Raw genomic sequence first — 57,671 nt, 5'->3', positions numbered from 1 at the left:
AAAATGTACAATCGTTAATTTTAAGTTCTGAATATATACTCTAACTTTACAGCGAAGACAAACTTTAATTTTTTTTAAAGTATTTATGCTAAAAGAACTCTTACAGTCAAAAGGAATTAAACAAAAATGGCTTGCTGCAAAACTCGGGGTTAGCGAAGTTACTCTTAGTAGTTGGGTAAAAGGGAAAAGTATCCCTCACAAAAAACATTTAGAAAAACTAAGTACTCTTTTGAATACCCCATTACAAAGCTTAATAAAATAATGATGATTGAAATGAATGTAAAGTACGATTTCACTTTTACGGCGGCTTCTCTGAGATTACAAGAGATGATATTGGTTGCCAAAGCACTCAACGATAAAAGAGAGATAGACTATACAAATGAGTTAGGTTCTGGTAAAGCCTCAACGGGTAAAAGAATATTTTCAGAACTAAGGAAAAGAGTAGCACAATTAACAGAAGAAGAGCTGGACATCTTAATTAATGGTAGCTTAACAGCACAAAAACAGATTTCTCTTATTGCTGTATGTAAAAGCCACCCCTTTATTGGAGACTTTGTAATAGAGGTTCTACGAGATAAACTCTTGATTTTTGACTACCATGTTTCAGAAGGTGAATTCTTATCCTATTATAGAAGAAAGAATGAAATGCACCCTGAAATGGATTCACTAACTGAAATGACACAAAAGAAAATCAAGCAAGTAACTTTTAAAATATTAGAACAAGTTGGCTTAATAGATTCTATAAAAAATAAATGTATTCAGCCTCAAATTATTGATTCATCTCTGTTAAATGCTGTAATTAATGATAACCCTAATTGGCTTAAATTTTTACTTATAAGCGATACAGATATAAAAAATAGCATTGATTTAGTATGAAAGATATAAGTACTCAGTTTACCCATTTATATAAAGTAATCTCTTCACAAACTTTTCTCAATAGAGAATCTTTAGGCGGAGAAATCCCCTTTTTTATATCAGCATACAATGCGAAACAAGAGTTAGAAATAAAAGAATCTATTAAACTGTTAATTAATAAATTAGAGAATTCTGGTATAAAAATACTTGAATTGAACTTATATGAATTGACTTGTGAAATTTTAGAAAAAAAGGGGGGTGTTGAAAGAATGCTACAAATAGAAAAAACAAAACCTAAGGATAAATTTCTGAGAGCCCTACAATCAACTTTAAATATGCAACAGGTACTAATGCCCTTAATAAAAACGAAGATCGAGGAGTCAAATGCAAACGTTTACTTTATGACTGGTATTGGGCTTGTATTTCCATTTATTAGATCTCATAATATTCTCAATAATCTCCAGAATATAGCTAAACAAGCACCAACAATAGCATTTTTCCCAGGGGAGTACAATGGTCACTCATTAAATCCTTTTGGGCTATTAAAAGAAGATAATTACTACAGAGCGTATAACATTGAAAACATAGAAGTAAAAGGATGATTATTAAAGACTATTTTCAAAATGATATTAACAGAACCATCGAAACTGTTATTAAGGCTGACGACCGAGAAAATATTTCTACCGAGGTATCAGAGTATGTCATTACCAAAGAGATTGCAACCAAAATCAAAACTTTTTTCGAGGCTTATAATAACTATGCAGGGGCGAATGGTGTTTGGATTTCTGGTTTTTTTGGAAGTGGTAAATCTCATTTGCTAAAAATCCTTTCGTATGTATTGGAAAACAAGGATTTTAATGGTCTGAAGAGCGGAGACGTATTTGCCGCAAAAATAGAAGATGATGAAATTCTTAAAGGCGATATTCATTCTGCTACAAGAATTCCATCTGAATCTATTCTTTTCAATATTGACCAGCAAGCTCAAATTACCAGTAAAGCTGACGAAAATGCCATTCTTTCGGTGTTCTATAAGGTTTTTTATGATCATATTGGCTATTATGGATTTCAACCACATGTGGCTGAGTTTGAAATGTGGCTTGATAAACAAGGAAAATATCAAATTTTTAAAGCAAAATTTAGTGGTGTTTACCAAGCTTCGTGGGAAGAAGCAAGAATGGATTATTTTGATCCTTTAGTCACGGAGGCAATTGCTGAAGTATTAGCCGAAATTAATAATACTGATGCCGCTAAATATGAAAATATTTTAGATACGCTTGAAGATGGACATAAACAGTCTATTGAAAATTTCTGTCAGAGAGTTTTAGACTATATCAAACTCAAACCCAAAGGTTTTTGCTTAAATTTCTTTGTAGATGAAGTCGGACAATATATCAGCGACAATACGAAATTGATGCTGAACCTACAAACCATTGCCGAAACTTTGGCTACTAAAACTAATGGACGTTCTTGGATTTTAGTTACTTCTCAAGAGGATATGGAAAAAGTAGTTGGTGATATGAATAAAAGCCAACAAAATGACTTTTCAAAAATTCAAGCCCGTTTCTCCATTAAAATTCCATTAACCTCTGCCAATGTAGATGAAGTGATAGAAAAGCGTTTGTTGAAAAAAAATAACTTGGCACAGCAACACCATATAAATATTTATCAAAAAGACCATGCTCATTTTGATACTTTATTAAGTTTTTCTGATGTCGGAATACAATTGAAAGGCTATAAAAATGCACTTGATTTTGCCAATAAAATTCCATTTGTACCTTATCAATTTGATTTATTCCAACAATGTCGTAGAGCTCTTTCTACCCACAATGCTTTTCAAGGAAAACACGCTTCTGTGGGTGAAAGATCTATGTTGGGGGTTTTCCAACAGGTAATTAAAAAAATCGAAAATCAAGATGATTCCTCATTGGTCAGTTTCGATATGATGTTCGATGGTATTCGTAGTGAACTAAGAGGTGAGATACAAAGTTCAATTGTACTTGCTGAACGCAATTTGAATAATGCTTTGGCTATTCAGGTACTAAAAACACTTTTTTTAGTTAAATACTTTAGCAATTTTAAAACTACAAGACGTAATATCTCTGTATTGCTCATTAATCGTATTAATATTGATTTAAAATTACATGAGAAAAATATTGACGAAGCGTTAAATCTCTTAGAACAACAGAGTTATGTACAACGCAATGGTGATATATATGAGTTTTTGACCGACGATGAAAAAGACATTGAAGAAGAAATCAAAAATACAGATATTGATGATCAAGCCGTTACAGACCTTTTAAAAGAAATCTTTTTTGATGAGATTATTAGTGATAATAAACTAAGATACCTTGATAACAAACAAGATTATGAGTTTACAAGTAAAATAGATGGTATTATATTAGGCAGAGAAAAAGAATTAGAAATAGAAATCATCACAGAAAATTTCTATGATTATAGTAACGAATCTCTAATTTTAGCACAGACTATGGGTAGAGCTGGCATGAAAGTCATCCTTCCTTCTAATCCGCTGTTTATCAAGGATATTAAAATGTATATCCGAACAAATAAATATATCAAACAAACTCAATCTACTACTAATAAAGATACTATTAAACGTATTCTCAACGAAAAGGGTACACAAAATGCCATACGTAAGCGTACCTTGAAGTTAATGGCTAATAAAGATTTAGCTGCAAGTACAGTGATGATGAATGGGCGAAAGCTGGAAATGTCTCCTACAACAGAAGGAAAGACTCTTGTTGTCAATGCATTCCAAGATTTGATAAAAATTGTTTATCCTAATCTTCGTATGTTGGGAGCTACTTTTTACAGTGAAGAATCTTTTAAAACTACTCTTAAAGCTAATCAACTAAAAGTTTCGGGCATTGAAAACGATACAATCTCTGAAGCAGAAGGAGAAATACTTACGGCTATTAATAGACGTAAAAACCAATCTGAAAGAACTTCCTTAAATGATTTAAAAACTATCTTCTCCAAAAAACCTTATGGATGGTACCAAAATGCCATTTGGACAATGGTAGCCAGACTCTATAAAAGAGGGAAAATTGAAATCAGAAAAGATGCCAATATTCTTGATGATGAACAGGTAGCACAAGCCTTGCTTAATTCATCTTTTTATCTTTCTACTTTAATCGAAACTCAAGTTGAAGTAGATGCAAAATTAGTAAAAGCACTTAAACAAACTCACGCTGATTTTTTTGACGAAAATAACCCTGCCCACGATGCCAAAGAGGTGGCTAACGCTTTTAGAGTAAAACTTAAAGAAACGCTCACACAGGTGAATGAGCTTCTTGCTAAAAAATCTATATTCCCTTTTTTGAGTAGCTTAGAAAGCTTTAAAAACATATTAGATACTTTAAGCAAAAAGGAATATCTTTTCTATTTATCTAATCTCAAAGAGTTTTCTGATGATTTATTAGATGCAAAAGAAGACTTGTTTGACCCTATCAAAAAATTCATCAATGGCGAGCAGGCTTCTATCTATCAGTCTATCCGTACTATGCTGGATAGTGATACTTCCAATTTTGAATATATTGAAGGAACAGAACTGGCTACACTTCGTGACCTACTCAATCATCCTAAACCTTATTCAGGGAACTTGATTCGGGAGGCTAAAACTGCAAAAGATGATTTAAGCAGAAAAGTATTAGAAAGAATTAATGAGGAAAAAACAAAAGCAATCACTGTTATTCATGCTAAGATTGAAGACTTACGTCTTAAAGATGAGTATATTGCTTTGGATTCGGCAAAACAAAACCAAATTATTCGTCCTTTAGAAGAGGAAATAGACAAGTTAAGAAAACAGCGTTTTATCGCTAATATTCGTGATGCAAAAAGTAGAACCTTAGAGGTTATTTTCCCTCGCCAGCTCAATGAGATGATACGTTTATCTACGCCTGTTGTTCCTTCGGATTCAGGAGTACAAGAGCCGAAACCTCACTATGTAAGAACTTCAGCCATCAAGGTTCATTATGCTAAATCTGAACTGAAAACTGCTGAAGATGTAAATGATTACATTGAAGCACTCCGAGAAGCATATCTCCAACAAATTAAAGAGACTAAACGCATTACTCTATAACAGCATGAATACTGATTTAACTAAAAACGTTGCTTCCTTCCAAGATAAATACGGGTTAATTACGGGATAAATACGGGATAACTAAGGGATAAATATAAAGTATCGAAAAAGACTTTAAAATACTCAGGGATGTGAATTTACTTGTGCGTGAAGGTTCTAATAAGGTAGGCTTTTGGCAAATTATACAGCAGCCCAATCAATAACCGTAAACGAGAATCTATTACTCAAAACACCCAACAATGAATACCAACGCTTTAAAAAAATTCGCTCAGGAAACTCGAAAAAAACTGATGCAGCAAATCAAAGCTCGCCTTGATTTTGTACTCCATACTGATTCCCCAATTCTACGTGAAAAGGCTACACAAATACAAAAATTGAGGGAGGCTATCGCCCAAACAAGCGAAGAACAAATCATCGAAAAGGTTACTTATACTTGGTTTAACCGCTTGATGGCTTTACGCTTTATGGATGTAAACGAATATCAACCTTTGAATATTCGTATCATCACGCCAAAGGACGCTTATACACTTCCTGAATTATTGGATGAAGCCAAACAAGGACATATTCCCGAAGAATTATTGGAGGGAAGCAGACCTTTGGTGAATAGCCAGAAAATCTATGACTTGCTCGATGGTAAAATTCCCAGTAATGACCCTCAGAACGAAGCCTATCAATTATTACTCATTGGGGCTTGTAATCATTTGCATAAATCTTTCCCGTTCTTGTTTGAACGTATCGAAGATTATACGGAATTGCTTTTACCCGAAGACTTAACTTCTGCTCTTTCAGTAGTGCATGATATTCGTACTGGCATGAGCCACGAGGATTGTCAAGAAGTAGAAATCATCGGCTGGCTCTATCAGTTTTATATTTCAGAGAAAAAAGATGAACTAATTAATGCTAAGAAAAAGTATAAAGCCGATGAAATTGCACCTGTGACACAACTATTTACACCAAAATGGTTAGTTGAATACATGGTGGATAACACACTTGGGCAATATTGGAGTGAAATAAAGCAAAGTTCGCAAATTACAAGCAAGCTACAATTCTATATAAAGCCTGTCAATGAAGAATTGATACAAAAACGTAAATCTGTTTCCCCTGAAGAAATTAAATTTTTTGACCCTTGTGTAGGTTCTGCTCATGTATTGTGTTATGCTTTCGACGTTTTCTACAAAATATATGAGGAAGAGGGGTACGACCCATCAATGATTCCAGAATTGATTTTAACTAAGAACCTGTACGGACTTGATATTGATGATAGAGCTACCCAGCTTGCGAGCTTTGCCTTAATGATGAAAGCACGAAAATATTACCGTAGATTCTTTAGAAAAAATATAGAACCGAATATTATAGCCTACAGAAATTCTAAATACCACCCTAAGTTTGAGAATGCTAAAGTGCTAGGTTCGCTTATAAAAATAACCTCAGAAGAGATTGACCAGATAAATGTCGATGAAAATACTTTATTCGAACAAACAGATGCCCATATTAAAAAACAAGCGACTTTTCTAGCGAATAAATATGATATTGTGGTTACAAATCCACCATATCTCAACTCTTCTTATATGGAAGATTCTTTAAAATCTTACGTTGAAAAGGAATATAATGATACCAAAGCTGATTTGTTTGCCTGTTTCATTATTCAAGCGAGTAATTTTACAAAAAAAGATGGGTTAATAGGTTTTATTTGCCCTTATGTTTGGATGTTTATTCAGTCTTATGAAAAACTTCGTTCTTTTATTATTTCTAATACCACCATTTCAACATTGGTACAGCTTGAATACAACGCCTTTGGACCAGCAGTTGTTCCAATCGCAAGCTTCGTCCTAAGAAATCAATATATCAAAGATTATAAAGGTTCTTATATTCGTCTCTCTGAATTCAAAGGAGAAGAAAACCAAGCTCCCAAAACCCTAGAAGCGATACAAAACCCTGATTGTGGATGGTTTTATAGAGCTGACCAACAAGATTTTGAGAAAATACCAGGAAGTCCAATTGGTTATTGGGCATCTGAAAAAGTTCGTAGTATATTTGAATTAAGTAAAATTTCTACCTTCGGAGATGCAGTTGGAGGTTTACAAACTGGTGATAATATAAGATTCCTTAGATTTTCACATGAAATTTGTATTGATAGACTAAATTCCAAATGGTTTTTGTATCACAAAGGGGGAGGAATTAGGAAATGGTATGGAAATCAAGAGCATGTTGTTCTATGGGAGAATAATGGACAGAAAATAAAAACTCATAAATCAGCAGTTGTTAGAAATAGTAATTATTATTTTAGACCATTTGGAGGTTGGTCTTCACTCACAAGTGGTAAACTCACTTGTAGGTTTTTTTCTGATGGAGTAATAATGGATCAAAAAGGACCTGGCATATATTCTAAAACTGATAATTCTAACGAAGTAAAATACTTCATTGCTTTCTTTAATAGCAAAGTATTTTATAATATTATTTCTATTATATCTCCAACCCTTGACTATACCGCAGGCTCTATCTCTCGTATTGTTCCTTATAAAGAAATAGATTCATCAAATATCTTAATAAAGGTTAATAGTTCTATTGATATCTCCAAAATGAATTGGGAAGCAAATGAAGTTAATTTAGGGTTTCAGCAAAATGAATTAATCAGACTACAAGGGCAAGATTTGGAGGAAAGTGTAGATTTGTTTAAAGCCTATTGGGGCAATAAGTTTTATGAATTGCACCGCAACGAAGAAGAACTTAACCGCCAATTTATAGACATTTACGGTCTGCAAGATGAACTCACACCCGATGTACCTTTAGAAGAAATTACTATTTTAAAAGACGAAAGTAGTATTCAAAACGGGCAATTAGTTTTTAATACTTCCGAAATCATGGCACAGTTTGTTAGTTATGCTGTGGGCTGTATGTTTGGGCGTTATTCACTTGATAAACAAGGGCTTATTTTAGCCAACCAAGGCGAGAGCCTTGAGACGTATTTAAGCGAAGTAGGTAAAAGCCTAAACGAATTACGGTTTGTGCCTGATGAAGATAATATCATCCCGATACTGGATGACGAATGGTTTGAAGACGACATTGTAGGACGATTCAAGGCATTCTTAAAAGCCAGTTTTGGTACACAAAATTTTGATAGGAACTTGGCTTATGTAGAAGAATGTTTGGGCAAAGACATTCGGAAATACTTCACCAAAGATTTTTACAATGACCATATCAAACGCTACAAAAAGCGTCCTATTTATTGGTTGTTTTCATCGCCAAAAGGCTCGTTCAATGTGCTAATCTATATGCACCGCTATACGCCAGATACACTCAACAGTATTTTAAATGACTATTTGGTAGAATACCGAGAAAAACTTAAAAACCATGTAGAATACCTTGAACACATCGAAATCTCAGGTAGCGGAGCAGAACAGACCAAAGCAGCCAAAGAAAAAGATAAAATCAAATTGGTATTATTAGAATTACAAGAATACGAAAGAGAGATACTCTATCCATTAGCGATTGAGCGAATAGCCATCAATCTCGACGATGGCGTATTAGTAAACTATAATAGAATGGGAAAAGCCATCAAAGAAGTATCAGGACTAAACGATAAAGCAACTCAAAAGAAAGTAAAAGCCTTTGATTGGGTAAAGTGGTGATTTAGAAGACAATGAACAACATAGCAGAAGTATTACAAAAGCGATTTGAGGATCATAGAATTATTTTTTGGTACGATACCAAATCTGAATTATTAGAGCAATACCAAGAAATATCCTTAATTGGGGTAGAAAAAATACATGTACAAGGCAATGAGTTTGAAGTAAAATATATTACCTACAAACAAAGACCCAAAGATAAATTTTTACTCTATTTCAGTGGGCCAAAGCCAGCACACGAAGACAATTGGCTATTGGATATGGAACTTGCACACCATGTATTCCAAACCGACCAAGAAGCTATGTTTATGCAAGAAATGGGCTTAGATACTCATTTCAAAGACTTAGTAACTGAACACCTTGAGTTTTTTAAAGCCAAAGACCGCAGGACAAAACTAAAAGAACTGCTTGTGGAAAGAGACAGCCACAAGCAAATTCGCCATAAAATGCTTTCGGTACTATTTAGTACAGAAAATATCAGTTTTACCACTTACATTCATGCCTACACTGCTGCCTATTTAGATGGAAATGAGAAGTACAACAGAGATTTAGAACGCTACAATCTCAAGGATTTTTATTGGGGAGAAATCAAACAGCAATATCACTATCAAAGCGATAATCCATCACTTTATGATTTTCTGTTAGAGGTCTTCAATACACATTTTGTATATGGCAAAAAAACAAATCTAAAAAGAGATTCCAAGCTAATTTTATCTCTTTGGAAAGATACTATTTTGTACAGAGAATACTTTGCCAAAGTATCAGAAAAAATAGCGGTGGATATTAGTGTAGAGGATAAGCTAAATCAAGCAACGATAGAGGACATTATTCAAGATGATTTATTTCGTTTAACAGATTTGAAAATCATTCATGAATTATCAGAATCCATTAGTAATGAACATATTACTAACGAAAAGGTATTGTACTATGTAAAACAGCGAGAAAATAAATTTTGGTACAACGAAGTAGCCAATCTGTATCAGAGCTTAATCTTTGCCTCTGAATTGATTAGTTTAATCCGTAAATATTCGCAAGTAAATCATACCAGTTTTGAAGCAAGTACACAGCAATATGCTGATACACTTTTTGAAATAGATCAATGCTATCGAAAATTTATTTGGTATTATCGTAGAACAAATCAAAATAGAATTTTAACTACCATTGCCGAAAAAGTAGAAAAAGTATATACAAACGATTGGCTTTTGACTTACAATAATAATTGGCAAGCTATTATTGACCAATTATCAGCTTGGCCCAATGAGCCAAAAAGCGGACAAAAAAGATTTTTTGCCAACTACGTAAAACCCATTATTGATAAAAAGCAACGGCTTTTTGTTATTATCTCAGATGCTTTCCGTTATGAATGTGGAGCAGAACTCAGCAAGAGATTACAATCTGAGAATCGTTATCATGCTACTATCGGTCATGCTATCAGTAGCCTTCCCTCCTACACGCAACTTGGTATGGCTTCTTTGCTACCTCATTCAAGCCTCAGTATTCAAGATAATAGTGATATTGTTTTGGCTGATAGCATTGTAAGTAGTGGTATTCAAGGCAGAACAAAAATTCTTGAAAAAAATGTAGGAATACGAGCCACAGCCATCAAAGCAGAAGAGTTTATGAAACTCAATAGCGTTAAAGAAGGACGAGACTTTGTAAAACAGTACGACCTTATTTATATCTACCACAACAGAATAGACAAAGTTGGAGATGATAAAATTAGCGAAGACAAAGTTTTTGAAGCCGTTGACGATGAGATACATTTCTTACTTGAAATGCTTAAAAAAATTACGAACATGAACGGCAACAATATGATTGTAACTGCAGACCACGGTTTTATGTATCAGCATAGCGATTTAGACGAAAGTGATTATAACGAATCGACACATTCAGGAGAAATCTGGAAGGAAAACAGAAGGTTTGTGATTGGTAAGTATTTAAAAAATGATGCTTCAACCAAACAGTTTAAAGGGGCTGATTTGGGGATTGCCTCAGATATTGATGTATTGATACCAAAATCTATTAATCGCTTACGCATTAAGGGGGCAGGTGCAAAGTTTATTCACGGAGGGGTAAGTATGCAAGAAATAATAATCCCCGTGATTAAAATAACCAAAATTCGACAAAACACTACAACACAGGTAGAAGTAGATATTATTAAATCAACTGATAGAATTACGACGAATATTTTATCAGTATCATTTATTCAAACAGAATTAGTAAGCGAACAAGTGTTAGCAAGGACTATAAGAGCGAGTATTTATGCAGAAGATGGGGAATTGCTGAGTGATCAGTTTAGATACAATTTTGATATACAAGAAGGAACTGAACGGCTAAGAGAAGTAAAGCACAGTTTTCAGCTAAGTGCTAAAGCAAGCAATAAATACAAAAATCAACGAGTGAAATTAGTATTAGAAGAGCCTTTAGAGGACACTTCTAAATGGAAACATTATAAAGATTTTTACTACACATTAAACATCTCGTTTACAAACGATTTTGACGATTTTTAAGGATGAAAGCACTTGATTCTAAATTGAATGAACACTTTGGCGGAAAGGTTGTTCGTAAAGACCTAACCAAGTTGGTAAAAGGCAATGCCATTGTTCCGATTTATGTCTTAGAATATCTGCTGGGACAATACTGTGCTACAGACGATGAAGAAACCATTTCTCGTGGCGTAGAAACGGTAAAGAATATACTTGCCAAACATTTTGTTCATCGAGATGAAGCTCAGATAATTAAATCAACCATTCGAGAAAAAGGTTCTCATAGGATTATTGATAAAGTATCGGTAAAACTCAATGACAAACAAGACCAGTATGAAGCCTATTTCGCTAATTTAGGACTCAACAGAGTACCCATTGCAGATGATATTATCAAGGCTCATCAAAAGCTATTATCAAGTGGTGTTTGGTGTATCCTTACTTTAGCTTATATATCTTCAGACGAAAAAGATAGAACGCCTTGGATTATTGAATCACTAAAACCAATACAAATTGCAGGAGGCGATGTAGAAGAATACAAAGAAGGGCGTAAAGCATTTTCAAAAGAAGAATGGATAGACGTGCTACTACAAACGATGGGGCTGAATCCTGAAGAGTTTAGTTTCCGTTCAAAACTACTACAACTCACTCGATTAGTCCCCTTTGTTGAAAACAACTATAACTTGATGGAACTTGGGCCAAAAGGCACAGGTAAATCACATATTTTCTCTGAACTATCTCCACATGGCATGTTAATTTCTGGGGGCGAAGTATCAAAAGCAAAACTATTCGTCAATAATAGTTCTGGGGAAATCGGTTTAGTAGGTTATTGGGATGTAGTCGCTTACGATGAATTTGCAGGCAAAAGCAAGAATACAGACAGAGGTTTGGTGGACATCATGAAGAACTATATGGCTAATAAGTCTTTTTCAAGAGGAACACAAGTATATGGTGCTTCAGCCTCAATGGTATTTGTTGGTAACACAGACCATACGGTTGAGTATATGCTTAATCATAGTAATTTATTTGATGCCCTTCCAAAAGACTATTATGATACAGCATTCCTTGATAGAATTCATGCCTATCTGCCGGGATGGGAGGTACAAAAACTTAGAAATGATATGTTCACTTCTGACTATGGATTTATTGTAGATTACCTTGCTGAAATACTCAAAGAACTTAGAAAAGAAGACAGAACCCATGAATATGCTCAATATTTTGAGCTTTCGGATAGTATTACCACTCGTGATAAAACGGGGATTGTTAAAACGTTTGCTGGTTTAGCTAAAGTTATTTATCCTGCTGGAGGGATGAGCCAAGAAGAGTGCCAAGAGCTATTAGACTTCGCCATTGAATGTAGAAAACGAGTAAAACTACAGCTGCAAAAGATGGACGATACTTTTGAAGTTGTTGATTTTAGTTATCAAAATAAACAAACTAAGCAAAAAGTAAATGTAGAAACACTGGAGGTTATTGAATATGGTTTATCCAAAGAAGTAACGACACAGGTTATATCAGAATCAAATTCAACATTATCAAGTGTCCAAAATTCGCAGAAAGAGTTATTGGCAGGGCAAAAAATCATACGAGATAATCAGCTTGGGATTTCATACCATAATCTCTTTGGCGACTACTTAATAGATGCAACAGCAATTACCATTATAGATCCTTACATTCGTCTGCCTTATCAATTACGAAATTTGATGGAATTGATAAGTTTGATTTGTGCAAAAAAACAAATAGGATCAACCATAAAGCTACATTTGGCAACCAGCAACAATGAGGATTTTATACAAGGAGTTAAAGGAGCTTTTAATCAAATAACAGACTCATTAGCGTCAATGGATATTATATTTTCTTATGAATTTGATGAAAATATACACGACCGTTCGATACAATTAAACAATGGCTGGAAAATAGTTTTAGGCAGAGGCTTAGATATTTGGCAAAAAACAGGAGGTTGGTATGACATCAGTGAATATATTCAAGAAAGACGTCTTTGTAAAGCTTGTGAAATTACATTTCTAAAATCAGAAAATTAAAAATCACTAAAACAGAGAATACTATCTTTAATCACTTTATTTTACCAACTATTGATAAAGAAGTCAGTACCCAATGATGTGAATTTTAAACAATATTGAAAGAATAGACCAGTTCAATAATATTCATAGAAAAAATTTAATTTTCTATGAAGTCATCTTTACTTGTTGCTGGTATTACTTAAAAAATAAAAAAGGTGGCGTCATCACTTTCTCAGTACTTTACACATACTACAATAAACAAATGCTACTCTTGTAAAATCAAAAAAAACGGCTATCGTAATAATTGCTTAGAATTAGTATTTGCTAATAGTACTTTTATAGTGTGGTAAAATAAACCTTCAATAGTGCTTATTTTAAACTTAAATTATCTTTTTTGTTAAAATAAACATTTTTTATTTTATTTATTTTTACATTTACATCAAAATAAATAAAATAATGGCTTATAATAATATTATTCCAACATCAAAAAGAATAGAACGCTTACAATACGAAAACCCCTGGTGGCTCACGGGTCAAGTACAACAAACGTACATGGATATGTCCAAAAGACTATATTTTGATTTGTTCTATCCTTTTGTAAAAGAAACCGAAATAAAAAGAGCGGTGGTTTTAATGGGGCCACGACGTGTAGGCAAAACAGTTATGATGTTTCATGCCATACAAGAATTGATAACAGAAAAAATTTCACCTCAGAAAATCTTTTTTATTGGTATCGACAATCCTATTTATATGCAATTGGGTCTTGAGGATATATTGTTGCTGGCAAAAGAAGCCGTCCATTTAGAAAGTTTGGATGGGTGTTTTGTGTTTTTTGACGAAATCCAATATCTGAAAGATTGGGAACGTCATCTCAAAGTATTAGTCGATTTTTATCCCAAAACAAAGTTTATCGTTTCTGGTTCGGCAGCAGCAGCTTTACGATTACAAAGTACAGAAAGCGGTGCTGGTAGGTTTACAGATTTCATGTTACCTCCATTAACTTTCCATGAGTATATACATCTTAAAGGCTTAAACCATTTAGTACAATCAAAGTCTATTATTTATAACGAAAAAGAAGTACCATTTTTTACTACGCACGATAATAAGGCTTTGAATAAAGAGTTTTTCCATTATCTCAACTATGGAGGGTATCCAGAAGTAGTATTGTCTGAAAAAATTCAGCGTGATATGGGACGCTACGTAAAAAACGATATTGTTGATAAAGTTTTGTTACGTGACCTCCCGAGTTTATACGGCATCAAAGACGTTCAGGAGCTAAATAGCTTTTTCAGTTATTTAGCTTATAATTCAGGTAATGAATTTTCTTATGAAAAATTAGGAAGAGATAGCGGTATTCAAAAAGAAATCATCAAAAAGTATTTAGAATACTTAGAAGCAGCTTTTTTAATCAAGGTCATTCATAAAATTGACGATAATGCCAAGAAGTTTAAGCGGATTACTAATTTCAAAGTATATCTAACAAACCCATCATTACGTACTGCCTTGTTTTCACCAATACAAGAAACTGATAATGAGACAGGTAATATGGTAGAAACAGCTATTTTTTCTCAATGGATGCACAGAGAAAATCTTGATTTAAAGTATGCACGTTGGAAAATGGGTCGCTCTGAAGGTGAAGTGGACATTGTTCTCATTGATAATAAATTATTTAAACCACAGTGGTGTGTTGAAGTTAAATGGAGTAATCGCTATTTTGATAAACCACAAGAATTAAGCAGCTTATTACATTTTTGCAATCAAAATAATTTTAGGGCTACTTTGGTAACGACTATGGACCAAACAGGTAATAGAACCTTGGATAATCTGAATATTACTTTTGTTCCTGCGGCTATTTATGCTTACAACATAGGAGTTGTTACCTTAATTCAAAAATCCAACTGGATGAGCGGGTCACTCTCATAGTTTATTAAGTCATCTTGACTTTTGATAGAATTGTTTAATACTAAAAAATAGTCTGACAGATTTATTTATAGCCAAAGCAAATACAAAATTTAGATTTGTAACATTCAGCAACATTCCTCAAAACTTTTAAAGAATTTTTGTTCACATATACTTATTTTAAAAAAATCTTGAAAATCAAGTGTAAGTCTCTGGTAAACAAGCGTGTACAACTGTTCACAACTCTGTAAACGCTCTTGTGAACAGCTGTGAACAATACAATACTGGAAAAATGACTAATGTTGTGAACAGTCATATCATTCATTAAAAATGACTAATACTTTATAAATATTTAATGGGGTAGGCTATTATTTTCGTTGGTTAAATCCATAAGGAGAAAACTATCAAAGGGATTTTATCTAAGCTTAAGTTTTTTACCTAATTAATTCTGGATTATCTTATAATATCTTTCTAAAATGGAAAAGCTATAAAAACAAATCGGTACAGAAATGTTTCTGTACCGATTTTTTGCTTAAAAAGCCTTTAAAACCTTACAATACTTTTTTCAAGGCTTGTGATAATTTTATTAACTCATCACAAAGACTTTGACTTGCGTTGCTGTTAATGCTGAGGGCAATTTCTTGAATTTTGCTCATTAACACAGTTTTGTGATTCTCTAAATCTTCCGATTTTGATACTTTGGGTTCATTTGTCTGTAAAATCATTGACACTTCTTCCAAAGTTGTGATTGATTTTTCTGGTACTTCTGAAATTTGAGCAAGTTGCTGAATTTCAGATTTTTTGGCTTTTACTTTACCTGATAAAATATCTTTTTTCAGCGAAGGGTCAAGTAAATTGAGTCCTTCAGCAAATTCTGCATCTCTTTTAATCGTCTTCTCACTTACATTATATTGTTTGGCAAGTTTGAGCGAAGTACTTTCTTTTTTGACCTCGGAGGCATAAGGGACATTTTGACCTTTATGCTCATCTCGGACATATTTGCCTTTTTCTAACTTCTCAGCATTGTATCTAATTCCTCTCAAATAAGATGCTTGCTCAGGTATTAGATTCCTTCTACCTAATTGATTATCAATCATATACTCTTTAACTTCTCTTAAATTATTAAAAGAAACTAAATGTATTTTAAAGTTGATTTGATGCTTTTGACAAATGCCATAACGGTTGTGTCCATCTACTAAAACATAAACGGTTGAAGTATCAGTAAGCGTTGTATCGACATTATTTTTAGTGGTTTCCCAAACCATTAAGGCTTCTCTACATCCTTCGGCTAAGATATTTTTTTCTAATTGTTTGTATTCTTCTTCTTGGAGTGGCGGAATTAGATCTCTGAGTTCATCAACAATATAAATTTGTTGTTTGATAGCCTCATGATTCAAAAGACTTTGGTCTTTAATGATTGTTGCAGTACCAAGGCTGCCCATATATTTTTTTGCCATGATGATAAGGTCTTCTGAAATGTTTTATGAATTTGAACAGAATTCTTTTGCCAAATTCATGTAATCTATTGCTCCGTTAGAATTTGAATCGTAATCAAAAATATTAATCTGTGAAATCTGAGATTCTTTCACTGAAACGTTATTTCTAATTTCTGTTTTATAGATTTTGAAATTATTCAATGTTTGGTACACATAGTCAATCATATCACGGTGTACTTTTAGGCGTTTATCAACCATCGTTAATACAATTCCTTCTACCATCAGCTCTGGATTGATTCTTTCACGCACTTGCGAAATCCTTTCAAATAAATTATTGATTCCTTTCATAGCCGATACTTCTGGCTGCAATGTTACCAAACATCCGTTTGAGGCTACCAAAGCTGAATTGGTGAAAATATTTAAAGCAGGCGGACAGTCAATTAAAATATAGTCATACTTATCTTTGAGTGGATTCAATTTATTTTTTAATTGATTTACTCCTCCAACTGCTTGAACCAATTCTAAATCAGCAAAGGCTAATTCTAAATCACTGGGCGATAAATCGTAATTTTCAGCAATTTGTACAACGGGCAATTCTTCATTTTTCAATAGAGCATTTACTACTTGTTTTTCTGGATTGTCAATGCCTAAAGATTGTGATAAATTCCCTTGCGAGTCCATATCTACCAATAATACTTTGAATCCCAATTTATTTAAAGCTCTCCCAAGGTTGATTGTAGTAGTGGTTTTACCTACACCTCCTTTGTGGTTCACAATAGAAATCACTCTTGCTTTGTTGTGTTGTACTTCATTATAGCCGTATTTTACTAAAATGGGATATAGGCTATTGAGATGTTTTGTATTAAGAATCCTATCGCCATTGAGGGCCTTTGAGAGCGTACTCGTTGGAAGCCCTGCTTCTTTTTCAAGAATAGAAACAGAGAGGGCTGGATTTTTTCTTAGGAATAAGATGGTTTTATCGTGCGAAAGCATATTATCATTTTTATTTGTCTTAAAATTAAGATAAATAAAAAACTTTGTCAAGTTTTTTTGACAAATAATAGCATTTTTCTAATAGATAATTTATACTTGTAGTCTTTTAGACTTAAAATCGCTTAATAAGCTTCGTTAAGGAATAAAAATACAGTAGGTAAAATTGTTATAAATAGTCCCCTTAAATTTTTAAATAACTGAAAACCAGTTATTTGTTATAATAAAATCAGTTAAATATAACAAATTTAGGGTACAAAACGGCAAGTGTTAAAATTAACTAAAGCATGGCTCAAAAATGCTGTTTTGATTGGTTAAAATCGCTTTTTTTCTATAAAAATGCTGATAAAGTATAACAAAAATAGGGAAGAAACTTTGCCAACTATAACAAATTTAGGGTTCGCCGAACATTTGTATTTTAATTTCAAAAACGATGAATATAAGAGAGTTTAAAATTAGGGTTTAGCAAAAAAGTACAACAAACCTATTATTTTTAGTAATAAAAAATCAAAATTCGTCTGTTGTTGTATTTTATCTTTGTATTTTCTGTATTTTCTGTATTTTCGGGCGTTGTAACTTACTGATAAACAATTAGTTATGAGCTTTATTATAACAAATTTAGGGTCAACTATAACATTTTTAGGGATTACTATAACATTTTTAGGGAACAGCTATAACAAATTTAGGGATAATTATAACAAATTTAGGGTCAACTATAACAAATTTAGGTATCTTTATATTTATATAAATGTCAGTTTGATGAAAAAGAAGAAAAATGATAGCGATAGCTCGCAATCTGTAAAGCTTATAAGAAAATCTAATAACCTTGTTGAAGGAAAATATCGCTTTGATATATGGGAAATGCGTGTCTTTACAAAGATGCTTACTATGATTTTCCCTGACGATGAAGACTTCAAAGAATACCGTATTTATTTAAAGGACGTCATAGAAGATTTTAATCTTACAACCGACCGTCAAGCCTATAATTTATTGAAGGGAGGGGCGGTAAAATTGATGAAAAAAGAAATTAAAATCGTTCGTGATACAGACGAAGGAGAAAAAGAATTTCTAACGCACATTGCCGTAGGTTTAGACAGTTTTACAAGTAAAAGTCAGGGAAGCTATATTGACATTTCGTTTCACCCCAAAATGAAGCCCTTTTTGTTGCAGTTACAATCGCAATTTTTAATGTACGATGTTCGTAACGTGTTACAATTACAAAGTTCATTTTCGGTTCGAATTTACGAATTGTTGAAACAGTATGAAAAAATTGGGAAACGGATATTTACACTCACCGAATTAAAAGACACACTGGCAGTTGCCGACAAGTATCCATTGTACGCTAATTTCAAACAAAGAGTGATTTTAAAAGCCCAAGAAGACTTAGAAAACTATACAGACATTCGTTTTACTTTTGAAGAAGACAAAAGAGGGAAAGCAGTACATTCAATTATTTTTAATATTTACTCCAATAAAACTGTGGTAGAAGAGCGTAAGCAGCCAGAGAGTAACGAAAATGATGTAAATGAAGAAATGTCCAAAGTATATGATGCTATCAAAACATGGGAAGGCATCAACCTAAAAACCATTAACGAATGGTTGGAAAAATATTCACCTGACTATGTTTTAGAACGAATTGAAACAGTGAAGAAACAGCAAGCAAACGGTACTAAGATTAAGAACCTGATGGGTTACTTGCAAAAATTAATGCAACAAGAAGTACTCTTTGAAATAAAACCCTTGGCGAATACCAAATCAAGCACTGATAAAAAACAACAAAATCTTCTTCAGACTACGATAGAACAAGAAGAGAAAGCTTTGGAATCATTGCGGATTAGCTATTATGAAAACCAGAATGCGATTATCGAGCATTTCTTCAATACAAATCCTACTGTAAAAGAACATTTTATTGAGAGTATAAAACTAAGAGTAGATTACAACAAACAATTGAACATAGAAGAAAACTTACAGAGACCGTCATTTAAAGCAGCTATAAACGCCAAAGTAAAGGAAATGTATCCGTTACTATTCAAAGAACTTGATGAGTCCTTTAAACAGCAAGAAACCGCCATAAAACAATCATTGAGAGCTTTAGGCTGGAAGGGATAGTCATAATTGTATTAAAATATCGGTATTCATGGCGAGAAATAGGATTTAAAACAAAAAAGGAAGAAGCGACGTAGAGATAAACCCATTGGATTTTTGCTCCAATGCTTGTTTTGTAAAACGATGTGAAATGAATGCAGCAGTATGATTATTTCATGATACACTTCATCATCTACATCATAGGATTCTATAATGTCGCATCATAACTAATAATAGCCATATCAATTTCAAGTAACCAAAATGTTTGAAAACGCTACTATCTCAGTTAATATGCTATTGATAAATACTGACGCCGAACGGTTCGCCACTGAAATTTGACTTATAAAACTTGTATCAATTATGTCATCAAAACCTATTTTGGTTAATATTACTTCTAACAAAAAGAATACTAATGACAAAAATTAATCTGGCATTATTGACGCAGAACTTTGCATAGTACTTATTTCTATGACAATTAAGAAAAAAGTCAAAATGAATTGATAATCATTCTATTATAAAAAGGAGGAATACTCCAATGATCGAGAAAATTAAAAAACGACTAAAAATGAGATTGGGAATAGGAGGGAAATTTATACGAACAGACTGCTAACCACCTAACTTAATAAATCAACCGACACAGTTTTGTGAACACTCCCTCTTCTGCAGGCGAAATGTGCAATGCTTCATTGATTTCATATTCAAAATAGCCATACTTTTTAATTAGGCTGTGTAGGTTATAACCCGTTAAGTAATCTTCATGTACAAAAATCACAAAGCCTTTTTCGGCAAATTGTACATTACTTACTTCAATAATTTGACGTGGTTTCATAAAAACCATCGAACCATTATTATTGTACTTGGTTTTTCCGTACAAAACGTAGCCTGATTTAATTTTTTTCAAGCATTAGACTGATTAAAGGATTGGCAGGAGGCGGATAGCCACTTTTTTCATGTAATTCAGAAACGCTTTTATAATGTGTCAATTTGTCCATGGCTGTTGTAGTAATGAGGTTACAAGATAATAAATTTTGAAGTAAATGAAGCTTGTTCGAATTACATCTATTGCCAACAACAAAGGAAATGCCGGTGAAGAAGCCTTAGAGCATTTTTTTGAAGTAGGCTACGACGAAAAAGCCCTTATTGAGCTTATCGGATTAATTACCCTAAGAACATTTACTAATTATGTCTTTGCTAACACAAAAATTACTGTGGACTTTCCTGCGATTGAGTCAATTGCAGGGTAATACTTTAGCCTTCATCCCCCAATCTGTTATCAGTTCGAGGAATGAAGACTGTTATCTTGAATGGATATTAGTTTAGTTGGTGCAACGCCATACGTTTTTTTAAAGGCAAAAGAGAAATGGGATAGGTCTTCAAAGCCTAAATCAAGATAAATATCTCAAGCTATTTTTCCCTTCTCATGGATAAGATAATAGGCTTCTTTGAGGCGTTTTTGTTGTAACCAATGCCTCGGCGAAACACCAAATACTTTCTCAAAATCTCTTTTAAAAGTCGCCAGGCTTCTACCTGTAAGATAGGCAAAACGCTCTAAATGAACATTGAAATGATAATTTTTATTCATGAATGACTCCAAATCAATTTTGTGTGGGTCATTAAAATCAAACAAAATATCCTTTAAGGCAGGATTGGTTTGTAATATTAGCAAAATCCCTTCATATAGCTTTATATCAACCATTTGGGCGTTTTCCAAAATGGTACTTTGGCGATAGGTCAGTAAAGAATTGACGTAACTTTCGAGTAAAGAATTTGTTTGTAGGCTAAATATAAACTGCTCGTGTGGCTTTTGTTCAGAGAGTACTTCGTAGGCTAAACTAAAACTTTTTAAAGTTTCTTGTGTAAAGAAAATACTCAGTGATTGGTATTCACCATTAGCAGGAGGATGTTTGCTGAATTTTAGAAGTTGATTGCGTCTGATAAAACGAAAAGTTCCTTCACCCGATTCATACTGACTATTTCCGTCGCTGAGAATCGAAGTGCCTGTAATTTGGTAACTCAATACATGGTCAGGCACAAACTGCTAACCTTCTCTGCTTTGTTTGTAATAGCAAGAGTAGGTAATACTCGCACGTTTTTTATTCTCGTTTTCAGCTTTCATATTAGGTTCAAATTAATCAGTTTTCAGTATTAATACAATTTTCACAAGCTTTGAATTTTCAATCAACGAGCGAATCAATTCGCTCGTTGATTGAAATACAAGAAATTATGCTTTTTCAATAATTCCTCTACTGCTCAAAAACTTCCTACCCTCTTCTGTTTCAAAGATACTCTCTGCTTCGTCGTGGTCGGTAGAGTTACTTACGGCAAGCCATTTTTCAAACTCAGCTTTTCGGTTTTCATCAGCACTTCTCAAAATAGCCGTTGCTTCGCTTCCCAATACCAAATGCACAGGTGGCTCTGGATGTGATGCCAGTTCAAACATTACTTTAGCAGCTTTGGCTGGGTCTCCCACAGGCACATATTTTCCTGATAAAATATATCCTTTCATACCACCGACAGTAGTTTCATAACCCTCGATATCTTCGGCAAAGCTCATAGATGCACCAGCCCAGTCGGTACGAAAACCGCCCGGTTCAATGGATGTTACTTTGATTCCCAAAGGTGCTACTTCTTTGCTTAGTGCTTCAGTAAAACCTGCCAAACCAAATTTGGCTGCTTGATACATGGTTAGCCCTGGGTTTCCGACACGTCCACCAATAGAACTAATTTGAAGGATGCGTCCAGAACGTTGTTTACGCATAAAAGGTAAAACAACACGAGTGATTTCGATAGGAGCGTATAAGTTCACTTCTAACTGACTACGAACTTGTTCATCAGTAAATGCCTCGGCTGCACCCGTGATACCAAATCCCGCATTATTGACCAATACGTCAATTTTACCAAAATGATTTACTGCTTCAGCAACGGCAGTGTCAATCTGAACCTTATTGCTTACGTCCAACGGAAGAGCTAATACCTGATTAGGGAATTGTTCCACCAAATCATTTAGTTGTGAAACATTTCTTGCGGTGGCAACTACGTTATCACCGTTTGTTAGTGCTTCTAAAGCAAGGCTTTTGAGCTACCTGTAATAAACCAAACCTTTGTCATTTTTCTTGAATTTTGTTTCTGCAAAGTTCATCTGAAAATCATGGGACTTCTTTGTTAGAAAGCTCAATATAGCTTTGTTGAAAAGCTCAGGTATCAGTTTTTTTTGTGGCACAAATCAACGGTTCTATCACAAATCTCCCTCTTTCGTATTTCTGTGCTATTCTTCCGCTGAAATGGGTTAGTCGTTCCAGCATCGAAGACTACGCACCAGTACGTTCAGCCTTTGCAGCCTCTGGCGAAAATCCAGCCACTTGGGAAAACCAGAAGCTACCGTAGAAGCCATTTTGAAAGTAGTCAACAGTGAAAATCCACCTCAAAGATTATTATTAGGAAAAATCGCCTACCATGTGGTGAATCAAGTATATAAAAATCGCCTCGAAGAAATTGAAGCTTGGAAAGAGGTAAGTATTGCCACTCACGGACATTAATATTGATTCACACAACCTGTCAAATCACTTAACAATTTAGAAAATAACTCAGATGAAAAATACATAAGAATTACTCGAAAAAGAATCTTTAGCCTTAACCGCAGCAACTCAATTTGCCATGATTGATGGTAAAAAAAGAGCATATCCTCAGTTTGGTACTGGTGAACACCTTGTTTTAGTGAATAGATTTAGAGGTGTTTTAGACACTTGGGACCCACTTTTTTTAGACGGATTAGCAGTTCAAAATACGGTTATTATTTTCGACTATTCGGGTATTGGTCTTTCGGAAGGCGAACTTCCTTTAAATACCATTGACGTAGCCAAAGAAATTATCAAACTCCTTGACTATTTAGGTATTCAACAGTTTAATGTATTGGGTTGGTCGTATGGAGGTTTGGTTACTCAAAGTCTTATGTTCCTGTATCCCGTACTGATTGCCCCACTCTCTCATTTCGATAAGCACGTTTTTTAGTGCTTTCCCTTTCTCCGTCAACGAGTACTCAACTCGTGGGGGAACTTCGGCATAGACATCTTCCTTTTGGCTACAACATTATGTCTTTGGGCTACATCTTTTATCTAATTTTTATAAATATTGCAGTAGTAAAAAATTATATAAAAGTTACTCAATTGATTTAATATGAAACTGACGCTAACTATCAATAACAAGCCCACAACTTTGGATGTAGAGTCTAATATGCCTTTGCTTTGGCTCATTCGTGATGAGGTAAAACTCAAAGGAACAAAGTTTGGTTGTGGGAAAGCCCAATGTGGGGCTTGCTCTCTTTATGTTGACGGAGAGTTAATCCGCTCATGTTCTTACCCTGTCCAAATGGCAAATGGGAAGAAAATAACTACTATCGAAGGCCTCTCCGAAGATGAAACCCACTTGCATCCAGTACAACAGGCATGGCTTGATATTCAAGTTCCACAATGTGGTTACTGTCAATCGGGTTTTATGATGGCTGCCGCTAAACTTTTAGCAGAAAACCCTAACCCTACCGTTGAGGATATTAAAAACGGTATTTCAAATATCTGTCGATGTGGCACGCATCCTCGAATTATTAAAGTAATTCTTTTAGCTGCAAAATTAAAAAACGATGGAAAACACTGATAAAAAAAACAAAAAGGGATTTTCAAGAAGAAATTTTTTGGCAATATCTGGTTCAGGCTTAACGGGAGTGTTGGCTTTACTCTATTTTGGAAGACAACCCATTAGAAGAAAAATTAGTGACATCGTCTCCGAAATGGAAATAGGAGCAGATGTTTCGGATTTAGACCCAAAATTATGGTTTGAATTGAATGCTGATAATACTATTACCTTAAAATCGCCAAAGGTCGAAATGGGACAAGGTATCTTTACAGGTTTTGCCATGCTTGCTGCTGAGGAATTAGATATTCAGCTTGATAAAATAAAAGTAGTTCATGCCAATTCTAAAAATGGTGTACTTTCAAATACGGGTGTAAGCAATAGCACATCATCTTTTTATGTAATTATTCGTGAAGTTGCAGCTACATTGCGAGAAACGCTCAAACTTCAAGCTTCTAAATTATGGGATATTCCAGTTTCTTCCATCTCTACAAAAGATGGAATGTTGATAAGTGCTGATAAGAAAATATCCTATGCTGACTTAGCCAAGCAAATTAGTAAATGGGAAATTGCTCAAAAGCCTATATTAAGGTCTTCCAACAATTTTAAATATGTAGGAAAAGAAGCCAAAAGAATTGATTTACCAGATAAAATTCTTGGGAAACCTATTTATGGGATTGATGTCACTCTGCCCGATATGGTTTATGGAGCAGTACTTTACAGTCCTTATTTTAATGGAAAACTGAAAAGTGTTGATACGAGCAATGCCAAAAATACGAAGGGAGTATTAAAAATAGTTGAAGAAAATACTTGGATTGGTGTAGTAGCAACTACCCGATTTGCTGCTGAAACGGCTGTTGAAAGAATAAAAGCTGATTGGGACTTTGCCCCAAATATCAACACAAAAGATATTGAAAAATTAATAACTGTCGGTAATGGAAATGAAGTAAATATTCAAAATGATGGTGATACCAATAAAGTATCCAACCAAGCAATCATTGGCGAGTTTCGTACACCTATTGGTTTTCATGCGTGTTTAGAGCCTTCAATTGTCGTGGCTGATTATCAAGATAATAAAGTAACCCTTTACACCTCTTTTCAAAATCCAGCTTATATACAAACTGTTGTCTCAGAAGCTTTAGACATCGAAAAAGAAAATATTGACATTATACCTGCTTATTTGGGAGGTGGATTTGGACGAAAATCATTCAAAAGTAATGTTGTCGAGGCTGTAAAGTTATCAAAGGCCGTAGGTAAACCTGTTCACTTACTTTATACCCGTCAGCAAGAATTTCAAAATGGATATGTCAGACCCAACACGCATCATGTTTTAAAAGGGAAACTGGGGAAAGATGGTAAAATTTTAGCTTTCGAACATGACATTGCTACGGGACCAATGGCGTTCAAGGCTCTTCCTGCCATTGCAGAACCTATTTTAGGAGCAGATTTTGTAGTTGCAGGACATGGCTCTCGATGTGCTTACCAAATTCCCAATATCAAGACTACCGTTTGGCATAACAATCTCCCTTTTGAAACAAGTATGTGGCGAGGAGTGGGAATGTTTGCTAATACTTTTGCGATAGAAAGTTTTATGGATGAATTGGCATATAAGGCGAATGAAAATCCGCTAAAGTTTAGAATTGACCATTGTGATGATACAGTTCAGTTAGGACGAAGAAAAAAAATACTTGAAATAATAGCTGAAAAATCAGGCTGGCATTTATCAAAACCGACAGATATTGGGCGTGGTTTGGCTATTTGCGATGACCGTAAAACAATTTCGGCGGCGGTAGTTGAGGTTAAAATTATAGACGGCTTGATTAAAGTAACCAAGGTTATACAAGCCATTGACCCAGGAAAAATTATTAATCCAGATGGAATACGTCAGCAAGTAGAAGGAGCTACTATGATGGCAATAAGTGCAAGTCTGTACGAACAAGGTACTATCGAAAATGGGCAATTTGAACAAACCAATTTTCATAATTATCAAGTAGTTAGGCTGAGTGATGCACCCGAAATAGAAGTAATTTTACACGAAGGGGCTGATATGCCTTCTGGTGTTGGCGAACCGCCAATTGCACCCATTGCCCCAGCCATCGCTAATGCGGTTTTTAACTTGACAGGGAAACGATTAAGGTCTTTGCCTTTGCAATTGGCTTTTCAAGAAAGTAAATCTTGAGCAATGTGTTTAAAACTTGACCTCAGTAAATAAAAAATAGCAATATGAGAATCATAGCAGTCATCTTACTTGTACTATCCGTATATCTGAGCTTAAAACATGGTTGGGACGCATTTCAACCATTAACGCCTCAACAAATCGAAACAATGAATCATTTAGGTGTTCAACAATCTGTCATGCCCTATTTTGGAGTTTTATCTATCTTTATTGGATTGATGCTATGTATTCCACAAACATTTTTTTTAGCCAATGTTTTGAATGCTATGATTTACATCCTGATAAAGGTTTTATTGCTAAAAGCTGGAGATTACGGATTAGCTCTGTTGGAAACGATATTTATTGCTATCTCCCTAATAATGATTAAATTAAAATATCCTTTCAAACGACACAATCTTTAGTTAAAAATGACTCATTCAAAACCATATAGAATCAAAACAATTAATGAAGGATACCGCCTTTTGGGGCTTCAAAATCCGCATCATCCACTCATCAGTATTATTGATGTAGCTAACTTAAAATCTGAAAGCAATGTCAATGCTGTCATTTTTGACTTTTATGCTGTTTCGCTAAAACGTGGATGTGATAACCTTTTATATGGGCAACAGAAGTATGATTTTGATGGCGGATTAATGGCTTTTATGTCGCCCGGACAAATACTGCGAGGTGAAGAAAATGGTACACCTCCCGACCTTCGAGGTTGGATGATGTTTATTCATCCTGATTTTTTATGGAATACAGCACTTGCTAAAAAAATAAAACAATACGATTATTTTGGGTATGCGACCAATGAAGCCCTTTTTCTATCTGAAAAAGAAGAAAGTATTATAAATAATATCGTTGATAATATCAAATTAGAGTTTAATAACAACATTGATAAATTTAGCCAAGATGTAGTAATAGCTCAGTTAGAACTACTATTTACTTATGCACAGCGATTTTATGAACGCCAGTTTATCGCAAGAAAAATTACCAATAATAGTATTGTTAGTAAATTAGAAGACCTTCTGAATGATTATTTTGATAATGAAGCATTGCTTTCAAATGGGCTTCCAACTGTGCAATATTTTGCAGATAATTTAAATTTGTCAGCCAAATATTTGAGTAGCATGCTCAAACAACTTACGGGTAAAACTACACAAGAGCATATTCACGAAAAACTCATTGAAAAAGCCAAAGATAAATTATCAACTACCGAATTATCTGTTAGTGAAATAGCCTTCGGTTTGGGATTTGAACATTCACAGTCGTTTAATAAATTATTTAAGACAAAAACAAAGCAAAGTCCACTTGAATTTCGGGCTTCCTTTAATTGACTTTTATAAAAACAGGCTTAACATCACTCACAAATGATTTCGATTTAGCCATTCATAAAAGAGGAGATATAAGGTACGTATTTACCCATTCTGGCATTTCGATAAACACATTTTTTTGAGCTTTTCCTTTATCTGTCAACGAGTACTCGACACGTGGGAGAACCCTTGTACCTCAAAGGTTATAACGATTAAACTCTGAAATAAAGTTTTGTCTTGCTAAATTATTGGCTAATGGGATTCCTGAAAATAAACTTTTAACTTCGTTACTGATGAAACTTCAAATTTTTCCCATCTTGATTAATTGTAATTTTTCATCGGGTCGAGTAGCCCAAACCAAATCAGAAACTTTGGGTTATTAACAAGTAAAACCCTTATTAATTCAATAAACAAATAAAAAAATGAGAATTCTTTTTACAGGTGGTTCAGGAAAAGCAGGAAAGTACGTAATTGCATATTTGCTCGAACAAGGACACAAGGTACTGAACGTGGATATAACACCTTTGAATCTTGTCGGGGTTGAAAACCTAATAGCTGACATCACGGATGCTGGACAAATGTTTAATGCCATGAGTTCTTACATAGGCTTAGGTGAATTGGAAGGTGGTAATGGCGTACCAAAATTTGATGCAGTAGTACATTTTGCCGCAGTTCCCAGAATTTTGATTAAACCAGATAATGAAACCTTTCGAGTGAACACCATAGGGACGTATAATGTGATTGAGGCAGCTGTTAAACTGGGTATTAAAAAGATTATTATTGCTTCTTCGGAAACGACCTATGGAATCTGTTTTTCAGATGGACAAACTGACCCGAAATCATTACCACTTGAAGAAGATTATGATGTGGATCCTATGGATAGTTACGGATTATCAAAGGTTGTGAATGAAAAAACGGCACAGAGTTTCCAGCGACGTTCAGGCATTGATATTTATGCTCTCCGAATCGGAAATGTGATTGAACCTCATGAATACGCTGAACTATTCCCACATTACTTTAAAAATCCTGAAGTTCGTCGCAGAAATGCTTTTTGTTATATAGATGCCCGTGACTTAGGACAAATTGTAAATTTATGTTTACAGAAAGAAGGGCTTGGTTTTCAGATTTTTAATGCTGGAAATGACCACAACGGTGCTATTATTCCAAGTAAAGAATTAGTTGAAAGGTTTTTTCCCAACGTACCACTTACTCGTGAATTAGGCGAACACGAAGCCTTGTTTTCTAATCGAAAAATCCGAGAAGTACTTGGATTCAAAGAACAACATCATTGGAGGAAATACGTAAAGGCTGAGTGATTTGTTTTTGGTCATCCCACTAAAAACTGAATACACAAAACAATCAAATTGATAACAAAAATTCATGAAATATCTTCAATTTAGTAATAATGACAAAATCCCAATGTTGGGTTTAGGTACTTGGAAATCAGCCAAAGGTGAGATTTATCAAACCGTTAGAAAAGCCATCGAAATTGGTTATCGCCATTTTGATTGTGCCTTAATCTATGGTAATGAACACGAAATAGGGCAGGCAATTTCTGATGCAATCAATAATAAAGAGGTAACCAGAAATGAGCTTTGGATTACCTCAAAACTATGGAATAATCGCCATAAAATAGTTGATATTCAACCAACTATTGAAATAACATTGGATAGTCTGAGACTTGATTACTTAGATTTATACTTGATTCATTGGCCAGTAGCACTTATAAACAGCGTAAACTATCCAAAAGATGGAAGTGAGATGATTGACTTGAAGCACATTCCTTTGGCGGAAACTTGGCAGGGGATGATTGCTTTAAAAGAAAATAATTTGACCAAGCATATCGGTGTTTCAAATTTTAGCATTAAAAAAATCAATGAATTAATTAATGAAACTGGCGTTTGTCCAGAAGCCCTACAATTAGAACTGCATCCATTTCTTCAACAAAATAAAATTGTAGAATTTGCCAATGCCAACAATATCATCCTCACGGGTTTTTGCCCTCTTGGTTCGTCTGATAGACCTTTGAATAGGATTTCAGCAGGTGAACCCAAGCTGTTTGAAAATAAAACAATTATAGACATTGCCCAAGAGAAAGGAAATACACCCGCACAAATTATGCTTGCTTGGGCAATCAATAGAGGCACATCGGTCATTCCAAAATCCGTAAATCCACAAAGGTTAAAAGAAAATCTGGAAGCGGCTACTATTGAACTTAGCTCTTTAGAAATGGAGAAAATCAATCAATTAGATCAACATTACCGATATATTAAGGGTGATTTTTGGTGCTTAGAGGGCAGTGGCTACACCTTAGAAAACCTTTGGGATGAAGTTTGAAGTAGAGCTGAATCAATAAAGACCAATATGCCTGCGGGGTAGAATAAACTCAAGGCTTGGCTTTAACATAACGCTATTTTCGCCTTTGTTGAGTTATATCCAACAAAGGCGAAAAATGACAGGAGTGATACTTTTTCTACAAAATTATTTACCTAAAATGTTTGAGTCTTCCATACTAAAAAGTGTTGAAATAGCCTCTAACTGAGTAAATAATACAAATATACGCTTGCTATAACCTTTCAACTACGGAGTTTGTTTACCAATCGTTACACTCTCTATTTCGACAAGATGCCTTGGTTAGAATTTGGAACGGTTGCAGATTATAGCTACAAGTTAGTTCTTAAATCGTGTATTCTATCAAAAGCTACTTAATAGAATACACGAGTATTTACAGAACAAGTCTATACCGTATGAAACAAGAGAACAACCTTATTTATACTCTTCAAGTTTCCATTCATTTTTCCAATAGATATTGGGTACTCCTTTTTCCCAAACAATCGGTAGCCAAACATAATTTGCTTTACTTCGAGCATCCCAATCTTCTCTTTTTTCACCAGTTCTATCTATTAGCGTTACTTTAGCATAATTTATAGGGTTGGGTTTATGTCCTAAAAACCTTTGCCTTATTTTTTCAACCTCTTGTTTGGGTTTGTCTGTTCCGCACCATTCAGGCATCCATCTGTCAGCAAGTGCCACATAGAGATTCTTTTTACCCGGTATTTTTATAACCTCAGTAATTTGCGAACAGTATGAACTGTATGTACTATCGGCAGGGTGTGGATTTCCTAAGTCTTTGTATGCTCCATGATAATCATCAAAAGTTGAAATACGACTTTTGTTTGGCGAGTAACCCGTGGTACCAGATGTATATAAATAATGTTTTCCATTTGCTACAAAGTGCGTTGGTGCTTCACGGGTATCGGGTGGAATTAAGCCTGAATAATGCACGGAATATTTTCCATTTACAGAGGTATAATCGTCGGTCAATTCTGCACAAATCAATTCATAGTGTGGTCTTTCATGCCAAAAGTAGCCTTTACCTGTTTTTTCATCCACATACAAATCAAAATCTCCTGCTTCCAGTCCATTGGGGCGTATAGCCTTGTTGGCAATTTTGTAGGGCCCCATAAAATTATTAGCTGTAAGTACCGTCATGAATTGCCCATCTGTACCTAAAAGTTTAATCCAACAAACAAATTTCTTCGTCTTTGCATTATAAATAATATGAGGTCTGTCAATGCCTTGTGAGGGATTTAAAGGTGATAAGGCATCAAGTGTGTCAGGTTGAATGATTAAGCCTCTGTCTTTCCAATTATAAAAGTCCTTAGAGGTATAACATCTTATACCCCAAGTCCAAACATTGCTTCCTTTTACTGTTTTCTCCTTATTTTCTCCATACCAATAATATGTTCCGTCTTTATAAAAGACGGAGAAGCCATGTGCTTGAATCGGCTTTCCATCCGTATCGAGCCACTCTTGGCCTGGTACAATAGATTTGTACCGTTTTTTATTTCCAATTTCCCTGCGTGGTTTAATCTTTTGAGCGGATGAAACAAAATACAACGTACTAAGCAAGGTTGTCATTACAATAAACTTGTATGATAGTTGAAATTTCAAATGATATGTACTCTTATCCATTGTCTGTTTTAAAAAAGTTTAATACTTTCAACAATATTGTTTTATGGCTTTCAACTAAATTGCATGAGTCCTAAAACTAAACGAAAGATTTTATTTTACTTTTAGCTTTACGTCCATCGTTTTATCAGACGAACCACCAACCATAATCGTAAAATCGCCTGATTCAATTACCCATTTCATATCTTTATCATAAAATGAAAGTAATTCTTTATCAATACTGAAAGAAACCGTTTGACTTTCGCCAGCTTTCAGCCATATTTTCTTGAAGCCTTTCAACTCTTTAACGGGTCTTGGCACTGATGAAAAATCATCTCTGATATACATTTGCACTACTTCTGCCCCGTTTCTTTTACCAATATTTTTCACATCAATATTTACGGTTACTTTACCCTGCTTATCCATTGATGGCGAAGAAAGTCTTACATTGCTATACTCAAATTGGGTGTAGCTCAAACCGTATCCAAATGGAAACAACGGCGTAACATCTAAGCCTAAATTATAGCCTCTTCGTGAACTTGGTTTATAACTATAATACGCAGGTACGTGTCCAGCACTTCTTGGAAAGCTAATGGTCAGTTTTCCACTTGGATTGATGTCGCCAAAGAGGGCATCAATCATGGCATAACCTCCTTCTTGTCCTAAAAACCATGCTTGCATGATGGCGGGTACTTTGTCTATCAAAGGTTGAAGATTCAGCGTTGTGCCACTATTCACAACGGCACAGGTAGGTTTTTGCAAAGCTGCAATTTGGTTGATTAAGTCGATTTGTCCATTGAGCATTTCAAGCGTAGATAAGTCGCCGGGTGCACCAGTATAATATCCTTCACGACTGGTAGCCTCGTTTGCTCCAACAAAAAGCACAATGACATCAGCTTGTTTGGCAACTTCTATTGCTTCCGCTATTCTTTTATCATTGTCTTGTCGAGGAACAAGCCTGATTTTTTCGGGAAAAGGACTATTTACATCTGTTAGCCTTACTCCTTCTGAATAGAGTATCTTAATCTTATCGCCATATTTTTCTTTGATAGCCTGTAGAGGAGAAATACAATTTTTGGGAGTAGAAGAATAGCCACCTAAAATACATCTATCGGCATTAGGACCAATCAAAGCGATGGTTTTAATTGCTTCTTTGTTTAAAGGTAAAAAGTTGTTCTCATTTTTCAGTAAAACCATTGATTCACTTGCCGCTTTATAGGCAACTGCTCTTTTTTGTGCATTTCCTACGATTTTTTCGGCGTAATCTGGGTCAACATAAGGGTCATCAAATAAGCCTACTCGAAATTTATTGATAAGGACTTTGCTCACAGCTTCATCCAATTCTCTTTGTGTGATTTTACCATTCACGAGATAAGTTTTCAGGTTTTTAAAACCTTCTCGGTCGGGCAATTCAATATCAATGCCTGCTTTAAATGCTAAAAAACCAGCTTCATCTACTGATGGCGTAATTTTATTGAGATTGACTAAATCGCTTACGGCGTAATAATCAGAATTTATCAGCCCTTTAAAGCCCCATTCTTTTCTAAGAATATCTGTAAGGAGTTTTTTATTGGCATGTGCTGGAATTCCCCACAACTCGTTGTATGTCACCATGATATTCATGGGTTGAGCCTCTTTTACTGCCGCTTGGAAAGGTTTAAAATAGACTTCTCTGGCTTGTCGTTCGTCCACAAAACTCGGAGCAACGTTGTTTCCTCCTTCGCTTTGTCCATGAACGCCAAAATGCTTGAGTGTAGCCGCTACGTGTTTTTTGTCTAAATAAATACTATTTCCCTGATATGCCTTTACTTGGGCTACTCCTAAACGAGCATTGAGAAATGGGTCTTCGCCCATGCACTCCTCGGTACGTCCCCAACGTGGGTCACGCACCACATCTACTACGGGAGCTAACACGTGTTGCCCCCCTCTCGCCCTGATTTCTTCGGCTACATTTGAGTAAACTTCCGAAAACAAGGCTTCATTCCAAGAGCTTGCCAATGCCATTGGTATAGGGAAGTTCGTAGCGTCTTGTACTTGCTGTCCATGTAGCCCTTCTTCGTGTACCATGACGGGGATGCCTAAACGAGTTTTTTCTACAAAAAAACGCTGTATTTTATTGTATTGAATGGCTGCTTGTTTGGGTGGTAGCGTAACATGAAAGCCCGGTAAATTGGGCGTTTTATTTTCATTGCTACGAGCAATTTCACCCAAACCTAAGCCCAAAAGTTTTGAGGCTTTTGTTTCATCAAATACCCCATTGGTGAAGACATCTGCTTTTTGAGACCAAATACATTGCAATTGCATGATTTTTTCATCGAGCGTCATTCTCGAAAGTAAGTCTTTGGCTCTTTGCTCAGGGCTTAATGCTTTATTTTTATAAGGTAACAACTGAGCATATAAATTGGATGTTAGCATCATTAAAAATGCTAACATCCAAATAGTGATTGCTTTATAATTCATTGTATAATGTTGAAGTAATAGCATAAGAAATCAACAGACATCTGATATGCTGTTGTATCATAAAAAGTACTTTTAACGATTTTGCTTATTATTCATCTTGATAGTTTTGTTTTAAAATGATTATATCTTTATGGTATTGATTCCACCTTTCAAAGGATAGGTTTTCCCTTGCCAAACAAACCGTCCTTTTGTAACCTTGGGCAATTCAATTATTGCCTTTAGTTTGTTATTGACTAATTTATAATCCACCTTTATTTTGCCATCTGGGTGTGGCATTTCTCCTTTTATTGTCTGAATATCTCCTAAATGAGGTTCAATTTTAACAGCCTTAAATGCAGGAGCGTCGCTATCAATGCCAAGAATTGTTCTGTAAAATTCAATATTCGGACTTGAACCCCAAGCATGACAGTCTGAACGAGTATTGGTCAAATCAGAAGTTTCTGCCCAAGTAGTCAATCCCATGCTGAGGTTTTCTCGCCATTTATCCAACCATTTTAAATAGTCATTACCTAAACCCGCTTTTATCAAGGCTTGATGCAGATAATATTTAAAATAAATAGAAGCTGGTGCTAATGTCTTATCGGTCAAAAGTTGCTTTGTCAAATGGGGTAAATCTTTGGTGGCAACGATTCCCGTTAAGATGGCTAAGGCATTGGTATGTTGCGAAAAAATATCTTTTTCGATACGGTCGGCAAATAGTTTTTTATCGCTGTCCCAATACTTATCTCGAATAGTTTTGGCTAATAAATCAATTGATTTTTGATAACGTAGAGCCAATTCAGGCATTCCAAATTTTGTTTCTAAATCGACCGCAATTTGGTACGCCCATAATAGCTGCAAGTCGAGCATAGCAGAATTACCGTGTGAACTTGGACCGATACCATCATTCCATTCTTTAAAATCTACCCAATCGGTAAACATCCAATAAGGTACATCTTTCAATGAGCCGTCTGCTTGTTGGTATTTTTTGAAATATTCAAAAACCTGACGAACACTTCCCATTTTAGCCCTCACAAAGTCTAAATCTGTCCCATAGCGACTATAATCATGTAAGATTCCAATATACCATAATGAAAAAGTGGGAATATACTGGGGCGTATAAGAAGGGTGACGACTGGAGGTTAGCCCTTCTGGGATTCTTGAGAAATCCATCAAATTGAGTGCATTTTTCACTAAACGGTCATCGCCTGTATTGTAAAGCGAAACCAACGCTTGGATACGCCCATCGCCAATATATTGCAATTGTTCATAGTACGGACAATCCATGTAAGTTTCTGTAGCACATAAACGAGCGGTTCGCCAGCCAATAGTCAGGAAGTTGTCTAACTCTGGAATACTGCTTTCAATTTTCGATTTTAATTCAAAAGGATAGCCTGTAAATGTGCCATAGATGTCGTTTAAAGTAAGTGGACTTTCTTGCGTTTTAATGGAAAGTTCAACATAACGATAAGTACGAAAAGTAAGCGTTGTGAATTTTTGATTATCACTTCCATCAGAAATGAGGCTATCGGTTCTACCGATAAATTTCATCCCCTCAATATCGTTTCGGTTTGCTTTTATGGGAAACTCTTTGAACAAAGCTTCTGCATATTTCATCGTAATACTTGCCTTTTTTCCACCGCTAAAAATTACGTTTGGATACGCATTGGTCAGATAACTTTGGTCCAGCATGATTCTAACGCTTGTATTTGCAGGTATGGTTATCTCTCTTTTAGTCGATGGGAAATCAGCAGGAAGTAAAACATTACCTTCCTTTTTCGCTATTTTTTGAAATCTTTCATCTCGCAACTCCATTTGAGGGATGGATGAAGGAACAAGTCGCCAACCCGTAGAAAAGCCATTATAACGGTAGAAGTTTTTAGGCATTCCATTAAATAGCTTCTGGGCATTTTGCCAATGTGCGTCATTAAAAGTTTGAGATTGCCAATTTTTAGGATGTTTTTCAAGTTGGCGAATTTCGCCAGAGCCTGCAACATAATAAGTATTAATATTGAATACCAAAGGTGCATAGCTATCGTCTTGAAGGCATTTCCAAGTTTCGTTTGTATTAAGAAAAGCCTCTTTGTCACTTGCACCCTGTAAAATAAAAGCGGTACGGAAAGTAATTTGAGCTTCGGGTCTAACTTCTCCTTCGTTCCAAACTTGGGCAGCAATGATATTATTTCCCTCTTTTAGATAAGCCGCAATATCAACGGTTTCATAATTCCAATGGTCGAGGTCGCCACGGGCAGGGCCAAGAGAAACCAGCTTTTCATTCACGAAAAGCTTATAACGATTGTCAGCAGAAACATGAATAGTGAAAGAATTGGGCTTATGACTAAGTTCAAAAGGTTTGCGGAAGTAATACACTCCATAGGCATTCGGATTGATATTTTGAGGAGTAATCCAAGACGCTTGCCAAGGTTTAAACAATAAATCAGGATTTGTATTTTGTGAAAAAAGCTGATTTACACAAATCATACAAATCAAAAGAAATGCAATGCTATATCGAGTAATTATTTTCATTGGGAGTAAATATTTCATTGTAGTAAAGCAGAGATGATAACCTGTTAAAACCTTGGACTTCCCATCGCTCTGCAATTGACAAGCCATCTTTTAGCAAAAAACTATTGAACAATAACCCTAACCCTATCCAAATTCTGGATGCGTGCAAAAGGCGTTTTACTGTCTCCATCTCTTTGTGATGCTACTCTTACAGTAGGGAAATAAGTACCTTTTGTCGTAAATTTATAAGTAATAGAAACGCTTGCTTGGCTATTTTTGGCATCAAATGTTATCTTTTTAGAACTAATCGGGAAATCTCCTTTTCCATCAAAATCCCATTCTGCCGAAACCAATTTGCCTGTGTTTTTAGGTACATCTACCACTGCGGTAAAGGTTAGGGTTTGTCCTTGTTTGATTACTTTTTTCTTCTCGCCTTTTACCGTAAGTTTTACAATTGGCTGAATGCCCTTACGTTCAGCAGTGGTGGAAGGCACGATTACTTGACCATCTTCGATTTGATAATTAGTAGAAGCTGACGGAGTAATTCCCTTTTCACACCAAGCACTCAGGTCACGCAAGGCTTGTTGCAAAACGCCTAAATAACTTACCGTTCTGGTTGGGTCTTCCTGCTTAGACAAATCGCCATGCAAAGCACGGTCGGTGTACCATAATCTGAAATTATCATCTGTTTTTTCTCCTAAATTCGCTTTTACCATATCTCTGTAAAAGTCGCCTTGCCAAGCAAAAGCCTCTCTGTCCCAAAGTGAACAAAGTAGAATCATTTTACCTTTGAATTTTCCAGTTGGTAACACTCCTGCTGCACCTCTGGTAAATAATGGGCCTAACAGAAAAGGACGTTGCGGGTAAATCGGTTTACCTTCTGCATCACGAAATTGGTCCCAAACTTTATATTCTTTACCGGGAACTTGGTGACGGTGATAAGTTTGAACAGCTAAGAAATTAGAATTGTCGATATATACTTCATCTCCAACTTTTATTTTGGCTAAAACCGACAAATCAACAGGGCCAAAAACCACTTTATCATCTTTGATACTTGCCAACTGAATCGTTTTACCAGCGGCTTCCCCTGTTTTTATGACCAAATCGCCACCCATAAAATTGACATCGGGTAGTATATCTTCAATTTGAAAAGCCACAGGCATTTTCCCTTCTACGCCTCCCATGCTTTTCCAAGCCAAATCAGCCGAACCTCTTTCTCCAGCCGTTTCAGGTTCTTTAATACCCAATTTTACGGCCTCATCAATGTTAATACCTGCTTTTATTTTGGATGTTTTCTGAAGTCTTGCCTTCAAAAGTGATGCCGTCGGATTTGCTCCTAAATACCCCTTTACTTTCCAGAAATCTTCAAAAAATTTAGCATCAGCCATTCTCATTCCTTGATACAGAGCAATGAATCCCCATAGTTTTATAGCCAAACCAAGATTGTGGCGGAAAGCCCATTTTGGTAACTTCGCTCAAGGCTTCCTTTTCTTCTGCGTTCAATCCTGCATACATATCTCCACTGCCACCTGCATCTAAGGCATCAATAATTTGAGGAAACTTATCATGTAGTATTCTCATGGCGTTCATTCTTGCAGCAAATACGTTAGGAATAGCCATTGGCGAGCCTAATACATAAGGTACTACACCATCCCACACGCCATCAGTATTTTCGATACTTCCAATAGTACGGTAAGCTCCACCACTTCCTCCAAAAGCATAGCCGTATGTACGATGAGTACCATAAAGTTTGCCTGCAACAATTTTAGAGAAAGAAGCCGAAGCGGCATTTGCCCTAAATGCTCCAATTGAAGGGTCTGAATTAAAAGATGGTTTAGCAAAATCTACTTTTCCACCTCCATTCGTTTCGATAAAGTATGCTCCACTACTAATCGAAAAACTAATTTTGTCGTCTTCTCCCTTTGCTCCTTGCGAAAGATTTTCATTATCAGGAAAAGGTGTGATATACTGAAAAAAACGACCTTGATAATTTTGTTTTTCTGGAAAATAAAAAGAGAAACGAGTTTCTGTTCCTGCAAATCCACCGTGAATATAGCGATGGCGAACGGGCGTATTACGCCATTCATCTTGGTCGATATAAGGCGATTTGAAGAGCGTATCCTTTGTGGATAATTGGTATTTAGCTTTCAAGTTGTCTTGTGCATGCACTAAACATACAACCAAACAAAGAATGGATGTTAGGAGGATTTGAGAGATTTTCATTGGCTTGAAATATGGATTATTACTCAATAATATAGTCTTAAAATTAAGTTAATCCCGTCTAAAGGATAAGTGTACATTTACTCTTATTCTTTAGACGGGATTAGGCTTAGTGCTTAGTTAAAGTTATAGCTTATCGTCAAATAAAATGCTCTTGGTTGGGTAGTGCGAGCACCCCAAACAGCATTTGGATTTGCCTCACGTTGAGCTTTAGTAAAGTTTTCAGGCATCGTACTTGCTGGAAAGCCTCCAGGAGGATACCAGCCAGTAACACCAAGTGTATTTAGCACGTTGTTGATATTAAAGTTGGCGTTGATATTTTTGGTGATATTGTATCCAAAAGCAAAATCTAACTGGTCGTAAGCTGCCATATCAAAAGCCCCAAATGAGTTTGCTGGAGACTTACCTACATATCTCCACGATAGCGAAGTATTAAATTTATCAGTATTATAACTTGGCGTAATTGAAAAAAGTACTTTAGGCGTTAAAGGAATAGACGCATCTTTGACTTCAATAATTTTATCATCAGCCTTTCCTGGATTTCCTACATCCCAAAAGCTTTTATACACAGATTTCGGGTCTTGTAATGTAAGATTCCCTCTTACATTGAAGTTAGCAGAAATTTTTACATTACTTTCCAATTCTATACCGATAGATCTTTGTTTGCTATATACAGGAGGTGTATTGTAAAAGGTGTTTGCAACTGTATCACTGGCAAAAGCAGATTCTGCTAAATTACTTGTCTGACTATAAAACGGTGTTACGAATAAGTTGAAATTATCGGTTTGTACTTTGTAACTGAGTTCAACCTGTGTCATTTTGATTGGTTCAAGATATAAAAACTCAGAAGATTCTTTTGTACGAGGTTGTGTGATTCGGCTAATATCTGGTGCTTTTTGACCAATAGAGTAACGTACATATACTGCTTGTTTGTCGTTAATCTTATAATTTAATGCACTCGAAAATGATAAGCTTTTATAAGTTCTATCATACGACCAAGGAGTTGTAGCAACTAATGACAAATTATCATATTCGGTCAATGGATTTTTGTCATAGCCACCTGCGAACAAAAGTGGAAAGTCAAGCTGACTGGTACTTTGGGCTTCGGCATTACCTACAAACTGAGTGTAATTGTATCTAAAGCCGTAATCTAAAGTAAATTTATTCCCGATGGGAGAAGTTTGTCCAAAAAATACATCCAATCTGTTATTGGTCAGTATATTATGGGCATAAAAGATACCATTATTTTTATAACCAAAAGGAGTAGTTACTTGCGTTACAGTACCATTAGGAGCGGTAATACTTACATCTAATGGCGAAGGGCGATTTTCTAATGTTGACAAATATTGTCCTGCAAATCCACTTTCATGATCTACTTTCGACCTTCCAAAATAAGCACCAAAGGTAAAGTTTGACTTACCTACTTGTTTATGAACTTCTAATTGGTCAATAATTTCATCAACATTTACATTGAGAGCATTGCCCATACCAAAAATAAAACCATTATTAGGTAGTTTGTCCAATTGGGTACTAAATACACCTCGAGCCGTTTGGGTACTTCTGTAATACTCTTCTCCTGTTAGGGCATTTTTCACACTCAACGTACCGATTCTTGGTGTACCAAACAAAGTATTTGGACTAACATTACCCCAGATTCCTGGCAAACCTGTTGCGTCAATTCCTGTTGTACCTACACCAAGTACATACTGCATATTCCATCGAGAAGATTTATTTGAGTATTTAAAGTTATTACTGATTTTCCATCCATTCTCAAAACTTTTTTCAAATTGAAGCCCAACCATCTTTTCCTTGTTGTGAATCAAATCTTTAGGATTGAAATTTACTTCTGGCCCATTAGAAAAATAACGATAATTAAACTGTGCTTCACCAGAACCTACAAAAGTGTCTGTGTCTTTAAATCCAGAGGCTATTTGAGGATTATTAAAGTTTGTGTAGGGTAAAAAATCAAATGTTCCATTGCGGTCATCAAGTAATTTGGCATATAATTTCACTTTTCCCCCTTTGAAAGTTTTCACTAAATTAGCTCTCACTTGTCCTCCGTTATTCATCGAAAATCCAGGATACCTTGCACCATCGCTTTTACGATAAAAACCTCCTACATAATAGGTCATATCTTTGTTGGCATTGAGAGAACCCCCGAAACCTAAGTCTGCTCTAAAATATGGATTTGTATTACCTTCAAATCCATATTTTAAGATAGCAGTAGCTTCAAAATTCGGACCACCTTCTTTTGATACATAGTTAAAAAGTCCGCCAGGTGCGTCAGAACCAGTAATTGACGCAGACCCACCACGCACTGCTTCAACTCTTTTGAGGTTAACATCTGCTCTCAAATAAAAATCTGGGCCGATGCCACCACCCGTTAAGTTTGAAACAGGTAAACCATCTTCTTGCATTGACACATAGAAATAACCTGAAGAATTATCGTTTCCTACTCTGTTTACGGTAGGTGTTCCCCTAACGGTTACTTGGTTATCGACCTCTCCAACAGATGAGTTTACAAAAACACCTGGAATATTTTTTAGTAAATCTGCGGCACTAACAGGAGCGAGAGTTCTCAGCTCTCTGGCTGTGATTGTACTGATTGCCACCGAAGCATCTATCCGTTTTCGTTGGTCAAAAACACCTGTTACAACTACTTCTTCTAATGCAGCCTCTGTTTCAACTAAAGTAATTTCTACCTCTGTGCTTTGAGGTACTCTTACTGTCACTTCTTTGGTTGCATAACCTACAAATGAAACAGAAAGCTTAACTGTACCAGCAGAAAGTTTGTCTAAAGAAAAACGACCATCCTGCCCACTGGTTGTTCCTTTTGATGTTCCTTTGACAACAACGGATGCTCCAATTATTGCACCGTTATTCTTGTCAATAACTTTACCCCTAAGCTGTTGAGCAAAGGAAGTGCTTGCGCTCACCAATAAAAGCATAAGTGTAAAAATTAACACTCCTTTGGTGCTTCTTTGTGCAAGTACACTACTGTAATTATTCTTTTTCATAAAATATATTGTGATTGATTTAATACAGATAAGCACTTATCTGCATAGACGAATTTGATTATTTCATGACAAAGTTATACAATTATTTTATAATTAATAAAATATATACAATATAAATAATAATATTTATACATTATATTTAATAGAATATGTTGATTAAAATGAATAATTTTGGCGACATAAAAAGTGACAGTAAAGCAGAGTCAGGTCTTTTGAATAAAGACTTGACTCTGCTTTACTGTAAATAATTAAATACAATGGATATACAGAATTTTATTAATCAACTATCTATCGACTGCGTGATATTTGGGTATGAGAATCAACAATTAAAGGTTTTGTTGTCGAAGTCAAAGTTTAAAGGGGATTTTTACACTCTTCCGAGTGGATTTATTTTTCAAAATGAGGATATAGAAGAGGCGGCTCAACGTGTTGTTCAAGAGCGAACAGGTATCACAGATATATACTTGCAACATTTTAATGTATTTGGTAAAGTAAGTAGAAAAAGAGAAGAGTTTTTGGAAAAGCTAATCAAACTGAATTATTCAGAAAGTGAAGACCAACAAAGGCAAAGTGATATTTACCAATGGTTTACTAAACGATTTGTTTCTATTGGCTATTACTCTTTGGTAGATATTCAGCAAGTAACGCCGCAGCCATCTGATATAGACGAGTCTATTGGTTGGTATCCTGTAAAGGATTTCCCTACTCTTATTATGGATTACAACGAGGTTTTGGAAAATGCTTATTTATGCCTCCAATCAGACATTCAAGATTTGTCAAACATATATCATTTATTACCTGAGCAATTTACAATGAAAGAGGTTCAGGATATTTATGAAACTATCACAGGGAAATATTTTGCCAGAACAAATTTTCAGAAAAAAGTACTCGACTTAGATGTTTTAGAACGCTTAGATAAAAAGTTTACTGGAGCTAAAAATAAAGCTCCTTACTTATATAGGTTTAAAAAATAGTAGGTTGAAATCGGGCAAGTCATCAGCATTTATTTTATATTGTTTCTAAAGGATAATTAAAGTACTTTGAATATATACCTTTAGCTGTAAGAAAACAAAATAGCTTTGAGCCACAAGCTCAAAGCTATTTTGTTTTCTCTGTTTTTAAATAAGAAATTGCTACTATCCATGAGCGGCTTCTGATAAATCACTCAATTGCTCCCACTCGGCAATGCGACCTGCATATACTTGTTTAACCCACGGCAAAGCTGTTTTCCCAAAGAAAGCACGAAGTGGTGGGTTTTCAGCATCAACTATTTGCAAAATTGCTTCTCCCGTTGCTTCTGGATTGCCATTAGGCATCGCTTTGAATTGTTCATAAACAACAGATTTCAGTCCGTCATAAACGTCAATAGACTTACTTGTTACGCCCGAAGCTCCAGAGAAATCAGTTGCATAAGCAATTGGTTCAATCAAAGTTGTGTGGATGCCAAAAGCTTTGATTTCAACTGCCATACTTTCACTAATGGCTTCAATCGCCCATTTGGAAGCATTATAAAGACCCAAAAGTGGAACAGTGGCAATCCCTAAAACACTGGATACTTGGATAATATGACCAAATCCTTGATTTCTCATGACTGTAATAGCGGCTTGAGTCATCCATAAAGTACCAAAAACATTCGTTTCAAATTGGTCACGAGCTTCTTGTTCACTTGCTTCTTCTACTGTTCCAAATAAGCCATAACCAGCGTTGTTAATCAACACATCTAATTTTCCAAAATGTTGTTGAGCTTTGCTTACAACCTCAAAACACTGTGCTTTATTAGTAACATCTAATTGAAGTGCAAGTACTGAATTGCCATATTGAGCTACCAAATCGCTTAATGATTCTGTATTTCTGGCGGTAGCGACTACCTTATCGCCTCTTTTTAAAAATGCTTCTGCCCAAATTTTCCCGAATCCACGAGATGCTCCTGTAATCAAAATTATTTTGCTCATGATTGTTGAAGTTTATTTATAACTAATTTTTAAGAAATGTATTGATATAACCTGTTGATAATTCTGGATATTGAAACTGTGGTGCATGACCAGCTACGGGGAAGGTAATCAGTTGCAGTGATGGTGCTTTTTTCATTAATGGATACCAGTTTTCTAAAGCAAAAGAAATATCATGGTCTCCTGAAAGTACTAATACGGGGGTTTTTAGGGTAGCATAAGCCTCTCTAAAATTATCTTTGTCGAGATGAATCGCTTCATTTGAAGCAAAATAACGTCCAAATAATTCTTGGGTTGCTGGAACTTTAGAAACGTCCATGCGTTGCATGATCCTTTTAATAGATGCTTGGGCAGATGCTACACTCGCCTCTGATTTTGGTTCGAAAAATAATACGACAAAATCATTAAAATCATTGCTTGGCTTTAATGCTCTTTCTAAAAAGGCAGGCTCAAAAGGTACTTCATTTTTTCCCATTGGGTTACTGCCAATAATTACTGATTTAAGTACTCTTTTTGGATTTAAGAAAGTAACATATTGTGCCACCCAGCCGCCGTAAGACCAACCCATTACGTTGAATTTGTCGATTTTCAGATAATCGGCTATTTTAGTTACTTCGGCTGCAACATCTTTAATATCAGTAGGTAACGCTCCTTCTGAATAACCTATGCCAGAATAATCGAAAATAATTACGGTATTTTCTTTGGCCAATAAATCAAGAAACAGTGGGTCCCAAGTATCTAATGTTCCTCTGAAACGGTTGGCTAAAATGATAGGCGTTCCTTTACCAAATTTGCGATAGGCTATCTTTTTGCCATCAATTGAAGCATACTGAGTTTTTGTGGTTAAAGCATTTTCAATCATATTATTTTTGGATTGTTGTGAAAAACTGTTGTAACTGAATAGACTGGACAACATGAAAATGATTACTAAAGGCATAAGGATAGCGATTACCTTATGATTAAAATATATAGGATAATTTTGGGATGCTTTATGCGATGATACAGCATCAGATTTTACATTTTTATGACTCATCGTTGTTTAGTTTTAAAATTACTTGTAAATTTACTTGCTTTTTGCAAGTGACATCACAAAGGTAGAGTAAATCACTTGTATTTTGCAAGTGATTTTAAATATATTTTTTATGGCTAATACAAAAAAAAGATCGGAATGCCCTATAAGTAATTCGTTGGAAGCATGGGGCGACAAATGGTCGCTGTTGATTATCAGAGATTTAATGTTTAATGGCGTGTGTACTTATGGGGATTTCATGAAGTCTCCAGAAAAAATTGCTACCAATATTTTAGCATCAAGATTGCTGGATTTAGAAGAAAATGGAATTATTACGAAGGAAATACATCCAGAAAATAGAACTAAATTTTTATACAAACTGACAGAAAAGGGGGTAAATCTATTTCCACTTATCGTAGAAATAAATTTATGGGCTGAAAAATATTACCCTGTTCCAGAAGAAAGAAAAGAAATGTTAGAGGAAATTCACAGAGACAAAGAGGCTTTTATAAAAAACGGAATGGCAAAACTTAAAGAATAGAAAAATCCCAAATTTAATAATTTGGGATTCAGCAAGGATGTATCTAATGAGGTTGCGACTTTTAAATATAAAATCCTCCTGTAACTTCAATACGTTGAGCATTAATCCATTTTGATTGCTCAGAGCATAAGAATACGATTACGCCACCGATGTCATCAGGTAATCCTACTCTACCTAAAGCAGTCTGACTGGCTAAATATTCACTAAAATGACTATTATCTCTTACTGCACCACCACCAAAATCAGTTGCAATTGCTCCCGGAGCTATTGAATTAACTCTGATTTTCTTAGGGCCAAATTCTAATGCTTGATAACGAGTTAGAGCGTCGATTCCCGCTTTCATAATCGCATAAGCAGACCAGTTTGCCAAGGTAAAACGAGCTAAACCAGTGGATGTATTCACAATACTTCCTCCTTCGTTAATGAACGGGAGTAACTTTTGCGTAAGGAAAAAAGGTGCTTTTAGGTGAGTAGTTGCCATTTCATCATAGGCTTCTTCTGTCGTTTCTTCAATAGAAGCGTAGTAGCCTGTGCCTGCATTATTCACTAAGGCATCAATTTTTGATGCACCAAAGTCATTTGCTAAAACACCTTTCAATTCAGCAATAAATCCATCAAAAGAAGCTACTTTTCCTAAATCCAACTGAAGACTTGTTGATTTTCTTCCAAGGGATTTAATTTCATTGACCACATTTTCTGCCGCTTCTTTATTTGACTGATAAGTGATAATAACATCGAAACCATTGTTAGCCAATTGAAGTGCTGAATCTTTACCAAGTCCACGACTACCGCCTGTTAATAAGACGATTTTATTTGCATTGTTTGCCATTGTTTTATGTTTTAAAATTACAATGCAAAGTTGAGCATAGTCAGGTGATAAGTATTTGCGATAATCAAAGTGATATTTGCAAAAATCAAACAACTACTCTCTAAAGGTCAAAGGCGACATTTGGTTATGTTTTTTGAAAAAGTTAGAAAAATGAGCCACCTCATCAAAACCCAAGGTGTAAGCAATTTCTGAAATATTCCAATGCGTTTGTTTCAATAATGCCTTTGCCTCTTGATTGATTCTGCTGGCAATGATTTCCCCAGTTGTTTTTCCTGTCGTTTCTTTCAACACTCGATTAAGGTGATTGACGTGAATGCCCAAACTATCGGCATACTCTTTTGGGGTTTTTAATACCAACATTTGTGTGGTATTTTCTATCGGAAATTGACGTTCTAACAGTTCAATAAATAAAGATGTTATTCTGGCCGAAGCCGTTTTGATATTTCCAACAGGAGCAATGGGTTTTAGTTTTTGACCAAAATGGATAAGTTCCATTAAATAATTGCGTAACAAATCATATTTATATTCGTAATCTGAGTTGATTTCAAGGTGCATTTTATCGAAAAGTGCATTAATTTGCTCAAACTGCTCTTTGGTCAACTGATACACAAAATCACTTTGACTGGAGAAAATAGGAAGATTGTCAATCTCTAATCCAACTTTTGATTTAGCTAAAAACTCTTTGGTAAAAACACAGAAATGTCCCGCTTGATTATTGTCTTGGGGGGTGTAATTATAAGGAATCTTAGGCGTTGCAAATAAAATTCCAAACTCCTGTACTTCGATAGTTCTATCGGCAAATTCTACTTTGTTTTTGCCGGCAATCAAACTTATCTTGTAATAGGTTCTTCTATTATAGGGCATTTCTGGTTTGCCTTTAGTTGCTTTATACATTTCGGCCACATCAAAAACATTAAAATGCCCAATATCTTTATTGACATTTGCACTCAGAATACTATCTAAATCTGGATTATTTCCTCCCAGAATTTCTTCATAAAACTGTTTTATTGTTATTGAGCTCATCAGTATATTTGTAAAATTCAAATATAAGTGTTTATTCCAAGAGTAGCTTATTTTAGTTGATATGGTTTACAGATAATTTTTATTATCGAGCATAAAAAGAAAATTACTTTACTCACTGTAGTTCATGGCATCACCTTGATTTGATAAACTTTTTTATTTCTTACAAACTTGGGGCTTAATTATTAGAGTAAATTTTAAAAGAATATTAACTGCTACAAAGCTATCAACCCCATCTTCATCGCCGCAATTACGCCACCATCCATCAAAAAATCGCTTCCTGTTACAAAGCTCGAATCAGGGCCTAAAAGATAATGGGCTAATGTAGCTACTTCATCTACAGTACCTACTCTTTTAGCCGCAGAAGCCGTAATCATGGCACGGTAGCCATCACCAATAGGAGAGTCTAACTCGTGTTTTGCTAAGGCAGTTAAAATGATACCCGGGCTAATAGAATTTACTCTCGCACCCCTTTCACCCCATTTGATACTCTCGGCTTGAATACGGAGATGATTGGCTCTCTTAGAGAGGCAATACGCATAAGTAGTATTGGGTACATTAGCAGGCTGCAATACAGGCAAGCTAAGTAATTCATTGGCTGGCGTAACTGCAAGAGCCTTGTTTGTTTCCGCTCCTAAATCTGGAATCATGTGACCAGCCATACTTGAAATATGGATACCTGCACCACCTTCGGCAATCACCTTTCCAAATTCTTCCAATACATAAACCGCACCCACTAAATCAACCTCCAGTAATTTTTCGACCGATGCCATGTTGGGTGAAAGGCCTGCGGTATTGACTACTTGTAAGACATTTCCTAAGCTTGTGGCTTTGGCTACCAATGCTTCTACCGAACTAAGCGAAGTAACATCTGTTTGTTGGGTTTCTACTACGTAGCCCGTATCTTCTAAGTCTTTGGCTGCTTGTGCCAATAAATTGTTACTGATGTCGGCTAATAAAACTACTTTTCCTGCACCTTCACGTCTGGCGATTGCCATTCCAATACCACCTACGCCAATGATTACTAAAACATTTGATTTCATAATTTGCTTTTTGTTAATTTTTAAAATGTTGAGGCAACGGAGCTTAGGATAATCCAAGCTCCATTGCGTTTTTCTAACTTCATTTTTTGTTGCAAACGCCAAGTATGTCGGCTTCCCCAAATTCTTGCATCTACCAAATCTTGAGTAAGTACTTCTGCTGTGTTGCCATTCACTTTGATAGTATGGTTCACTTCTTTGGCAGAATAGTACTTCATGCTTTCTCTGGCAACTTCATCAAACCATTCTGCTTTTGGCTGTACATAACCCGTCATGTGTGTGAGGGTATAGTTTTTATCAAGAATTTTGTTCATGGCTACCGTGTCACGGGCAATCATTAGTTCAGCCAATTGCCTCACTACAGCCATTACGGCTGAGTTTTCATCCTCTATATTATTTTGCATAGCAAACGAGTTGTTTTGTGTACAAGCCGTCAGGCTTATAAAGCAGTAAATGACCAATAGATGCTTCATGATTATTTGCCGACTCTTGCTTGTAATGCAGCTGGGTAGCGGTCGCCCACTATTTTAATTTCTTCCAGTGCGTTCTGTATTTCTTGTAAATCGTTGGCAGACAATGATACATTTACTGCACCCACATTTTCTTCCAATCTGTGAATTTTTGTAGTACCCGGAATCGGTACGATGAATGGCTTTTGAGCCAACAACCAAGCCAAGGCAATTTGGGCAGGGGTGGCGTTGTTATCTTGAGCAATTGTTTTCAATAAATCAACCAACGTCTGATTCGCCTTTCTGTTTTCTTCTGTAAAACGAGGGACGATATTACGAAAATCTGTTGGGTCGAATTGGGTGGTTTCATTGATAGCACCCGTTAAAAAGCCTTTTCCCAGTGGACTAAAAGGGACAAATCCGATTCCTAATTCTTCCAAGAGCGGAATGATTTCATTTTCAGGCTCACGCCAAAACATAGAATACTCACTTTGCAACGCCGTTACGGGCAAAACCGCATGAGCCTTACGAATACTTTGTACACCTGCTTCACTCATGCCAAAATGTTTTACCTTACCTTCTTGGATTAACTCTTTGACAGTTCCTGCTACGTCTTCTATCGGAATATTAGGGTCAACACGGTGTTGGTACAACAAATCAATCACATCTGTTTGTAGATATTTCAAAGAATTTTCTACCACCGCTCTAATATTCTCAGGGCGACTATCCACTCCTTTCGTAGCATCGCCGTCCTTAAAACCAAATTTGGTAGCAATCACAACGTCCTGTCTGAACGATTTAACCGCTTTTCCTAAAAGTATTTCGTTACCTCCTTGGCTGTATGCTTCTGCGGTATCGAAAAATGTAATGCCTTTATCATAAGCTTTTTGAATCAAAGCTATGGCATCGTTTTCGTTGGTTGCGGGGCCATAGCCAAAAGTTAAACCCATACAGCCCAAGCCTATTTCGGATACTTCTAATCCGCTCTTTCCTAATTTTCGCTTATTCATTGTTTTGTTAATTTTTGTTTAGAATGTAATAGCTATGGATTTTAGAATAATCCCTTTGCCCTTACTTTTTTTTGAGTTGTATCGTTTTCTGGAAATGCTAACTGCCATTTTTTCGGATAAAAAAAAATTGACCGACAAATGGGGCTTTGTCTCCTTCAATTTTTTCGGAGATATTTACTTACTTTCTAAAACAGTAGCGTGCATTGCTAACACTGTCCATGGTTTTTGGGGATTGGGTCTTGTAAATACCTCAATATAAGAAAGTGGCAAAATGATTTTATTGCCCGAAACTGTTACTGTAAATTTCCCTTTTCCTACAACAGTAGCCGTATTGTTGACAACCGTAGCAAGGCTTTCGGACACATCAATGCTATTATGAACAAAGTTGCCACTGCGAAGCACAGTAATGTACTGCTTTTTATACTGACTACTTCCGTCACCACCAACGACAACGAATTTCTCATCAAATACTTTTTCGAGTGAATCAATCTGATTTGTTACCTCCCAAGTAAAGATTTTTTCAGAAAGTTTAAGAATATCCTTTTCAGCTCTTGTTTGTGAAAACGATTGAAAACCCATTAAAAGGCATACGATTAAAAGAGATTGTTTCATGGTAAAATATTTTTATTCCCGTTTGAACTGTGTCAACGTCTTAATGACACCACAAAATTCCTTCTTAATTATTTTCAAAAAGTATATAGATTACTGATGTTCATACCATCATTACTGATTCAAGTGTCAGCGTAAATTTTATCAGTAATCTTCGTGCTATATTTACATCAAAAGGTTGAAACATTAAGGACATGGAGCATATTATAAAGCTTGAAAAAATTTCTCAATACAATACGCTAAAGGGCGTAGAAACAAAGCATCCGCTGATAAGCGTTTATGATAATTCAAAGACAAAAGCATTGCCCAATCATTGTCGTTTGCATTTTGGTTTTTACGCTATTTTTTTGAAGGAAATACACTGTGGAGAATTGAAGTATGGACGCAACAGTTACGATTATGAGGAAGGCACACTTGTATTTTTTGGACCGGGGCAAGTTGTAGAAATTAACAATGAAGAAAATTATCAACCAACTGGTTTGGCACTAATTTTTCATCCTGATTTGGTAAAAGGAACAGCCCTTGGGAAGCAGATGAACCAATACTCTTTTTTCTCTTATGAATCACATGAAGCCCTTCATTTGTCATTGAGAGAACAACAAATTATCAGAGATTTGTTTGGTAAACTTGAGTATGAGATAAGTCAAACGATTGATAAACACAGCAAAAGAATCATTACAAACAATATAGAATTACTGCTGAATTACTGTGTTCGTTTTTATGACAGACAGTTTATCACTCGTGAAAACATTAATAATGATGTACTTTCAAAATTTGAGCATTTGTTGCATAACTATTTTCATTCAAGCACTGTACATGAATTAGGGTTTCCGTTAGTGGGATATTTCGCCAATCAGTTGAACCTTTCGCCTAATTATTTTGGGGATTTAATCAAGAAAGAAACTGGGAAAACAGCTCAAGAACACATTCATTTAAAATTGATTGATGTAGCCAAAGAAATGGTTTTTGATACAGAGAAATCTATTAGCCAAATAGCTTTTGATTTGGGTTTTAAGTACCCACAACATTTTATCAGAATGTTTAAGAAAAGTACAGGGTTTACACCAAATGAATATAGAAGTTTGAACTAAATCAAATTATTTTATACAATCACAAGATTATGGCAAGAAATATTGTGTATTTAAGGGTCTCAGCCATCGACCAAGACCTTGAAAAGAACAAAGCCCAGATTTTGTATTTAGCAATTCCTTGATTTGATTGGCACTGAGGCTTTGTAGAAAATTTCAAGAAAGATTAAAAAACTTTCTAAATGAAATTAAATTCAGCCAAAATATTGACAATAGCCTATTTTTGGCTGTAAATATATTTATTATTAGCCAAAACAACCTTTTTTAGTTATTTTTGGCTGAAAATAAAAATAAGGCAATGAAATTAATTGGTAGAGTTAGAGAAGTTCAAAAAATTGACAAATTGATGAGTTCTGCTCAATCTGAATTTTTGGCGGTTTACGGCAGAAGAAGAGTAGGCAAAACGTTTTTAATTAGAGATTACTTTAAAAACGAGTTTGACTTTTACGCAACGGGACTTGCCAAGGGCAATACCAAACAGCAATTAACTAATTTTACTATTTTTATCAATAACTACTTCTCAGGTTCTCATGCTGTTCCTTCCAATTGGTTAGAAGCATTCAATCTTTTAATTAGGGAGTTAGAAAGTAAAAAAACTACATCAAAAAAAGTAATATTTATTGATGAAATGCCTTGGATGGATACCAAAAAATCTGATTTTATGATGGGGCTTGAGTTTTTTTGGAATGCTTGGGCAAGTGCCAGAACCGATGTTTTACTGGTCGTTTGTGGCTCTGCGGCTTCTTGGATGCTCAATAATTTAATTAAAAACACAGGAGGTTTGTACAATAGAGTAACTGAAAGAATTAAGCTTGAACCATTTAATTTACAAGAAACTAAAAGCTATTTTACACAGAAAAATATCGTTTTAGACCATTATCAAATTATTCAATTGTATATGGTAATGGGAGGAATTCCCTATTACTTAGACCAAGTAGAGGCAGGAAAAAGTGCCATGCAAAATATTGAAGATTTGTGTTTTAGAAATGACGGAAAACTTAAAACCGAGTTTAGTTATATCTTTTCTTCTTTATTTAGAGATGCCGAAAAACATGAATTAATCTTAAAAACACTTTTTGAAAAGGGCGGGTCTTTAACCAGAGATGAATTAGTAAAATATACAAATATTGCCTCTGGAGGTACTATGACCAAAACCTTAAATGAATTAGAGGAAAGTGGATTTATTGCTAAACTTCCTAAGTTTGGGTTAAAATTGGCTAATTCAGTCTATTGTATATCAGACTTTTATACGCTTTTCTATTTTCGATTTATTGATAAATCAGGTAAATATGAGCCAAACATTTGGTTGAATAAAATAGATAATCCAGCCTTTAGAACATGGTCGGGACTTGCATTTGAACAAGTTTGTTTTGCCCATATTCCACAGATTAAAAGAGCATTGAATGTTGGAGGTGTAGCCAGTGAAACATATTCTTGGCGAACGAAAGGAGAAGGAGAAACAAAAGGAAGTCAAATAGATTTAGTAATTGACCGAAGAGACCAAGTGATAAACCTTTTTGAGATAAAATTTTCAATCAATGAATTTGTAATTACGAAAGAGTATGATGCAAAATTGCGACAAAAAATCCAATCTTTTAAAGAAGCAACCGCTACCAGAAAATCTATTTTTTTGACCATGCTGACTACTTTTGGTGTAAAACCCAATGAATATTCAAATTCGAGCATCCAAAATGAATTAACAATGGATGCTCTGTTTGAATGACATTTATAAAACTTATGACAGTAGCCTATCTGTTAGGATTCTTAGTTTTTCAAAAAGGGTAAAATACTTGCCCAAGTTGCAGGGAAGTTTTCATTATGACCACCGTGTCCTGTATTTGGGATAATACTATGTTTTACTTGGTTAGAAAAACCAAATGGATAGAAAACCTCTGATGCTTCTTGGAGCAAGACAAGTGGAGAAGTCCACGGCTGTACAGGAACTATCAATATTCTAAGATAGCCCTAAGCCATTATGAATTTGTATATACTTATTCATCTAAAAATTCTCAAAAATATACTTTGTTTATTATACAAGTATTTTATACAAATGAATGCTTTCTAAACAAATCTTTATCGAAATTTTTGCGAATCCAAAATTGTATAAATAAACGTCCATTTGATTGGACTTATTTTAAGTTAATCAAACGGATAATTTATTTAATAATACAATGTTCGTTACTTCAATACTATTTTAGTAATACCTTTCTGCTCTTTTTGTTGAAATTTTAAATAGTATGTTCCCCTACTTAGTCCATCTACTGGAATTGTGGTCTGTTTAATAAATGTGTTTGACAGCACTTCTCTCCCTAAATCATCATAAAGATAAAATGTTGTGTATCCTTCCATGTCTGTTTGGACTTGAATTATACCATTGGCTGGATTAGGGAAAACCTTAAAGTCTTTGCTGGGTTCACTCTGATTACTTAAAATAAGCTCTACTTTAAATTCAATTTGAGATTTTGTAATACAACCATTTATATCTGTAACGCTAACTTTATAAATGCCTCCATCCTCAATTTTAACACTCTTTAGTATGGGGTTTTGTTCAGTAGAGATATAATTATTGGGGCCATCCCAACGATAGGAATTTCCACCAGAAGCAGATAATTGAACATCTGAACCTGTATAAATAATTCCTCCTGTGGTATTTGAAGAAATTGAAGCTTTTACAATAGGATTAGGATTAATGATTACTTCAACTGAATCTTTGGATATTGTTTTGGGCGAAGAACTTTCTATTCTTAAATAATATTTTCCTTCGGGCAGAGATTTAGATAATGAAAAATAAAAGCCTTTGTCCTCATTTACTTTAGTAAAAGATATAGGCGTATTAACTTTATTTGCTGATACATATACTTTAAACTGATTGTCACTATCAAACTGACCAGCAATTTTTGGACTTGCTTTTATGCTATCACCCTGACAAACTTGTTTTTTACTGACATTCCCAATTGTTAGAACTGGTAAAACTGTTACTTTCAAATCCATTTCTTTACTTACGCAACCATCATCATAACATTGGGCTGTATAAGTTGTATTAATTTTTGGGGAGATATTTAATACATTAGTTGATAGTTTTAGTTGATCTTTTACGCTTTCATTAGCATTTTGCCAGTTCCACATTACATTTTTACAGCCTGCGGCTACCAGTAAGTTATTTTCTCCAAACTCCATTGTTATTTTCTCAGCCGATAAATCTGGTTTTGTAACTGTTGTTTCGCAAGGATTAAAACGAAGTAGTCCGAAAACATTGCTAAACCATATTTTTCCAAAATTGTCAATATACATTCTTTCCGTAAAACTATAATTGGCTAAGGATGGAAGTTCACCTAAATTTTTCCAATTTACATGGTCATATTTTAGTATTCTTGCATTATCGGCCAAATAAATATTATCATGTTGGTCAATCCCAAGCTTATTTGGATTTGAAACCAATGAATTATTATTGTCAAATACTTTCCAAGTAGTACCATCAAATTTTATTAATGATTTGATACCGTTATTAGATACAATAGCCCATAAATTACCCTTAGAATCTAATTTTGATTCTTCAATATAATTTCCCAATATAGGTATGTTCTCTTTGTTAAAGACAGTATAAGTCTTCTTATTCAAATCATAACGCCAAAGCTCCCATGGTTTTGTTGAAGAATCATTTATTTGATACCAAGCATAATCACTGTTCCAACCCATGAGTGAAAAGTACTTATCACTAATATTAAGTTTTAATATTGTTGTGATTTGCCCATCAATGATACGGGATAGTGTATAGTTACCTCCTTCATAACCAAAAATCAAATTATTTTTGATGTCAGCAAACATTAAATAAGTGTTTTCTGGATTACTAATGTCTAATTCTGTGATTTTCTTACCTGTTTGTTGATTCATTTGAATTAAAGAATAGGCGGTTTGTGCAAAAGCTCCATTATAAGCTTTAATTTTACTGGTAATATTCATAACCCAAAAAGAATTATCGGAGTTGTTAGTACTTAATCCTAATATTCGGTTTCCGATAGATCCATTCGTACTATTTCTATCTAAAATATTGGTTGTTAAACTATCACCACTAATCTGAACTACGCCTCGACTATTCTCAATAAACATACTGTTTGTGCCAACAGTAAAAGATCTGACATCACGTGCAAAAGTTGGGGTTTTATCGTTATTAAAGAAAGACCATTGATTCGAAATTTTAGCATTACCTGTTCTAAACTTTCGGTTGTGTTGAAATAAAACGCCTATTGGCACATTTCTCGAATATTCATATCCGTCTCCTTGTTTGTATATTTCTTCAACTCTTACAAAATAATCAGTATTAGGAGATAAATTTTCTGCCATATATACATAGTAATTGCTCGGATGTTGAGTGGGTAGGAAGCTTTTAGTTTGAACCACAACTGAAAAATCTTCTTTTAGTGAAATAGTAAACCTTATTGTAGCTCCAGCAATATTAAGGTTCCCGAAATATCCAATAGGAAAAGTTAAAGGAAGATTTACGCCATTATTAGGTAGGCTAATTACCTCTTCTCCAGATTGTCGAAGCCACATTATATTTATTTCTGACCAAGCACTTTTAGTAGTTTCTCCAACAGCCCTTACTCGCCATAAAAGTGCTTCATAATAGGTCGTTTTAAAGGTAAACTCATTCGTGGTTACAGTTTGTTTTTGTATAGGATTTTTAAAGAATTGGTCATAGTATGAAGTAACTTCCACTTCATAAGATTTCGCAAAAGGAACAGTAGAAAATCTCAGTGTAAGCATATCATTTCGGACTAAATTAGCTGCCTTATGTAAAGGGAATGTCAAAGTCGGTGGCAACAAAGTAGCATCAGGAATAAACAAAGTATTGACATTAGACCAAGCTGATTCTCCAAAACGATTTATGGCTTTCACTCTAATAAAATATTGTTGATTATTCTTGAATGCTTTAAAATTATAAGCATTAATAGTAGAAGAATCAGACCACAGTTTGGTACTAAAGTCTGCCATTTGAGAAATCTCAACCTGATACTTTTCTGCGGATGGTATTGATTCCCACGTAAATATCGTATTATTCTCAAAAGTAGATAATGATGGTAATACAGGTACAGCAGGAATAGTATTGACTCTTTGGAAGGAATAAGCCGCATGGTTTTGCATAACTGCCTGACAAAGAGGATGAAATGTTGGAATATAAATATTACAATAGCTCATAATACTCCCTCTGATGGCCTCAATTGCATCTTGATAGCAATTTGATTCTGCCGGATAACAATAATCTATTACACCACCAGGCCATGCACAGTTTTGGGTATGTGGAGAACCAAAGTTATGTCCTAATTCATGTGCAGCCACTATGATTCCATTGGAGTTTCCGTCGTCACCTAACGGAACTACACTTTCTCTACCACCAAGAAAAGCGACACCTCCAGCCCCTGTAAATTCTTTACTAACCATATACATTACCTTGTCGTAGCGAGAACTTAATGGCTTTAGTGCATTATTGTTTTCCCATGTATCAGAAAGGGTATAAAGCAAATTTAAAATATTATTAACGCCTCTGTAAGGGTCTTGAGTAGGATCTTTCCAAATATGAATATAGGTCACTACTAATTGGGTATTGATTTCATTTTCATAGATTTTAGAAACTCGCTCAATTTGTTTATAAACTTCATATTTAATAAAAGTTGTGTCTCTATTAAACTGTTCGTAGGTATCAGAGTCAATCTCTACTGCCATTCTACAAAAATATAATTCTTGTGTAGCCACACGAGCGGAAGCACGTTGTTTTAACCAGATAGGTGCCATTTTCATTTGCTCAAGAATTTCTTTAGATAACACAGCATCATTGACTCCACAAGAAAACGATTGATGTTGGTCTTGAGCAAAAGAAAAAAAGGTGTTGATGCAAAGAAGTAAGAGTAGTAAACCTTTTTTCATTTCTGTAAAGTATTATAATAAAACAGTTAGTATGATTTTTTTAAAAGTAACTTTTTTATTTATTACACTAATTAAAAACATCAAATACTTTTATCAGAACTTATTATACGGTAAAATCATATTAATAATGTAGCATTATAGTTAGTAGTATCACAACACTTTGGATTAAATCATACGTGTAGCCCTGAGTATAAAATGTGACATAGAATGCAATAAAATGTAGCGATATGAGAGTGTTTGCTAAACTATTTAATGAATGATTTAAACCAACTAAAGGAAGGATACCATAATTTCTGGTGATATTTTAGTCTGACCATCAGCATGCTTTATACATTTATTGAAAAAATCAATAGTGTGTCTTGGTCTCATGACACTATCCCATATTTTGTGTAAGTTGTTTTTTGAATTTCAATTGTTTTTGATTCTTTGGTCAAAAATAAGGTAAAATTGGTTGATAATAATTCCCCAGTTCTGGATTGGTTTTGTCC

General features: G+C 35.0%; 43 protein-coding genes and 2 pseudogenes. 23 read left to right on the top strand and 22 right to left on the bottom strand.

Annotated elements, in window-relative coordinates:
* Window positions 1–85: 85 nt before the first annotated feature.
* The 8 genes from VB248_RS18525 to VB248_RS18490 all read left to right on the top strand — a co-directional run bounded on the left by VB248_RS18525 (window position 86) and on the right by VB248_RS18490 (window position 15,007).
* Window positions 86–262, top strand: coding sequence for a helix-turn-helix transcriptional regulator (locus VB248_RS18525; RefSeq protein WP_323298311.1), 177 nt, complete (start codon window positions 86–88; stop codon window positions 260–262).
* Window positions 262–876 (top strand): DUF1819 family protein, encoded by a 615-nt coding sequence (locus VB248_RS18520; RefSeq protein WP_323298310.1) that lies wholly within the window; start codon window positions 262–264, stop codon window positions 874–876. The genes VB248_RS18525 and VB248_RS18520 overlap by 1 nt, the downstream gene beginning before the upstream one ends.
* On the top strand, window positions 873–1,457 hold the full coding sequence (locus VB248_RS18515) for a DUF1788 domain-containing protein (protein ID WP_323298309.1): 585 nt from the start codon (window positions 873–875) through the stop codon (window positions 1,455–1,457). Before VB248_RS18520 ends, VB248_RS18515 begins: the two co-directional genes overlap by 4 nt.
* A complete protein-coding gene (brxC, locus tag VB248_RS18510) occupies window positions 1,454–4,954 on the top strand; it encodes a BREX system P-loop protein BrxC (protein ID WP_323298308.1) in 3,501 nt (1,166 codons plus the stop codon). Before VB248_RS18515 ends, brxC begins: the two co-directional genes overlap by 4 nt.
* Before the next feature lie 239 nt (window positions 4,955–5,193).
* On the top strand, window positions 5,194–8,583 hold the full coding sequence (pglX, locus tag VB248_RS18505; RefSeq protein ID WP_323298307.1) for a BREX-1 system adenine-specific DNA-methyltransferase PglX: 3,390 nt from the start codon (window positions 5,194–5,196) through the stop codon (window positions 8,581–8,583).
* Window positions 8,584–8,594: 11 nt separating this feature from the next.
* Window positions 8,595–11,090: a BREX-1 system phosphatase PglZ type A gene (pglZ, locus tag VB248_RS18500; protein WP_323298306.1), complete on the top strand. Its 2,496-nt coding sequence runs from the start codon at window positions 8,595–8,597 to the stop codon at window positions 11,088–11,090.
* A gap of 2 nt (window positions 11,091–11,092) precedes the next feature.
* The gene (brxL, locus tag VB248_RS18495) at window positions 11,093–13,105 is read left to right on the top strand and encodes a BREX system Lon protease-like protein BrxL (protein ID WP_323298305.1); all 2,013 of its coding nucleotides are present in this window, start codon (window positions 11,093–11,095) and stop codon (window positions 13,103–13,105) included.
* 435 nt (window positions 13,106–13,540) lie between these two features.
* Entirely contained in the window at window positions 13,541–15,007 is a 1,467-nt protein-coding gene (locus VB248_RS18490) for an ATP-binding protein (RefSeq protein WP_323298304.1), read from the top strand.
* A 527-nt stretch (window positions 15,008–15,534) separates the two neighbouring features.
* On the opposite strand, the gene VB248_RS18485 is transcribed toward VB248_RS18490, so the two are convergent.
* Window positions 15,535–16,440 (bottom strand): ParB N-terminal domain-containing protein, encoded by a 906-nt coding sequence (locus VB248_RS18485; RefSeq protein ID WP_323298303.1) that lies wholly within the window; start codon window positions 16,438–16,440, stop codon window positions 15,535–15,537.
* Window positions 16,441–16,464: 24 nt separating this feature from the next.
* Complete coding sequence (locus VB248_RS18480) at window positions 16,465–17,463, bottom strand: ParA family protein (RefSeq protein ID WP_323298302.1); 999 nt, start codon at window positions 17,461–17,463, stop codon at window positions 16,465–16,467.
* Window positions 17,464–18,168: 705 nt separating this feature from the next.
* On the opposite strand from VB248_RS18480, the gene VB248_RS18475 reads away from it, so the two are divergent.
* Window positions 18,169–19,518, top strand: a complete 1,350-nt coding sequence (locus VB248_RS18475; protein ID WP_323298301.1) for a replication initiation protein — start codon at window positions 18,169–18,171, stop codon at window positions 19,516–19,518.
* Between the two features lie 595 nt (window positions 19,519–20,113).
* On the opposite strand, the gene VB248_RS18470 is transcribed toward VB248_RS18475, so the two are convergent.
* A complete protein-coding gene (locus tag VB248_RS18470; protein ID WP_323298300.1) occupies window positions 20,114–20,395 on the bottom strand; it encodes a hypothetical protein in 282 nt (93 codons plus the stop codon).
* 136 nt (window positions 20,396–20,531) lie between these two features.
* Between VB248_RS18470 and VB248_RS18465 the strand changes: the two genes are divergently transcribed.
* Window positions 20,532–20,738 (top strand): carboxymuconolactone decarboxylase family protein, encoded by a 207-nt coding sequence (locus tag VB248_RS18465; RefSeq protein WP_323298299.1) that lies wholly within the window; start codon window positions 20,532–20,534, stop codon window positions 20,736–20,738.
* Window positions 20,739–20,893: 155 nt separating this feature from the next.
* Here the strand turns inward: VB248_RS18465 and VB248_RS18460 are convergent, their stop codons facing one another.
* The gene (locus VB248_RS18460; protein WP_323298298.1) at window positions 20,894–21,526 is read right to left on the bottom strand and encodes an AraC family transcriptional regulator; all 633 of its coding nucleotides are present in this window, start codon (window positions 21,524–21,526) and stop codon (window positions 20,894–20,896) included.
* 189 nt (window positions 21,527–21,715) lie between these two features.
* A pseudogene (locus VB248_RS18455) lies at window positions 21,716–22,507 on the bottom strand (SDR family NAD(P)-dependent oxidoreductase); the annotation flags it as partial.
* A gap of 200 nt (window positions 22,508–22,707) precedes the next feature.
* Between VB248_RS18455 and VB248_RS18450 the strand changes: the two are divergent.
* From VB248_RS18450 to VB248_RS18420, 7 genes are all read left to right on the top strand, one after another.
* On the top strand, window positions 22,708–22,878 hold the full coding sequence (locus tag VB248_RS18450; RefSeq protein WP_323298297.1) for a hypothetical protein: 171 nt from the start codon (window positions 22,708–22,710) through the stop codon (window positions 22,876–22,878).
* A complete protein-coding gene (locus VB248_RS18445) occupies window positions 22,854–23,030 on the top strand; it encodes a hypothetical protein (protein WP_323298296.1) in 177 nt (58 codons plus the stop codon). The genes VB248_RS18450 and VB248_RS18445 overlap by 25 nt, the downstream gene beginning before the upstream one ends.
* A 118-nt stretch (window positions 23,031–23,148) precedes the next feature.
* Window positions 23,149–23,502 (top strand): alpha/beta fold hydrolase, encoded by a 354-nt coding sequence (locus VB248_RS18440; protein WP_323298295.1) that lies wholly within the window; start codon window positions 23,149–23,151, stop codon window positions 23,500–23,502.
* Window positions 23,503–23,667: 165 nt separating this feature from the next.
* Complete coding sequence (locus tag VB248_RS18435) at window positions 23,668–24,141, top strand: (2Fe-2S)-binding protein (protein ID WP_323298294.1); 474 nt, start codon at window positions 23,668–23,670, stop codon at window positions 24,139–24,141.
* Window positions 24,128–26,296, top strand: coding sequence for a xanthine dehydrogenase family protein molybdopterin-binding subunit (locus VB248_RS18430; protein ID WP_323298293.1), 2,169 nt, complete (start codon window positions 24,128–24,130; stop codon window positions 26,294–26,296). Before VB248_RS18435 ends, VB248_RS18430 begins: the two co-directional genes overlap by 14 nt.
* Window positions 26,297–26,340: 44 nt before the next feature.
* On the top strand, window positions 26,341–26,694 hold the full coding sequence (locus VB248_RS18425) for a hypothetical protein (RefSeq protein ID WP_323298292.1): 354 nt from the start codon (window positions 26,341–26,343) through the stop codon (window positions 26,692–26,694).
* Window positions 26,695–26,700: 6 nt separating this feature from the next.
* On the top strand, window positions 26,701–27,609 hold the full coding sequence (locus tag VB248_RS18420) for a helix-turn-helix domain-containing protein (RefSeq protein WP_323298291.1): 909 nt from the start codon (window positions 26,701–26,703) through the stop codon (window positions 27,607–27,609).
* A 52-nt stretch (window positions 27,610–27,661) separates the two neighbouring features.
* Here the strand turns inward: VB248_RS18420 and VB248_RS22620 are convergent.
* A pseudogene (locus VB248_RS22620) lies at window positions 27,662–27,757 on the bottom strand (hypothetical protein); the annotation flags it as partial.
* Window positions 27,758–28,007: 250 nt separating this feature from the next.
* Between VB248_RS22620 and VB248_RS18415 the strand changes: the two are divergent.
* Both VB248_RS18415 and VB248_RS18410 read left to right on the top strand, forming a co-directional pair.
* The gene (locus tag VB248_RS18415; protein WP_323298290.1) at window positions 28,008–28,901 is read left to right on the top strand and encodes an NAD-dependent epimerase/dehydratase family protein; all 894 of its coding nucleotides are present in this window, start codon (window positions 28,008–28,010) and stop codon (window positions 28,899–28,901) included.
* 64 nt (window positions 28,902–28,965) lie between these two features.
* The gene (locus VB248_RS18410; protein ID WP_323298289.1) at window positions 28,966–29,922 is read left to right on the top strand and encodes an aldo/keto reductase; all 957 of its coding nucleotides are present in this window, start codon (window positions 28,966–28,968) and stop codon (window positions 29,920–29,922) included.
* 429 nt (window positions 29,923–30,351) lie between these two features.
* On the opposite strand, the gene VB248_RS18405 is transcribed toward VB248_RS18410, so the two are convergent.
* From VB248_RS18405 to VB248_RS18380, 6 genes are all read right to left on the bottom strand, one after another.
* On the bottom strand, window positions 30,352–31,506 hold the full coding sequence (locus tag VB248_RS18405; RefSeq protein WP_323298288.1) for a family 43 glycosylhydrolase: 1,155 nt from the start codon (window positions 31,504–31,506) through the stop codon (window positions 30,352–30,354).
* Between the two features lie 144 nt (window positions 31,507–31,650).
* Complete coding sequence (locus VB248_RS18400) at window positions 31,651–33,996, bottom strand: glycoside hydrolase family 3 N-terminal domain-containing protein (protein WP_323298287.1); 2,346 nt, start codon at window positions 33,994–33,996, stop codon at window positions 31,651–31,653.
* Window positions 33,997–34,116: 120 nt separating this feature from the next.
* Window positions 34,117–36,501, bottom strand: coding sequence for an alpha-L-rhamnosidase-related protein (locus VB248_RS18395; protein ID WP_323298286.1), 2,385 nt, complete (start codon window positions 36,499–36,501; stop codon window positions 34,117–34,119).
* A 101-nt stretch (window positions 36,502–36,602) separates the two neighbouring features.
* Complete coding sequence (locus VB248_RS18390; RefSeq protein WP_323298285.1) at window positions 36,603–37,916, bottom strand: PKD domain-containing protein; 1,314 nt, start codon at window positions 37,914–37,916, stop codon at window positions 36,603–36,605.
* Complete coding sequence (locus tag VB248_RS18385) at window positions 37,861–38,703, bottom strand: hypothetical protein (RefSeq protein ID WP_323298284.1); 843 nt, start codon at window positions 38,701–38,703, stop codon at window positions 37,861–37,863. Before VB248_RS18385 ends, VB248_RS18390 begins: the two co-directional genes overlap by 56 nt.
* Window positions 38,704–38,816: 113 nt before the next feature.
* Window positions 38,817–41,717: a TonB-dependent receptor gene (locus VB248_RS18380; protein ID WP_323298283.1), complete on the bottom strand. Its 2,901-nt coding sequence runs from the start codon at window positions 41,715–41,717 to the stop codon at window positions 38,817–38,819.
* 257 nt (window positions 41,718–41,974) lie between these two features.
* Between VB248_RS18380 and VB248_RS18375 the strand changes: the two genes are divergently transcribed.
* Window positions 41,975–42,691 carry an NUDIX hydrolase gene (locus VB248_RS18375; protein ID WP_323298282.1) on the top strand — a complete coding sequence of 239 codons (717 nt, stop codon included), beginning with the start codon at window positions 41,975–41,977 and terminating at the stop codon, window positions 42,689–42,691.
* 162 nt (window positions 42,692–42,853) lie between these two features.
* On the opposite strand, the gene VB248_RS18370 is transcribed toward VB248_RS18375, so the two are convergent.
* Both VB248_RS18370 and VB248_RS18365 read right to left on the bottom strand, forming a co-directional pair.
* Entirely contained in the window at window positions 42,854–43,669 is an 816-nt protein-coding gene (locus tag VB248_RS18370) for an SDR family NAD(P)-dependent oxidoreductase (protein WP_323298281.1), read from the bottom strand.
* Between the two features lie 22 nt (window positions 43,670–43,691).
* Window positions 43,692–44,699: an alpha/beta fold hydrolase gene (locus tag VB248_RS18365; protein WP_323298280.1), complete on the bottom strand. Its 1,008-nt coding sequence runs from the start codon at window positions 44,697–44,699 to the stop codon at window positions 43,692–43,694.
* 109 nt (window positions 44,700–44,808) lie between these two features.
* Here VB248_RS18365 and VB248_RS18360 point away from each other — a divergent pair, with 109 nt between their 5' ends.
* On the top strand, window positions 44,809–45,216 hold the full coding sequence (locus VB248_RS18360; RefSeq protein ID WP_323298279.1) for a winged helix-turn-helix transcriptional regulator: 408 nt from the start codon (window positions 44,809–44,811) through the stop codon (window positions 45,214–45,216).
* A 61-nt stretch (window positions 45,217–45,277) separates the two neighbouring features.
* Here the strand turns inward: VB248_RS18360 and VB248_RS18355 are convergent, their stop codons facing one another.
* The 6 genes from VB248_RS18355 to VB248_RS18330 form a co-directional block, all read right to left on the bottom strand.
* Window positions 45,278–46,045: an SDR family NAD(P)-dependent oxidoreductase gene (locus VB248_RS18355; protein ID WP_323298278.1), complete on the bottom strand. Its 768-nt coding sequence runs from the start codon at window positions 46,043–46,045 to the stop codon at window positions 45,278–45,280.
* Window positions 46,046–46,138: 93 nt separating this feature from the next.
* Window positions 46,139–47,068 (bottom strand): helix-turn-helix domain-containing protein, encoded by a 930-nt coding sequence (locus VB248_RS18350; RefSeq protein WP_323298277.1) that lies wholly within the window; start codon window positions 47,066–47,068, stop codon window positions 46,139–46,141.
* Window positions 47,069–47,280: 212 nt separating this feature from the next.
* Window positions 47,281–48,108, bottom strand: a complete 828-nt coding sequence (locus VB248_RS18345) for an SDR family oxidoreductase (RefSeq protein ID WP_323298276.1) — start codon at window positions 48,106–48,108, stop codon at window positions 47,281–47,283.
* A gap of 20 nt (window positions 48,109–48,128) precedes the next feature.
* Window positions 48,129–48,509 (bottom strand): nuclear transport factor 2 family protein, encoded by a 381-nt coding sequence (locus VB248_RS18340; protein WP_323298275.1) that lies wholly within the window; start codon window positions 48,507–48,509, stop codon window positions 48,129–48,131.
* A 71-nt stretch (window positions 48,510–48,580) separates the two neighbouring features.
* A complete protein-coding gene (locus VB248_RS18335) occupies window positions 48,581–49,564 on the bottom strand; it encodes an aldo/keto reductase (RefSeq protein WP_323298274.1) in 984 nt (327 codons plus the stop codon).
* Between the two features lie 174 nt (window positions 49,565–49,738).
* The gene (locus tag VB248_RS18330; protein ID WP_323298273.1) at window positions 49,739–50,176 is read right to left on the bottom strand and encodes a nuclear transport factor 2 family protein; all 438 of its coding nucleotides are present in this window, start codon (window positions 50,174–50,176) and stop codon (window positions 49,739–49,741) included.
* A 191-nt stretch (window positions 50,177–50,367) separates the two neighbouring features.
* Here VB248_RS18330 and VB248_RS18325 point away from each other — a divergent pair, with 191 nt between their 5' ends.
* Together VB248_RS18325 and VB248_RS18320 are read left to right on the top strand one after the other, a co-directional pair.
* On the top strand, window positions 50,368–51,264 hold the full coding sequence (locus VB248_RS18325; RefSeq protein WP_323298272.1) for a helix-turn-helix domain-containing protein: 897 nt from the start codon (window positions 50,368–50,370) through the stop codon (window positions 51,262–51,264).
* A 295-nt stretch (window positions 51,265–51,559) separates the two neighbouring features.
* Window positions 51,560–52,984 (top strand): ATP-binding protein, encoded by a 1,425-nt coding sequence (locus tag VB248_RS18320; protein WP_323298271.1) that lies wholly within the window; start codon window positions 51,560–51,562, stop codon window positions 52,982–52,984.
* A gap of 41 nt (window positions 52,985–53,025) precedes the next feature.
* On the opposite strand, the gene VB248_RS18315 is transcribed toward VB248_RS18320, so the two are convergent.
* Both VB248_RS18315 and VB248_RS18310 read right to left on the bottom strand, forming a co-directional pair.
* Window positions 53,026–53,211: a hypothetical protein gene (locus VB248_RS18315; RefSeq protein ID WP_323298270.1), complete on the bottom strand. Its 186-nt coding sequence runs from the start codon at window positions 53,209–53,211 to the stop codon at window positions 53,026–53,028.
* Window positions 53,212–53,439: 228 nt separating this feature from the next.
* Window positions 53,440–57,183, bottom strand: coding sequence for a M12 family metallo-peptidase (locus tag VB248_RS18310; RefSeq protein ID WP_323298269.1), 3,744 nt, complete (start codon window positions 57,181–57,183; stop codon window positions 53,440–53,442).
* Window positions 57,184–57,671: the final 488 nt, after the last annotated feature.

This window comes from Arcicella rigui, assembly GCF_034929435.1.
GTDB classification, from domain to species: domain Bacteria; phylum Bacteroidota; class Bacteroidia; order Cytophagales; family Spirosomataceae; genus Arcicella; species Arcicella rigui.
Note: the sequence above shows the minus strand (reverse complement) of the source record. Positions and strands in the feature narration are given on the sequence as shown.

What these genes read in the sequence shown, in the direction of transcription:
- VB248_RS18525 (WP_323298311.1), top strand. Translation starts at nt 86, where the DNA reads ATGCTAAAAGAACTCTTACAGTCAAAAGGAATTAAACAAAAATGGCTT.
- VB248_RS18520 (WP_323298310.1), top strand. Translation starts at nt 262, where the DNA reads ATGATGATTGAAATGAATGTAAAGTACGATTTCACTTTTACGGCGGCT.
- VB248_RS18515 (WP_323298309.1), top strand. Translation starts at nt 873, where the DNA reads ATGAAAGATATAAGTACTCAGTTTACCCATTTATATAAAGTAATCTCT.
- brxC (WP_323298308.1), top strand. Translation starts at nt 1,454, where the DNA reads ATGATTATTAAAGACTATTTTCAAAATGATATTAACAGAACCATCGAA.
- pglX (WP_323298307.1), top strand. Translation starts at nt 5,194, where the DNA reads ATGAATACCAACGCTTTAAAAAAATTCGCTCAGGAAACTCGAAAAAAA.
- pglZ (WP_323298306.1), top strand. Translation starts at nt 8,595, where the DNA reads ATGAACAACATAGCAGAAGTATTACAAAAGCGATTTGAGGATCATAGA.
- brxL (WP_323298305.1), top strand. Translation starts at nt 11,093, where the DNA reads ATGAAAGCACTTGATTCTAAATTGAATGAACACTTTGGCGGAAAGGTT.
- VB248_RS18490 (WP_323298304.1), top strand. Translation starts at nt 13,541, where the DNA reads ATGGCTTATAATAATATTATTCCAACATCAAAAAGAATAGAACGCTTA.
- VB248_RS18485 (WP_323298303.1), bottom strand. Translation starts at nt 16,440, where the DNA reads ATGGCAAAAAAATATATGGGCAGCCTTGGTACTGCAACAATCATTAAA.
- VB248_RS18475 (WP_323298301.1), top strand. Translation starts at nt 18,169, where the DNA reads ATGAAAAAGAAGAAAAATGATAGCGATAGCTCGCAATCTGTAAAGCTT.
- VB248_RS18465 (WP_323298299.1), top strand. Translation starts at nt 20,532, where the DNA reads ATGAAGCTTGTTCGAATTACATCTATTGCCAACAACAAAGGAAATGCC.
- VB248_RS18440 (WP_323298295.1), top strand. Translation starts at nt 23,149, where the DNA reads ATGATTGATGGTAAAAAAAGAGCATATCCTCAGTTTGGTACTGGTGAA.
- VB248_RS18435 (WP_323298294.1), top strand. Translation starts at nt 23,668, where the DNA reads ATGAAACTGACGCTAACTATCAATAACAAGCCCACAACTTTGGATGTA.
- VB248_RS18430 (WP_323298293.1), top strand. Translation starts at nt 24,128, where the DNA reads ATGGAAAACACTGATAAAAAAAACAAAAAGGGATTTTCAAGAAGAAAT.
- VB248_RS18425 (WP_323298292.1), top strand. Translation starts at nt 26,341, where the DNA reads ATGAGAATCATAGCAGTCATCTTACTTGTACTATCCGTATATCTGAGC.
- VB248_RS18420 (WP_323298291.1), top strand. Translation starts at nt 26,701, where the DNA reads ATGACTCATTCAAAACCATATAGAATCAAAACAATTAATGAAGGATAC.
- VB248_RS18415 (WP_323298290.1), top strand. Translation starts at nt 28,008, where the DNA reads ATGAGAATTCTTTTTACAGGTGGTTCAGGAAAAGCAGGAAAGTACGTA.
- VB248_RS18410 (WP_323298289.1), top strand. Translation starts at nt 28,966, where the DNA reads ATGAAATATCTTCAATTTAGTAATAATGACAAAATCCCAATGTTGGGT.
- VB248_RS18405 (WP_323298288.1), bottom strand. Translation starts at nt 31,506, where the DNA reads ATGACAACCTTGCTTAGTACGTTGTATTTTGTTTCATCCGCTCAAAAG.
- VB248_RS18400 (WP_323298287.1), bottom strand. Translation starts at nt 33,996, where the DNA reads ATGAATTATAAAGCAATCACTATTTGGATGTTAGCATTTTTAATGATG.
- VB248_RS18395 (WP_323298286.1), bottom strand. Translation starts at nt 36,501, where the DNA reads ATGAAAATAATTACTCGATATAGCATTGCATTTCTTTTGATTTGTATG.
- VB248_RS18385 (WP_323298284.1), bottom strand. Translation starts at nt 38,703, where the DNA reads ATGAAAATCTCTCAAATCCTCCTAACATCCATTCTTTGTTTGGTTGTA.
- VB248_RS18380 (WP_323298283.1), bottom strand. Translation starts at nt 41,717, where the DNA reads ATGAAAAAGAATAATTACAGTAGTGTACTTGCACAAAGAAGCACCAAA.
- VB248_RS18375 (WP_323298282.1), top strand. Translation starts at nt 41,975, where the DNA reads ATGGATATACAGAATTTTATTAATCAACTATCTATCGACTGCGTGATA.
- VB248_RS18370 (WP_323298281.1), bottom strand. Translation starts at nt 43,669, where the DNA reads ATGAGCAAAATAATTTTGATTACAGGAGCATCTCGTGGATTCGGGAAA.
- VB248_RS18365 (WP_323298280.1), bottom strand. Translation starts at nt 44,699, where the DNA reads ATGAGTCATAAAAATGTAAAATCTGATGCTGTATCATCGCATAAAGCA.
- VB248_RS18360 (WP_323298279.1), top strand. Translation starts at nt 44,809, where the DNA reads ATGGCTAATACAAAAAAAAGATCGGAATGCCCTATAAGTAATTCGTTG.
- VB248_RS18355 (WP_323298278.1), bottom strand. Translation starts at nt 46,045, where the DNA reads ATGGCAAACAATGCAAATAAAATCGTCTTATTAACAGGCGGTAGTCGT.
- VB248_RS18350 (WP_323298277.1), bottom strand. Translation starts at nt 47,068, where the DNA reads ATGAGCTCAATAACAATAAAACAGTTTTATGAAGAAATTCTGGGAGGA.
- VB248_RS18345 (WP_323298276.1), bottom strand. Translation starts at nt 48,108, where the DNA reads ATGAAATCAAATGTTTTAGTAATCATTGGCGTAGGTGGTATTGGAATG.
- VB248_RS18340 (WP_323298275.1), bottom strand. Translation starts at nt 48,509, where the DNA reads ATGCAAAATAATATAGAGGATGAAAACTCAGCCGTAATGGCTGTAGTG.
- VB248_RS18335 (WP_323298274.1), bottom strand. Translation starts at nt 49,564, where the DNA reads ATGAATAAGCGAAAATTAGGAAAGAGCGGATTAGAAGTATCCGAAATA.
- VB248_RS18330 (WP_323298273.1), bottom strand. Translation starts at nt 50,176, where the DNA reads ATGAAACAATCTCTTTTAATCGTATGCCTTTTAATGGGTTTTCAATCG.
- VB248_RS18325 (WP_323298272.1), top strand. Translation starts at nt 50,368, where the DNA reads ATGGAGCATATTATAAAGCTTGAAAAAATTTCTCAATACAATACGCTA.
- VB248_RS18320 (WP_323298271.1), top strand. Translation starts at nt 51,560, where the DNA reads ATGAAATTAATTGGTAGAGTTAGAGAAGTTCAAAAAATTGACAAATTG.
- VB248_RS18310 (WP_323298269.1), bottom strand. Translation starts at nt 57,183, where the DNA reads ATGAAAAAAGGTTTACTACTCTTACTTCTTTGCATCAACACCTTTTTT.